This is a genomic window from Euzebya sp. (assembly GCF_964222135.1).
Classification (GTDB): domain Bacteria; phylum Actinomycetota; class Nitriliruptoria; order Euzebyales; family Euzebyaceae; genus Euzebya.
This window is the reverse complement of record NZ_CAXQBR010000068.1, coordinates 1-54,766: the sequence shown is the minus strand read 5'-3', so window position 1 is coordinate 54,766 and position 54,766 is coordinate 1. Positions and strand designations below refer to the sequence as shown.

The 54,766-nt window shown below is 73.8% G+C and carries 58 protein-coding genes and 1 pseudogene (1 of these 59 cut by a window edge); 30 read left to right on the top strand and 29 right to left on the bottom strand.

Going from position 1 to position 54,766, the window contains the following annotated elements; all coding sequences use genetic code 11:
- Together ACEQ2X_RS15335 and ACEQ2X_RS15330 are read left to right on the top strand one after the other, a co-directional pair.
- Nucleotides 1-470, top strand: partial view of a PLP-dependent aspartate aminotransferase family protein gene (locus ACEQ2X_RS15335; protein WP_370326700.1) — the 3' end only. It extends 682 nt beyond the left edge of the window; 470 of the gene's 1,152 nt are visible here — the last part of the coding sequence; its start codon lies off the left edge, out of view; the stop codon is at nucleotides 468-470.
- Nucleotides 467-850, top strand: a complete 384-nt coding sequence (locus ACEQ2X_RS15330) for a nuclear transport factor 2 family protein (protein ID WP_370326699.1) — start codon at nucleotides 467-469, stop codon at nucleotides 848-850. Before ACEQ2X_RS15335 ends, ACEQ2X_RS15330 begins: the two co-directional genes overlap by 4 nt.
- Before the next feature lie 6 nt (nucleotides 851-856).
- On the opposite strand, the gene ACEQ2X_RS15325 is transcribed toward ACEQ2X_RS15330, so the two are convergent.
- Nucleotides 857-2,536 (bottom strand): AMP-binding protein, encoded by a 1,680-nt coding sequence (locus ACEQ2X_RS15325; protein ID WP_370326698.1) that lies wholly within the window; start codon nucleotides 2,534-2,536, stop codon nucleotides 857-859.
- A 50-nt stretch (nucleotides 2,537-2,586) separates the two neighbouring features.
- Here ACEQ2X_RS15325 and ACEQ2X_RS15320 point away from each other — a divergent pair, with 50 nt between their 5' ends.
- Nucleotides 2,587-3,501 carry a glutaminyl-peptide cyclotransferase gene (locus ACEQ2X_RS15320; RefSeq protein WP_370326697.1) on the top strand — a complete coding sequence of 305 codons (915 nt, stop codon included), beginning with the start codon at nucleotides 2,587-2,589 and terminating at the stop codon, nucleotides 3,499-3,501.
- Here ACEQ2X_RS15320 and ACEQ2X_RS15315 read toward each other — a convergent pair.
- Together ACEQ2X_RS15315 and ACEQ2X_RS15310 are read right to left on the bottom strand one after the other, a co-directional pair.
- Nucleotides 3,485-5,713: a putative bifunctional diguanylate cyclase/phosphodiesterase gene (locus ACEQ2X_RS15315; RefSeq protein WP_370326696.1), complete on the bottom strand. Its 2,229-nt coding sequence runs from the start codon at nucleotides 5,711-5,713 to the stop codon at nucleotides 3,485-3,487. The two genes, ACEQ2X_RS15320 and ACEQ2X_RS15315, sit on opposite strands and share 17 nt — an antisense overlap.
- 154 nt (nucleotides 5,714-5,867) lie before the next feature.
- Nucleotides 5,868-6,941, bottom strand: a complete 1,074-nt coding sequence (locus ACEQ2X_RS15310; protein WP_370326695.1) for a class I fructose-bisphosphate aldolase — start codon at nucleotides 6,939-6,941, stop codon at nucleotides 5,868-5,870.
- A gap of 154 nt (nucleotides 6,942-7,095) precedes the next feature.
- Here ACEQ2X_RS15310 and ACEQ2X_RS15305 point away from each other — a divergent pair, with 154 nt between their 5' ends.
- Nucleotides 7,096-7,302 carry a dodecin family protein gene (locus tag ACEQ2X_RS15305; RefSeq protein ID WP_370326694.1) on the top strand — a complete coding sequence of 69 codons (207 nt, stop codon included), beginning with the start codon at nucleotides 7,096-7,098 and terminating at the stop codon, nucleotides 7,300-7,302.
- Nucleotides 7,299-8,288, top strand: coding sequence for a threonine/serine dehydratase (locus ACEQ2X_RS15300; protein WP_370326693.1), 990 nt, complete (start codon nucleotides 7,299-7,301; stop codon nucleotides 8,286-8,288). Before ACEQ2X_RS15305 ends, ACEQ2X_RS15300 begins: the two co-directional genes overlap by 4 nt.
- A 218-nt stretch (nucleotides 8,289-8,506) precedes the next feature.
- Here ACEQ2X_RS15300 and ACEQ2X_RS15295 read toward each other — a convergent pair whose 3' ends face one another.
- Nucleotides 8,507-8,989 (bottom strand): MarR family winged helix-turn-helix transcriptional regulator, encoded by a 483-nt coding sequence (locus ACEQ2X_RS15295; protein ID WP_370326692.1) that lies wholly within the window; start codon nucleotides 8,987-8,989, stop codon nucleotides 8,507-8,509.
- 68 nt (nucleotides 8,990-9,057) lie between these two features.
- Between ACEQ2X_RS15295 and ACEQ2X_RS15290 the strand changes: the two genes are divergently transcribed.
- Nucleotides 9,058-10,089: an ATP-binding cassette domain-containing protein gene (locus tag ACEQ2X_RS15290; RefSeq protein WP_370326691.1), complete on the top strand. Its 1,032-nt coding sequence runs from the start codon at nucleotides 9,058-9,060 to the stop codon at nucleotides 10,087-10,089.
- A complete protein-coding gene (locus ACEQ2X_RS15285; protein WP_370326690.1) occupies nucleotides 10,086-10,904 on the top strand; it encodes an ABC transporter permease in 819 nt (272 codons plus the stop codon). The genes ACEQ2X_RS15290 and ACEQ2X_RS15285 overlap by 4 nt, the downstream gene beginning before the upstream one ends.
- On the opposite strand, the gene ACEQ2X_RS15280 is transcribed toward ACEQ2X_RS15285, so the two are convergent.
- Both ACEQ2X_RS15280 and ACEQ2X_RS15275 read right to left on the bottom strand, forming a co-directional pair.
- Entirely contained in the window at nucleotides 10,905-11,600 is a 696-nt protein-coding gene (locus tag ACEQ2X_RS15280; RefSeq protein ID WP_370326689.1) for a hypothetical protein, read from the bottom strand.
- Nucleotides 11,601-11,656: 56 nt separating this feature from the next.
- Complete coding sequence (locus ACEQ2X_RS15275; protein WP_370326688.1) at nucleotides 11,657-12,622, bottom strand: ketopantoate reductase family protein; 966 nt, start codon at nucleotides 12,620-12,622, stop codon at nucleotides 11,657-11,659.
- A gap of 61 nt (nucleotides 12,623-12,683) precedes the next feature.
- On the opposite strand from ACEQ2X_RS15275, the gene ACEQ2X_RS15270 reads away from it, so the two are divergent.
- From ACEQ2X_RS15270 to ACEQ2X_RS15260, 3 genes are all read left to right on the top strand, one after another.
- The gene (locus ACEQ2X_RS15270) at nucleotides 12,684-13,067 is read left to right on the top strand and encodes a VOC family protein (protein WP_370326687.1); all 384 of its coding nucleotides are present in this window, start codon (nucleotides 12,684-12,686) and stop codon (nucleotides 13,065-13,067) included.
- A 165-nt stretch (nucleotides 13,068-13,232) separates the two neighbouring features.
- Nucleotides 13,233-13,808 (top strand): Uma2 family endonuclease, encoded by a 576-nt coding sequence (locus ACEQ2X_RS15265; protein ID WP_370326686.1) that lies wholly within the window; start codon nucleotides 13,233-13,235, stop codon nucleotides 13,806-13,808.
- Between the two features lie 72 nt (nucleotides 13,809-13,880).
- On the top strand, nucleotides 13,881-15,161 hold the full coding sequence (locus ACEQ2X_RS15260; protein WP_370326685.1) for an adenylosuccinate synthase: 1,281 nt from the start codon (nucleotides 13,881-13,883) through the stop codon (nucleotides 15,159-15,161).
- A gap of 9 nt (nucleotides 15,162-15,170) precedes the next feature.
- Here ACEQ2X_RS15260 and ACEQ2X_RS15255 read toward each other — a convergent pair whose 3' ends face one another.
- The 4 genes from ACEQ2X_RS15255 to ACEQ2X_RS15240 form a co-directional block, all read right to left on the bottom strand.
- Nucleotides 15,171-15,926, bottom strand: coding sequence for a DUF899 domain-containing protein (locus tag ACEQ2X_RS15255; protein ID WP_370326684.1), 756 nt, complete (start codon nucleotides 15,924-15,926; stop codon nucleotides 15,171-15,173).
- Nucleotides 15,927-15,986: 60 nt separating this feature from the next.
- A complete protein-coding gene (locus ACEQ2X_RS15250; protein WP_370326717.1) occupies nucleotides 15,987-16,385 on the bottom strand; it encodes a VOC family protein in 399 nt (132 codons plus the stop codon).
- Nucleotides 16,386-17,534: 1,149 nt separating this feature from the next.
- On the bottom strand, nucleotides 17,535-17,966 hold the full coding sequence (locus ACEQ2X_RS15245) for a hypothetical protein (protein ID WP_370326683.1): 432 nt from the start codon (nucleotides 17,964-17,966) through the stop codon (nucleotides 17,535-17,537).
- The gene (locus tag ACEQ2X_RS15240) at nucleotides 17,963-18,781 is read right to left on the bottom strand and encodes a DUF6597 domain-containing transcriptional factor (protein ID WP_370326682.1); all 819 of its coding nucleotides are present in this window, start codon (nucleotides 18,779-18,781) and stop codon (nucleotides 17,963-17,965) included. Before ACEQ2X_RS15240 ends, ACEQ2X_RS15245 begins: the two co-directional genes overlap by 4 nt.
- Before the next feature lie 110 nt (nucleotides 18,782-18,891).
- On the opposite strand from ACEQ2X_RS15240, the gene ACEQ2X_RS15235 reads away from it, so the two are divergent.
- On the top strand, nucleotides 18,892-19,254 hold the full coding sequence (locus ACEQ2X_RS15235) for a VOC family protein (protein WP_370326681.1): 363 nt from the start codon (nucleotides 18,892-18,894) through the stop codon (nucleotides 19,252-19,254).
- Between the two features lie 29 nt (nucleotides 19,255-19,283).
- On the top strand, nucleotides 19,284-19,781 hold the full coding sequence (locus tag ACEQ2X_RS15230) for a TspO/MBR family protein (protein ID WP_370326680.1): 498 nt from the start codon (nucleotides 19,284-19,286) through the stop codon (nucleotides 19,779-19,781).
- 12 nt (nucleotides 19,782-19,793) lie between these two features.
- Here the strand turns inward: ACEQ2X_RS15230 and ACEQ2X_RS15225 are convergent, their stop codons facing one another.
- Nucleotides 19,794-21,539, bottom strand: a complete 1,746-nt coding sequence (locus tag ACEQ2X_RS15225; RefSeq protein ID WP_370326679.1) for a helix-hairpin-helix domain-containing protein — start codon at nucleotides 21,537-21,539, stop codon at nucleotides 19,794-19,796.
- An 18-nt stretch (nucleotides 21,540-21,557) separates the two neighbouring features.
- Nucleotides 21,558-22,262 (bottom strand): alpha/beta fold hydrolase, encoded by a 705-nt coding sequence (locus ACEQ2X_RS15220; RefSeq protein ID WP_370326678.1) that lies wholly within the window; start codon nucleotides 22,260-22,262, stop codon nucleotides 21,558-21,560.
- 97 nt (nucleotides 22,263-22,359) lie between these two features.
- Between ACEQ2X_RS15220 and ACEQ2X_RS15215 the strand changes: the two genes are divergently transcribed.
- Together ACEQ2X_RS15215 and ACEQ2X_RS15210 are read left to right on the top strand one after the other, a co-directional pair.
- A complete protein-coding gene (locus ACEQ2X_RS15215; protein WP_370326677.1) occupies nucleotides 22,360-22,719 on the top strand; it encodes a hypothetical protein in 360 nt (119 codons plus the stop codon).
- Nucleotides 22,716-23,918 carry an aminotransferase class I/II-fold pyridoxal phosphate-dependent enzyme gene (locus ACEQ2X_RS15210; RefSeq protein ID WP_370326676.1) on the top strand — a complete coding sequence of 401 codons (1,203 nt, stop codon included), beginning with the start codon at nucleotides 22,716-22,718 and terminating at the stop codon, nucleotides 23,916-23,918. Before ACEQ2X_RS15215 ends, ACEQ2X_RS15210 begins: the two co-directional genes overlap by 4 nt.
- A gap of 4 nt (nucleotides 23,919-23,922) precedes the next feature.
- On the opposite strand, the gene ACEQ2X_RS15205 is transcribed toward ACEQ2X_RS15210, so the two are convergent.
- From ACEQ2X_RS15205 to ACEQ2X_RS15195, 3 genes are all read right to left on the bottom strand, one after another.
- On the bottom strand, nucleotides 23,923-26,331 hold the full coding sequence (locus ACEQ2X_RS15205; protein WP_370326675.1) for a putative bifunctional diguanylate cyclase/phosphodiesterase: 2,409 nt from the start codon (nucleotides 26,329-26,331) through the stop codon (nucleotides 23,923-23,925).
- 95 nt (nucleotides 26,332-26,426) lie between these two features.
- Entirely contained in the window at nucleotides 26,427-26,699 is a 273-nt protein-coding gene (locus ACEQ2X_RS15200; RefSeq protein WP_370326716.1) for an OsmC family protein, read from the bottom strand.
- The gene (locus tag ACEQ2X_RS15195) at nucleotides 26,700-26,900 is read right to left on the bottom strand and encodes a hypothetical protein (protein WP_370326674.1); all 201 of its coding nucleotides are present in this window, start codon (nucleotides 26,898-26,900) and stop codon (nucleotides 26,700-26,702) included. It lies immediately after the preceding gene.
- Nucleotides 26,901-27,017: 117 nt separating this feature from the next.
- Here ACEQ2X_RS15195 and ACEQ2X_RS15190 point away from each other — a divergent pair, with 117 nt between their 5' ends.
- On the top strand, nucleotides 27,018-27,914 hold the full coding sequence (locus tag ACEQ2X_RS15190) for a hypothetical protein (RefSeq protein WP_370326673.1): 897 nt from the start codon (nucleotides 27,018-27,020) through the stop codon (nucleotides 27,912-27,914).
- Nucleotides 27,915-27,923: 9 nt separating this feature from the next.
- Here ACEQ2X_RS15190 and ACEQ2X_RS15185 read toward each other — a convergent pair whose 3' ends face one another.
- Nucleotides 27,924-28,310 (bottom strand): nuclear transport factor 2 family protein, encoded by a 387-nt coding sequence (locus ACEQ2X_RS15185; protein ID WP_370326672.1) that lies wholly within the window; start codon nucleotides 28,308-28,310, stop codon nucleotides 27,924-27,926.
- Between the two features lie 135 nt (nucleotides 28,311-28,445).
- Between ACEQ2X_RS15185 and ACEQ2X_RS15180 the strand changes: the two genes are divergently transcribed.
- Together ACEQ2X_RS15180 and ACEQ2X_RS15175 are read left to right on the top strand one after the other, a co-directional pair.
- Complete coding sequence (locus ACEQ2X_RS15180; RefSeq protein ID WP_370326671.1) at nucleotides 28,446-29,393, top strand: hypothetical protein; 948 nt, start codon at nucleotides 28,446-28,448, stop codon at nucleotides 29,391-29,393.
- Nucleotides 29,375-29,701: a hypothetical protein gene (locus ACEQ2X_RS15175; protein WP_370326670.1), complete on the top strand. Its 327-nt coding sequence runs from the start codon at nucleotides 29,375-29,377 to the stop codon at nucleotides 29,699-29,701. The genes ACEQ2X_RS15180 and ACEQ2X_RS15175 overlap by 19 nt, the downstream gene beginning before the upstream one ends.
- On the opposite strand, the gene ACEQ2X_RS15170 is transcribed toward ACEQ2X_RS15175, so the two are convergent.
- From ACEQ2X_RS15170 to ACEQ2X_RS15160, 3 genes are all read right to left on the bottom strand, one after another.
- Entirely contained in the window at nucleotides 29,698-30,237 is a 540-nt protein-coding gene (locus ACEQ2X_RS15170; protein WP_372530570.1) for a GNAT family N-acetyltransferase, read from the bottom strand. The genes ACEQ2X_RS15175 and ACEQ2X_RS15170 overlap by 4 nt on opposite strands.
- Before the next feature lie 115 nt (nucleotides 30,238-30,352).
- A complete protein-coding gene (locus ACEQ2X_RS15165; RefSeq protein WP_370326668.1) occupies nucleotides 30,353-30,994 on the bottom strand; it encodes a trimeric intracellular cation channel family protein in 642 nt (213 codons plus the stop codon).
- Nucleotides 30,995-31,031: 37 nt separating this feature from the next.
- Nucleotides 31,032-31,637, bottom strand: a complete 606-nt coding sequence (locus ACEQ2X_RS15160) for a hypothetical protein (protein ID WP_370326667.1) — start codon at nucleotides 31,635-31,637, stop codon at nucleotides 31,032-31,034.
- A gap of 81 nt (nucleotides 31,638-31,718) precedes the next feature.
- Between ACEQ2X_RS15160 and ACEQ2X_RS15155 the strand changes: the two genes are divergently transcribed.
- On the top strand, nucleotides 31,719-32,201 hold the full coding sequence (locus ACEQ2X_RS15155) for an Lrp/AsnC family transcriptional regulator (protein ID WP_370326666.1): 483 nt from the start codon (nucleotides 31,719-31,721) through the stop codon (nucleotides 32,199-32,201).
- Nucleotides 32,202-32,226: 25 nt separating this feature from the next.
- On the opposite strand, the gene ACEQ2X_RS15150 is transcribed toward ACEQ2X_RS15155, so the two are convergent.
- Complete coding sequence (locus tag ACEQ2X_RS15150; protein WP_370326665.1) at nucleotides 32,227-33,480, bottom strand: hypothetical protein; 1,254 nt, start codon at nucleotides 33,478-33,480, stop codon at nucleotides 32,227-32,229.
- An 80-nt stretch (nucleotides 33,481-33,560) separates the two neighbouring features.
- Between ACEQ2X_RS15150 and ACEQ2X_RS15145 the strand changes: the two genes are divergently transcribed.
- The 3 genes and pseudogenes from ACEQ2X_RS15145 (at nucleotide 33,561) to ACEQ2X_RS15135 (ending at nucleotide 34,907) form a co-directional block, all read left to right on the top strand.
- Entirely contained in the window at nucleotides 33,561-33,974 is a 414-nt protein-coding gene (locus ACEQ2X_RS15145) for a MarR family winged helix-turn-helix transcriptional regulator (RefSeq protein WP_370326664.1), read from the top strand.
- 54 nt (nucleotides 33,975-34,028) lie between these two features.
- Nucleotides 34,029-34,190, top strand: a pseudogene (locus ACEQ2X_RS15140) (hypothetical protein); the annotation flags it as partial.
- 54 nt (nucleotides 34,191-34,244) lie between these two features.
- A complete protein-coding gene (locus tag ACEQ2X_RS15135; protein WP_370326715.1) occupies nucleotides 34,245-34,907 on the top strand; it encodes a zinc-binding dehydrogenase in 663 nt (220 codons plus the stop codon).
- Between the two features lie 23 nt (nucleotides 34,908-34,930).
- Here ACEQ2X_RS15135 and ACEQ2X_RS15130 read toward each other — a convergent pair whose 3' ends face one another.
- Genes ACEQ2X_RS15130 through ACEQ2X_RS15115 form a run of 4 tightly spaced genes read right to left on the bottom strand, consistent with a single transcriptional unit; the run spans nucleotide 34,931 to nucleotide 38,329 of the window.
- Nucleotides 34,931-35,263, bottom strand: a complete 333-nt coding sequence (locus ACEQ2X_RS15130; RefSeq protein WP_370326663.1) for a hypothetical protein — start codon at nucleotides 35,261-35,263, stop codon at nucleotides 34,931-34,933.
- Nucleotides 35,260-36,213 carry a PLP-dependent cysteine synthase family protein gene (locus ACEQ2X_RS15125; protein WP_370326662.1) on the bottom strand — a complete coding sequence of 318 codons (954 nt, stop codon included), beginning with the start codon at nucleotides 36,211-36,213 and terminating at the stop codon, nucleotides 35,260-35,262. Before ACEQ2X_RS15125 ends, ACEQ2X_RS15130 begins: the two co-directional genes overlap by 4 nt.
- A 53-nt stretch (nucleotides 36,214-36,266) precedes the next feature.
- Nucleotides 36,267-37,412, bottom strand: a complete 1,146-nt coding sequence (locus ACEQ2X_RS15120) for a hypothetical protein (protein WP_370326661.1) — start codon at nucleotides 37,410-37,412, stop codon at nucleotides 36,267-36,269.
- Nucleotides 37,413-37,414: 2 nt separating this feature from the next.
- A complete protein-coding gene (locus ACEQ2X_RS15115) occupies nucleotides 37,415-38,329 on the bottom strand; it encodes a hydroxymethylglutaryl-CoA lyase (RefSeq protein ID WP_370326660.1) in 915 nt (304 codons plus the stop codon).
- A gap of 173 nt (nucleotides 38,330-38,502) precedes the next feature.
- Between ACEQ2X_RS15115 and ACEQ2X_RS15110 the strand changes: the two genes are divergently transcribed.
- The 7 genes from ACEQ2X_RS15110 to ACEQ2X_RS15080 all read left to right on the top strand — a co-directional run bounded on the left by ACEQ2X_RS15110 (nucleotide 38,503) and on the right by ACEQ2X_RS15080 (nucleotide 47,426).
- Entirely contained in the window at nucleotides 38,503-39,504 is a 1,002-nt protein-coding gene (locus ACEQ2X_RS15110; RefSeq protein WP_370326659.1) for a sugar phosphate isomerase/epimerase family protein, read from the top strand.
- 5 nt (nucleotides 39,505-39,509) lie between these two features.
- Nucleotides 39,510-40,679: a Gfo/Idh/MocA family protein gene (locus ACEQ2X_RS15105; protein WP_370326658.1), complete on the top strand. Its 1,170-nt coding sequence runs from the start codon at nucleotides 39,510-39,512 to the stop codon at nucleotides 40,677-40,679.
- A gap of 124 nt (nucleotides 40,680-40,803) precedes the next feature.
- A complete protein-coding gene (locus ACEQ2X_RS15100) occupies nucleotides 40,804-41,490 on the top strand; it encodes a GntR family transcriptional regulator (protein ID WP_370326657.1) in 687 nt (228 codons plus the stop codon).
- Nucleotides 41,487-42,686, top strand: coding sequence for a CaiB/BaiF CoA transferase family protein (locus ACEQ2X_RS15095; RefSeq protein WP_370326656.1), 1,200 nt, complete (start codon nucleotides 41,487-41,489; stop codon nucleotides 42,684-42,686). Before ACEQ2X_RS15100 ends, ACEQ2X_RS15095 begins: the two co-directional genes overlap by 4 nt.
- Before the next feature lie 39 nt (nucleotides 42,687-42,725).
- Nucleotides 42,726-44,822 carry a hydantoinase/oxoprolinase family protein gene (locus ACEQ2X_RS15090; protein ID WP_370326655.1) on the top strand — a complete coding sequence of 699 codons (2,097 nt, stop codon included), beginning with the start codon at nucleotides 42,726-42,728 and terminating at the stop codon, nucleotides 44,820-44,822.
- 5 nt (nucleotides 44,823-44,827) lie between these two features.
- Nucleotides 44,828-46,702 carry a hydantoinase B/oxoprolinase family protein gene (locus tag ACEQ2X_RS15085; protein WP_370326654.1) on the top strand — a complete coding sequence of 625 codons (1,875 nt, stop codon included), beginning with the start codon at nucleotides 44,828-44,830 and terminating at the stop codon, nucleotides 46,700-46,702.
- Between the two features lie 88 nt (nucleotides 46,703-46,790).
- On the top strand, nucleotides 46,791-47,426 hold the full coding sequence (locus tag ACEQ2X_RS15080; RefSeq protein ID WP_370326653.1) for an isochorismatase family protein: 636 nt from the start codon (nucleotides 46,791-46,793) through the stop codon (nucleotides 47,424-47,426).
- Here ACEQ2X_RS15080 and ACEQ2X_RS15075 read toward each other — a convergent pair.
- Entirely contained in the window at nucleotides 47,408-48,622 is a 1,215-nt protein-coding gene (locus ACEQ2X_RS15075) for a cation:proton antiporter (RefSeq protein ID WP_370326652.1), read from the bottom strand. The genes ACEQ2X_RS15080 and ACEQ2X_RS15075 overlap by 19 nt on opposite strands.
- Nucleotides 48,619-49,107, bottom strand: coding sequence for a cation:proton antiporter regulatory subunit (locus tag ACEQ2X_RS15070; protein WP_370326651.1), 489 nt, complete (start codon nucleotides 49,105-49,107; stop codon nucleotides 48,619-48,621). The genes ACEQ2X_RS15075 and ACEQ2X_RS15070 overlap by 4 nt, the downstream gene beginning before the upstream one ends.
- A 110-nt stretch (nucleotides 49,108-49,217) precedes the next feature.
- Between ACEQ2X_RS15070 and purD the strand changes: the two genes are divergently transcribed.
- Together purD and ACEQ2X_RS15060 are read left to right on the top strand one after the other, a co-directional pair.
- Entirely contained in the window at nucleotides 49,218-50,486 is a 1,269-nt protein-coding gene (gene purD / locus ACEQ2X_RS15065) for a phosphoribosylamine--glycine ligase (protein ID WP_370326650.1), read from the top strand.
- A gap of 50 nt (nucleotides 50,487-50,536) precedes the next feature.
- Nucleotides 50,537-52,006 carry a hypothetical protein gene (locus ACEQ2X_RS15060; RefSeq protein WP_370326649.1) on the top strand — a complete coding sequence of 490 codons (1,470 nt, stop codon included), beginning with the start codon at nucleotides 50,537-50,539 and terminating at the stop codon, nucleotides 52,004-52,006.
- Between the two features lie 54 nt (nucleotides 52,007-52,060).
- Here ACEQ2X_RS15060 and purB read toward each other — a convergent pair whose 3' ends face one another.
- The 3 genes from purB to ACEQ2X_RS15045 form a co-directional block, all read right to left on the bottom strand.
- The gene (gene purB / locus ACEQ2X_RS15055) at nucleotides 52,061-53,509 is read right to left on the bottom strand and encodes an adenylosuccinate lyase (RefSeq protein ID WP_370326648.1); all 1,449 of its coding nucleotides are present in this window, start codon (nucleotides 53,507-53,509) and stop codon (nucleotides 52,061-52,063) included.
- 25 nt (nucleotides 53,510-53,534) lie between these two features.
- Nucleotides 53,535-54,161, bottom strand: a complete 627-nt coding sequence (locus ACEQ2X_RS15050; RefSeq protein WP_370326647.1) for a hypothetical protein — start codon at nucleotides 54,159-54,161, stop codon at nucleotides 53,535-53,537.
- Between the two features lie 38 nt (nucleotides 54,162-54,199).
- Nucleotides 54,200-54,766, bottom strand: a 567-nt coding sequence (locus ACEQ2X_RS15045; RefSeq protein ID WP_370326646.1) for a phosphotransferase family protein, incomplete at its 5' end; no start/stop codon positions are given.

The following is a 54,766-nucleotide window of genomic DNA, read 5'->3' as shown; positions in this document are numbered from 1 at the left end:
ACGGCGCGATCCCCGGTCCGATGGACTGCTTCCTCGCCCTCCGCGGCATCCGCACCCTCGACGTGCGGATGCGCCGGGCGATGGCCTCGGCCCAGGTGCTGGCCGAGCGCCTCGCCGCCCACCCCGCCGTCGAGCGCGTCCACTACCCGGGTCTGCCCACCGACCCCGGCCACGCGGTCGCCAGCCGGCAGATGGACGGGTTCGGGGCGCTGCTGTCCTTCGTCCTCGCCGACGCCGCCACGGCCGACGCGGTCTGCGCCGGGGTGGAGCTCGTCGTCCACGCCACCAGCCTCGGCGGGGTGGAGACGTCGATGGAGCGCCGCGGCCGCCAGGCGGGCGAGGAGCGGACCCCGCCGGGCCTGATCCGCATGTCGGTCGGCATCGAGCACGTCGAGGACCTGTGGACCGACCTCGCGCGGGCGATCGACGCGGCGAGCGCCGGCGCGGGTGGCGGGGGCACGGCCCGATGACCGCCGACGAGCTCGCCGCCCTGGTCGTCCAGGCGTTCACCGGCGACCCCGACGACCTTGTCGACGACGCGTTCGCCGACGACGCGGTCCTGGTCGAGCCGGGGGAGCCGGCGGTGGAGGGACCGGAGGCGATCCGCGCCTGGTTCAGCGCCTACGGCGGTCGCCGCGAGGTCGCCCGCGTCGACGACGTGCTCCTCGCCGCCGACCGGGGCGCGCTGTCCTACGCGGTGTGGTTCCGGGCCGACGCGCACGCCTACGGCCAGCACGGCCGGGTCCTGCTGACCCTCGACGGCCCCCACGAGGCCGGCGGGCGGATCACCCGGTGGGACGGGGTGTGGACGGAGGTCCCGAGCGACCTGACGCCGTGGGGCGGCGATTGACGCCGATCAGCCCAGCCGATCGTGCAGGTCCTTCTTCATGACCTTGCCGGTGGGGTTGCGGGGCAGCTCGTCCAGCACGACGACGTCGCGGGGGACGCTGAACTTCGCGAGCTCCTCCTTGACGAACGCCTTGATGGTGTCCTCGTCGGGCGCCTGATCGGGGTCGCGGGGGACGATGAACGCCGCCAGCCGCTGTCCGAAGTCGTCGTCGTCCACGCCGATCACCGCGACCTCCACGATGTCGTCGCGGCTGGCGAGGAGGTCCTCGACCTCCTTCGGGTACACGTTCTCGCCACCCGACACGATCATGTCGTCGTCGCGGCCGGCGACGAACAGCAGGCCGTCCTCGTCGAGGTGTCCGACGTCGCCGGTGGCCATCATCCCGTCGAGCACGTCGTTCGACGCCGCGTCGCCCGTGTACCCCTCGAACTGCAGGTCGTTCCCGACGAAGATCCGCCCGACCTCACCCGGCCCGAGGACCTGGTCGTCGTCGCCGACGATCGCGAGGCGCGTGCCCTTCGGCGCGCGGCCGGCCGTGCCGGGGTGGTCGGCCAGCTCATCGGGTGTGGCGATCGTCGCCCAGGACACCTCCGTCGACCCGTAGAGGTTGTAGAGCGTCGGGCCGTAGGCGTCGATCCACCGCGTCGCGAGCGGACCGGGCAGCGCCGACCCGCTGGCCGCGACGACGCGGAGCGCGGACAGGTCGACGGGGGGCCGCTCGTCGTCCTCGAGCTCGAGGATCCGCTGCAGCATCACCGGCACGACCGCCATCGCCGTGCAGCGGTGCACCGACAGGGTCCTGAGCGCCTCGGCCGGGTCGAAGTGGCGCCGCAGCACGATCGTCGCCCGGAGCATGGCGGCGATCTGCAGGTTCGCAAAACCCCAGGTGTGGAACAGCGGCGGGGCGATGTGGGTCGCCTCCTCGGCCCGGAACGGGATCCTCGACAGGATCGACGCCGCGGCGTCCGGACCGGCTGACGAGGGGCGCTTCGCCCCCTTGGGCGCGCCGGTCGTGCCGGAGGTCATGACCACGGTGCGCCCGTGCTCCGTCGGCGCGGCCGTCCGCCGGTCGGCGACGCCGATGAGGTCCGCGAGGCCGCACTCGACCGCGTCGGCGACCTCGGGCGTCGGGCGGTCGGCGCAGACCCGCGGGATGGTCGAGGGGGCCTTCGAGACCAGCTCCAGCAGCTCCGCGTCGGCGATCAGGAGCTGGAGCTCCTGCTCGGTGGCGACCGTCGCCGCCTGCGACGCGCTCATGCCGGTGTTGAGCAGGACCGCGTGGGCACCCAGCCGGTTGCACGCGAGCACCGCCTCGACGAACCCGATGTGGTTGCGGGCCAGCACGCCGACCGACGCGCCCGCGTCGATGCCGAAGGTGTCGGCGAGCCCGCCGGCCAGCGCGGCCACCCGCCGGCGCAGCTGGCGGTAGGTGACCGCGCGGTCGTCGTCCACCACGGCCGTCCGGTGCGGCGTGACCGCCGCGGCCATCTCGAACAGCCCGCCGAGCGTCGTGCCGTAGCGGGCCATCGGCACCAGCTCGGCGATGCCGCGGTGCACCTGCGGGAAGGGGACCACCCCCGCCCGCAGGATCGTCGCGGCGATGTGGCCGTAGCGGCCCGCCTCGGTCGCGGCGGTGGATGCAGCCCGGATCAGCGGGCCGCTCTGGTGACTGCGCGGCTCGTGCATCCCCGGAGTGATAGCACACGTCGTCGGTCGGGGTGTCACCCTTGGGGGTGATGCGCGCCCCCGCCCTGCTCACGTCCCTCTGCCTCCTCGTCGTCGCCTGCGCCCCCGCGGGGGACCAGGCCGTGGAGGTCACCGCCGACCCCTCCACCGCGGTCGCCGCCTCCGCGGCCGGGGTGCCCGCCGGTGACGTCCTGCAGGCCGTCGAGGTCGACCGCCGTCCGCACGACCCGGAGGCGTTCACCCAGGGCCTCGAGTTCCACGAGGGCCGGTTGTTCGAGAGCCGGGGGCTGTACGAGCAGTCGGCCATGACCGAGATCGACCCCGCCACCGGCGAGGTCCTGGCCCGCACCGACCTCGACGACGCGTTCTTCGGCGAGGGCGCGACGGTCGTCGGCGACCGGATCATCCAGCTCACCTGGCGCGAGGGAACCGCCTTCACCTACGACGTCGACACCCTCGAGCCGACCGGTGAGCTCGCCTACGAGGGGGAGGGGTGGGGGATCTGCGACCTCCCCGATCGCCTCGTGATGTCCGACGGGACCGACACCCTGGACCTCCGCGACCCGGACACCTTCGAGGTGGTCGACTCCGTCGTCGTGGACCTGGCCGGCCAGCCCAACGACGACCTGAACGAGCTCGAGTGCGTCGACGGGCTGGTGTGGGCCAACCTCTGGAACACGAACACCATCCTCGTGATCGACCCCGACACCGGCGACGTGGTCAGCGAGGTCGACGTCTCCGCGCTGGCCGACGACGCCGGCCGCTTCGTCGAGGAGCCGCGGCAGGGGGCGGTGCTGAACGGGATCGCCCACGACCCCGAGACCGGCACCTGGTTGCTGACCGGCAAGGAGTGGCCGGTCATGGTCGAGGTGACCTTCACCTGCGTCGAGGGGTGCGAGGGCCCGACCGTCACCCCCACCCACTACGTGCGGCCCCGGGGGCCGGCCGTCAGCTCGCGGTCGTGACCGCGGGGGCGGGGGCGATGGCCCAGCCGACGCCGCTGGCCGGCGGCAGGGCCTCCAGCGCGACCGGTCGGCCGAACGCGTAGCCCTGCCCGAAGTCCGAGCCGATCGCCGCCAGGGCAGCCAGCTGGTCGGCGTGCTCGATCCCCTCGGCGACCACCTCCATGCCGAGGGCGTGGGCCATGCCGATGACGGCGCGGACGATCGCCGCGTCGCTCGAGTGCTCGCTCAGCCCGGCGACGAACTCGCGGTCGACCTTCACGATGTCGAAGGCGTAGCGCTTCAACGTCACCAGGGCCGAGTAGCCGGTGCCGAAGTCGTCCATCGCCAGGCGCACGCCCAGTGCGGTCACCCGGTCGATGTTCGTCCCGACGACCGCGTCGTCGCCGACGACGACGGTCTCGGTGATCTCGAGGGTCAGGCGGCGCGGGTCGAGCCCCGTCTGGGCGAGCACGCGCTCGACCGTCGGGGCGAAGGAGGACCGCTGCAGCTGGACGCCGGAGACGTTCACGCTGACGGTCGTGTCCCCGTGCGGGTCCCAGCGCACCAGGTCCGCGCAGGCCGTCTCGAGCACGACCGTGCCGAGCGGGACGATCAGGCCGGTGACCTCGGCGAGCGGGATGAACTCGGCCGGCGACACCATGCCGCGCTCCGGGTGCTCCCACCGGACGAGGGCCTCGAGCCCGCGGACGGCGCGGCTCTCGATCGACACGATCGGCTGGTAGTGGACGCGGAGCTGCCCCACCTCGATGGCGACCTGCAGCTCGTCGTGCAGGCCGGCGCGGTGGTCGGTCAGGTGCCGGGTGTGATCGAAGACCTCGATGCGGTCGCGGCCCTGGTCCTTCGCGGCGTACATCGCCAGGTCGGCGTGGCGGAGGAGCTCCTCGACCGGCTGGTCCGGGTGGTGCAGCGCCACGCCGATCGACGCGGTGACCGCGACGGTGGCACCGTCGATCTGGAACGGGTCGTCCAGGGCGGAGGCGATGCGGCCTGCGACGACGAGGACCTCCTCGGTCGTGCCCGCGTCGGTGCAGAGGACGACGAACTCGTCGCCGCCGAGCCTGGCGACGACGTCCTGGTGGCGGACGACCTCCCGCAGCCGGCGGCCGACGTCGCGGAGCAGCTGGTCGCCGACGCTGTGGCCGAGCCGGTCGTTGACGTGCTTGAAGTCGTCGACGTCGACGAACATGACCGCGAGGTTGCGGTCGGCGTCCGGCCCGGTCGCCAGGTCGGCGAGGAGCTGGTCCAGCTTCGCGCGGTTCGGCAGGCCGGTGAGCGCGTCGTGGTGGGCCTGCCAGGCGAGGTCGTGCTCGGCCTTCCGGTGCGCGGTCACGTCGCGGGCGTTGACGACGATGCCGCCGACGTCGGGGTTGGCGGTCAGGTCGACCAGCGACAGCTCGATCCAGCGCGGGTCGTCGGTGCCGCAGCGGACCATCAGCCGTTCGGAGGCGTCCCCGCGGCCGGCCGCGGCGAGCGCGACCTCCAGCCGGGCGGCGTCCCCCTCCCGGACCACGTCGACCAGGGCCCCGCCGGGGCGTGTCCCCATGATCCGGGCCATGGCGGGGCTCTGCCAGCGGACATCGCCCGCCGGGCAGACGATCGCGACGCCGTCGAAGGCGTTCGCGACCAGCGACTCGAACCGCGCCCGCTGGCTCGCGTTCTCCCGCGCGGTCGCCACCAGGTCGTCGCTCAGCTCCTCCACCCGGTGCTGCTCGCGCTCGGCGGCGGACCAGAACACGATCTGGGTGATCGTGGCGGCCAGCACCGCGCCCCCGTGGATGCCCGCCCAGAGCCACGGCCGGTTGATCGCCGCGGGGTGGTTGAACATCGACGCCGGCGCGATCATCGTGCCGATCCCGTGGCTCGCGACGGTGAACCCGAGCGCCCAGACGAACGGCAGCCAGCGCTGGTAGAGCGCGATCAGTCCGACGACGACGAAGTAGTGGAAGTGCGCTTCGATCTGGCCGCCGCTGAGGTGGACCAGGACCGTCGAGCACCACGCCAGCCCGCCGGTGACCCACAGGGCGCGCCACCGCTGGGTGCGCGACAGGCGCTCGGCGAGGACCGTCGCGAGGATCGGCGAGACCTCGAGCAGGACGTGGGACGGGTCGTAGCCGCGGACCATGCCGAACACCGCGAGCGCCGGGAGGTGGCCGGCCAGGACCACCCGGAGCAGCCCGTGGCGAGCGCTGAACGCGGCATCGGGAAGTCCCACGCCCTGGGGTATGAGCGTGGAGATGCCGTCCCGGAGGTGACGCCGACCGGGCACGAGGGGTGCCGCCATGGAGAGGAGATCGGCAGCGCCCCTGATGTCTTTAGACCAGTTCCCAGGTGCTATGTCGGTCTAGGCGATGTCCAGTGGTGTCCTCTCACGCGATCGTCACCTCGTCGCACAGGTACACGTCCTGGATGGCGTGGAGCAGGTCCGCACCCTCGGCCATCGGGCGCTGGAACGCCTTCCGGCCGCTGATCAGGCCCATGCCGCCGGCGCGCTTGTTGACCACCGCGGTGCGGACCGCCTCCGCCTTGTCGCTCGCGCCGCTCGACGCCCCGCCGGAGTTGATGAGCCCCATCCGGCCGGCGTAGCAGTTGAGGACCTGGTAGCGGCACAGGTCGATGGGGTGGTCGCTCGCGAGGTCGGTGTAGATCGTCTCGTCGAGCTTCCCGTAGCTCGAGTCGCCGCTGTTCAGCGCGCGGTAGCCCCCGTTGGTCTCGGGCAGCTTCTGCTTGATGATGTCCGCCTCGATCGTGACGCCGAGGTGGTTGGCCTGGGCGGTGAGGTCCGCGGCGGTGTGGTAGTCGGTCCCGTCGACCTTGAACGCCGAGTTCCGCAGGTAGCACCACAGCACGGTGAACATCCCCAGGCGGTGGGCCTCGGCGAAGTCGTGGGCCACCTCGATCAGCTGGCGGTTCGACTCCTCGGAGCCGAAGTAGATCGTCGCGCCGACGCCGGCGGCCCCCATGTCGTAGGCCTGCTGCACCGTGCCGAAGCTGATCTGGTCGTAGCTGTTGGGGTGGGTCAGCAGCTCGTTGTGGTTGAGCTTGACGATGAACGGGATCTTGTGCGCCCACCGCCGGCTGGTCGCGCCGAGCACCCCGAAGGTCGAGGCGACGGCGTTGCACCCGCCCTCGACGGCGAGCCGGATGATGTTCTCCGGGTCGAAGTACGCGGGGTTGGGGGCGAAGCTCGCCCCGGCGGAGTGCTCGATGCCCTGGTCGACGGGCAGGATCGACACGTAGCCGGACCCGGCGAGCCGGCCGTGCTGGATCAGCCGCTCGAGGTTGCCGAGCACCCGGTTGCCGCGGTCGGTGTCGGCGTACACGCGGTCGACGACGTCCCCGCCGGGCAACGTCAGCATCCCGGTGTCCACGACGGCCTTGTGCTCGAGCAGGTCGTCGGCCTCGTCTCCCAGCAGGTCGGTGATCGTGTCGATGGTGCTCACGTCTGCGTCGCCTCCGGCGGTGGGGGTGTCGGTGCTGCGGTGATCTGGTTCTACCCGGCTCACGTCGGTTCCTGCACACCGGGGTGGGGCCGTTAGCATCTGCGCGTCCCCACGTGACCCTCGAGCACGTGACCCTCGAGCGACTGGACGAGCCGTGGCAGTCATCAAGACCATCGACCTGGTCGGCGTGTCGACCGACTCCTGGCAGGACGCCGCGGTCAAGGCGCTCGAGGAAGCCGCGAAGACCCTCCGCGGCATCCAGGGCTTCGACGTCCTCGAGACCTCTGCCGTGGTCGACGGGACCGAGATCACCGAGTTCCACTCCCACGTCCGCATCCGCTTCCGGATCGAGCGCTCGTGACCGAGGACGTCCGGCTGCCGACCGCCGCAGACGTCCGCGAGGCCGCCGACCGCATCGCCGGTCACGCCGTCCGGACTCCGCTGCTTTCGTCGCCGCGGCTGGACGCCCGCCTCGGCGGTCGGCTGCTGATCAAGGCCGAGTCGCTGCAGCGCGTCGGCGCGTTCAAGTTCCGCGGCGCGGTCAACCGGATCAGCCGCCTGACCGAGGAGGAGCGCGCCCGCGGCGTGCTCGCGTTCTCCTCCGGCAACCACGCCCAGGCGGTGGCCCACGCGGCGGCGCTGTTCGGGGTCAGCGCCGTCATCGTGATGCCGGAGGACGCGCCGGCGGTCAAGCTGCGCAACACCCGAGAGTACGGCGCCGAGGTCGTCACCTACGACCGCTACACCGAGGACCGCGAGGGCGTCGGCATGGCCGTCGCCGCCGAGCGCGGGATGGTGGTCGTCCCGCCCTTCGACGACCCCCACGTGATCGCGGGGCAGGGCACCCTGGGCCTCGAGGTCGTCCAGCAGGCGCGGGAGCGGGGCGCGACGCTCGATGCCTTCGTCGTGCCGACATCGGGCGGCGGGCTGACGGCCGGGTGCGCGCTGGCGCTCGAGGCGGAGTCCCCCGCCACCGAGCTGTGGGGCACCGAGCCGGTGGACTTCGACGACACCCGACGCTCCCTCGAGGCCGGCGAGCGCGTCCGCAACGACCCCGCGGCCCGGTCCATCTGCGACGCGGTGCAGACCGAGACGCCGGGGCGGCTGACGTTCGGGATCAACCAGCGCCTGCTGACGGGGATCGTCACCGTGACCGACGACGAGGCGCTCGAGGCGATGGCCGTCGCGATGACCGAGCTGAAGGTCGTCGTCGAGCCGGGCGGCGCGATCGCCCTGGCCGCCGCGCTGACCGGCCGGGTCGAGGTGGAGGGGCGGACCGTCGCCGTCGTGTGCTCCGGCGGGAACGCCGACCCCGGCGTGCTGGTCCGGGCGCTCGAGCGGCTCTGAGGGTCCGCAGTCGGGTCTCAGCGCGGCGGTGCCCGCGGGGCCCGTGGGTCGCTGGCGGTCGGCCGGCAACGGCGCGGATGCCCGTGAGTCGCCCGTGGGGCGATGGCGGGGATGTCGGGGTGGTCGTGGTGTCCGTGAGTCGCCCGTGGGGCGATGGCGGGGATGTCGGGGTGGTCGAGGTGCCCGCGAGTCGCCCGTGGGGCGATCGCGGTTGGTGATCAGGGGGCTCGGTCCGCGACTTCCTCAGCCGCCGCCCGGCGGTCGACCACGTCGGCGGGCGTCCCCGACGCCAGCACCTTCAGCAGCAGGCCGTGCAGGACCTCGATCTCGTCGTCGTCGAGGGCGAGGACCGGGTTCCCGTCTCGCAGCAGATCACGCAGCCGCTCGTTGACGACCTTCCCCTCGTCGGTGATCAGCAGGTTGCGGCGGCGGCGGTCCTCGGGATCGGTGACGCGGCGCATGAGCCCCCGCTCCTCCAGCCGGTCGACGATGCCGGTGATGTTGCTCGCGTCGCAGTGGAGCGCGTCGGCGACCTGGCGCATCGGCACCGGGATGTGGGTCACGAACAGCGCACGCGCCTGCATCGGCGTCAGGTCGAGGGCCGCGGCGGACCGGTCCATGTGCGCTCTGAGCATCCCGGTCAACTCGAACATCATCCGCACGACGTCCTTGACGACCGCGCCTCGCCCCTCTTGTTCCATGGCGTCACAGAATACTTGCAGAATTCAATGGTTGCCAACTTCAAGTATCACTCGTAGCGTGTCGCCTCATGAGCGAACCGATGATCAGCGTCCAGGGGGTGCGGCGGACCTTCGGCGACCGCGGCCGGGACCAGGTCGTCGCCCTGGACGGCGTGGACCTGGAGGTGCCCGAGGGGACCGTCCAGGGCCTGCTGGGCCCGAACGGCGCCGGCAAGACGACCCTCGTCCGGATCCTGGCGACCCTCCTCGCCCCCACCGAGGGCCGGGCCACCGTCGCCGGCCTCGACGTCGAGCGGGACACGATGGCCATCCGGTCGGTGATCGGCCTGGCCGGTCAGTACGCGGCCGTCGAACCCGACATGACCGGGCGGGAGAACCTCGTCATGGTCGGCCGGCTGTACCACCTGCAGACCCCCGAGGCGCGCCGTCGCGCCGACGAGGTGCTCGAGCGCATCAGCCTGACCGAGGCCGCCGACCGGCCCGTGAAGACCTACTCCGGCGGCATGCGCCGTCGGCTCGACCTCGCCGCCTCCCTGGTCGGCCGTCCGCAGGTCCTGTTCATGGACGAGCCCACGACCGGCCTCGACCCGCGCAGCCGGATCGAGCTGTGGGGGCTCATGCAGGAGCTGGTCGACGACGGGACCACGCTCCTGCTGACCACCCAGTACCTGGAGGAGGCGGACCACCTCGCGGACTCGATCGCGGTGATCGACCGCGGACGGATCATCGCCGAGGGGACCGCGGACGAGCTGAAGACCCGCGTCGGCGGTGACGTCCTGCAGCTGACCGTCGCCGACCGGACCCGCACCGTCGAAGCCGCCGAGGCGCTGGCCGACCTCGGCCCCGAGACCCCGCGGACCGACGAGTTCACCGGCGACGTCCACGTCGCCACGGGCCTCGGCGCCCAGGCGCTGGTGCAGGCCGTCCGCCGCCTGGACACCGCCGGCATCGAGGTCGCCGACCTCGCGCTGCGCCGCCCCACCCTCGACGAGGTGTTCCTGACCTTGACCGGCGAGTCCGCCAGCGACGTCGCCGACGACCCCGCAGCGACCGGCCGGCGTGGCCGCGGTCGCCGCCGTACGGAGGCCGCGACGCGATGAGCACCACCACCGCACCCGCCCGCCAGTTCGAGGCCGCGCCCACCGGGCCGAGCTGGGTCGTCAAGGACGTCCTGGTCATCGTCGGCCGGAACCTGATGAAGATCCGTCGCTCCCCGCAGCTGATGATCTTCTCGATCGTCCAGCCCGTCATGTTCGTGCTGCTCTTCAACTACGTGTTCGGCGGCGCGCTCCAGCTCCCCGAGGGCTTCCAGGGCGACTACATCAACTTCCTCCTCCCCGGCGTGTTCGCCCAGACCGCGCTGTTCGGCTCGACCCAGTCGGGCATCGCCCTGAACGAGGACATGCGCGCCGGGATCGTGGACCGCTTCCGATCCCTCCCGATGGCCCGCTCCGCCGTCCTCGCCGGCCGGACCATCGCCGACGCGTTCCGCTCGTTCCTGACCGTGCTGCTGATGATCGGCGTCGGCTACCTGCTGGGGTTCCGCTTCCAGGCGGGGTTCGGCGCCGCCCTCGGCGCGATCGGCCTGACCGTGGCGACGGCGTTCGCGTTCAGCTGGATCAGCGTCAACATCGGCATGCGCGCCCCGGACGCCGAGACCGCGCAGGTCGGCGGGTTCATCTGGGTCTTCCCGCTGGTGTTCGCGTCGAGCGCGTTCGTGCCGACCGACTTCATGCCCGGCTGGTTGCAGGCCTTCGCGAACAACTCCCCGGTGACGGCGGTCGTCAACGGCGTCCGCTCGCTCGTCAACGGCGGCCCGACGGCAGGGGACGTGTGGTTCGGCCTGGCCTGGGTCGTCGGGATCCTGGCGATCACCGTCCCGCTCGCGATCCGGGGCTACCGCAAGGCCACCTGATCAGCGCAGCCCCTCGATCAGCCGCAGCGCGGTCCGGACGTCGAGCTTCTCCGCGGGCAGGTGGAGGAACCGTCGCCTGCCCCGCTCGTCGCGGTAGGCGATCCGTACGCCCCCGTTTGCGGGGTCGAACGCCTCCACGGCGCTGTGGACGAACTGCAGCCGGTCCCGCTCGAACACCGCCTGCGACGTGATCGTGATCGCCGGGAACCGGTCGGACAGCACCGTGCGGCCGGTCTGCTGGATGTCGGCCAGGCGGTGGCGCAGCCGGTGGCGGGCCGTGGCGCGCTCGAGGGCGTCGGCGAGCTCCTGGACCCGGTCGACGCTGCGGTCGAGGACGACGGTGCCGCCGGTCACCATGCCGATCTCGAAGCGGTGGCTGGTCGTCTGCGCGATCGGGACGAAGGCCACCGTCACGCGGCTGCGGGTGCTGACACCGCGGAAGTCGCCCACCTCGTCCCAGCCGATCGACCGGGCCGACCCGTCGGCCAGCACGTCGACGAACCCCTGCTGGTAGACGAGGACCTCGCCACCCTGGCGTCTCGGGAAGCGGTCCAGGACGGGGTCGGACGGCGAGGGACGCCCCGTCGGCTGGGGCGGTGCTGGCTGGGGCGGTGCCGGCTGGGGCGGTGCAGCGTGCGTGCCGAGCAGCTCCGGGGCGATCCGGTCCGTCGCGTTCGGGTCCCACCCTGCGCTCATCGCCCGTCCCGCCTGTCGCCCACCCGGTCGTCCAGGCCGGATCGTACGCATCCCCGTCAGCCGGTGTCGAGGCGTGCGAGCAGCGCTGCCTGGTCGCGGCTGCCGATCGGGTCGCCCGCGGCCACGAGGGCCAGCGCCTCGGCCTGCACCAGGTCGTTCGCCGGGGTCGGGACGCCGTGCAGCCGTCCGAGCAGGCAGATCTCGCCGTTCAGGGCCGTCGTCTCCACCGGCTGCCCGCGCACCGCGCTCTGCCAGGTCGAGCCGCCCGGCCGCCGGACGTCGCCGATGTCCGCCCGCGCGACCAGCTGTGCCCGGTGCTGCTGGGTCGCGGCGTCGACGGTGATGCCGGCCGCCGCGACCACGGCCTCCGCCTCGTCGCGGACCCGCTCGTAGAGCTGGTCCCACCCCTCCCGGTCGGTGCCGCACAGCACCTGCAGGACATTGCCGACGTTGCCGAGCAGCTTCGCCCACTTGCGGGCCATGACGTCCTCGCACGCCTCGGAGAGGAACTCCGCGCGGGTCCAGGCGTCCGCGATCGCGCGGGTCGTGTCGTCGACCCCTGACGGCCAGCGCCCGATGTCGAGCACACCGCGTGGTGCGGTGGCGAAGACCTGCACCTCGCCGGGGGTCAGGTGGACGCCGGGGACGTTGATCAGCACGCCGTGGACCCGTCGGAACCGGCGGGCCGCCAGCCGCTCGCCCTCCACCCCGTTGTGGACGCAGGCGACGGGCACGTCCGGCCCGGCGTGGGCCAGCAGCTCGTCGAGGACCGGCTCGACCTGGTGGACCTTCGTGGCGAGCACGACGACGGTGTCGTCGTCGATGACGGCGTCCGACACCTGCGCGTGGGCTCGGACGTGGGCGACCGCGCGCCCGTCCGGCGCCACCCGGACGAGGCCGCCGGACCTGATCGCGTCGAGGTGGTCTCCGCGCGCCACGACCTCGACGTCCTGTCCGGTGACGTGCAGCTGGGCGGCGAGGGTGCCCCCGATGGCACCGGCGCCGACGACGATGAACCGCATGCGTCCAGGCATACCCGTCCGTCGCACGCTCCTGTCGCATCCCAGGCGTACGGTGCACGCCATGCCCCGACTCGACGCCATCGGCCTGGTCGCCGCCGACCTGGCGGCCACCCTCCGCTTCTACCGCCTGCTGGGCGTGCCGTTCCCCGAGGAGGGGGAGGGGCACGTCGAGGCGCAGCTCGACGGCGGCCTGCGGCTGATGGTGGACACCGAGGCGGTCGTGCAGTCCTTCAGCGACTGGACCCCGCCGGCGGGCGGCACCCCGCGGACCGCCCTCGCCTTCCTGTGCGACGACCCGGCCGACGTCGACGCGACCCACGCGGCGGTCCTGGACGCGGGGTTCGCCAGCCACGTCGCGCCGTTCGACGCCCCCTGGGGGCAGCGCTACGCGACCGTGCTCGACCCCGACGGCAACCACGTGGACCTGTTCGCCCCCTTGACCTGATCGCCCGGCGGCCGCAGCCGCGGAGGATGTGGCTCGGCGACCCCCCACCGGCACCCGGCGCACCACGATGGCGGTGGCGCGGGGGCGCTGACCCGGCGTAGCGTCGTCCACAGCCGCGGGAGATCGCGCCGCGGCCGACTCCGACGACCGTGCACCCTGTGCGAGGTGACCACGTTGAGCGCGCCCATCACCGAGCTCCCCGAACGGTTCCGCCCCCTCACGCGCGAGGAGTACCTCGCGCTGGGCGACCTGGGCGTGTTCGCCGGCCAGCGCGTCGAGCTCGTCGGGGGAGTGATCGTCGAGATGCCGCCCATCAACCCGCCGCACAACGGCACGGTGATCCTGCTCACCAAGCTGCTCGTCGAGGCCGCCGGCGACCGCTACGCCGTCGCCTGCCAGGGCGGGCTGGACCTCGACCCGATCTCCCAGCCGATGCCGGACTTCATGATCCTCAGCCCCCGCGACTACCGGCAGGCGAACCCCGACCCCGCCACCGCCTTGGCGATCATCGAGGTGGCCGACTCCTCCCTCCGCTTCGACCTCGGCGAGAAGGCCCGCCGCTACGCGATGGCCGGCGTGCCGGTCTACTGGGTCATCGACCTCGGCGGCCGCACCGTCCACGTCCACACCGACCCGCGGTCCGACGGGACCTGGGGGCGGGTGACCCGACTGCGCGACGGGGCCCACCCGATCGGCGACCTGGACCTGACGATCGACCTCGACATCGTCCTGGGGCGCTGAGCCCGGCGGCTAGGATGTCGCGCGCCCCGGCGGCTGCGACGCCGCGCGGGACGCTCGAACTCAGGAGCTCACATGCCCGCCATCGTGATCGTCGGCACCCAGTGGGGGGACGAGGGCAAGGGGAAGGCCACCGATCTGCTGGCCGACGACGTCCAGTACGTCGTCCGCTACCAGGGCGGCAACAACGCCGGCCACACGATCATCGTCGGTGACCGGACCCTGAAGCTGCACCTGGTCCCCTCCGGCGTGATGTACCCCCACGTCACCCCGGTCATCGGCGACGGCGTGGTGGTCGACCCAGGTGTGCTGCTCGACGAGCTCGACGGGTTGGTCGCCCAGGGCCTCGACGTCTCGCGGCTGAAGATCAGCGGCAACGCGCACCTGATCATGCCGTACCACCGCGAGATCGACGCGCTGACCGAGCGGCACCTCGGCCGTCAGAAGCTCGGCACCACCAAGCGCGGGATCGGGCCGACCTACGCCGACAAGGCGGCCCGCGTCGGCCTGCGCGTGCAGGACCTGTACGACATGAAGATCTTCCGCCAGAAGCTCGACGCGGCGCTGCAGCAGAAGAACGCGGTGCTGACCCGGATCTACAACCGGATGCCGATGAAGGCCAGTGACATCGAGACCGAGTACGCGGTCTACGCCGAGCGGCTGCAGCCCTACATCGCCGACACGGTGTCCCTCCTGCACGAGGGGCTCGAGGCGGGTGAGAACATCCTGCTCGAGGGTGCCCAGGGCACCCTGCTCGACCTCGACCACGGCACGTACCCCTTCGTCACCTCCTCCAACCCGGTGGCCGGCGGGGCGATGACCGGCGCCGGGCTCGGTCCCAAGCACATCGAACGGGTCATCGGCATCACCAAGGCCTACGTCACCCGCGTCGGCACCGGCCCGTTCCCCACCGAGCTGTTCGACGCGACCGGCGAGCGGATGACCGAGGTCGGCCACGAGTACGGCACCACGACGGGACGGCGTCGGCGGGTCGGGTGGTTCGACGCGGTCCTGGCCCGCTACGCCGGCCGGGTCAACGGGCTGACCGAGCACTTCCTCACCAAGCTCGACGTGCTGAGCGACTTCGGGACCCTCAAGGTCTGCCGGGCCTACCGCTACCAGGGCGAGGAGTACGAGCACTTCCCGCCCCACCAGACCGCCTTCCACCACGCCGAGCCGGTCTACGAGGAGCTGGAGGGGTGGACCGAGGACATCACCCAGATCACCCGGTACGCGGACCTGCCGAAGAACGCCCAGGCCTACGTGGAGCGGCTCGAGGAGTTGATCGGCGTCCCGATCCGCTGGGTCTCGGTCGGACCGGCGCGCAGCCAGACGCTCGACCGCTCAGTGGCCTGAGCGACGACATCATCGGTCCGCGGTGATGCCGGGGGTCGGGGGCAGACGCCGATCTGAGCGATCCGAGGGCTCCTCCCAGTCCTCTTGGCGGCCGAGAGGGGTGAGGTCGAGCCAGTACGGCGACCCCCCGATGCCCTCAGCACCCCTGCCGTACGTCGAGTAGGTGTGGAAGACCCGGTCGTCGTCGCGGAGGAAGACCGAGTGCCCGTGCAGGTCGAAGGGCTGGTCGTCGGGGTTCACGAAGGGGTTCCAGGGCTGCGATGCCCATCCCTCGGCCGACCGGTAGTTGTACGCGAGCGGCCGGCGGGTGGCGTCGAAGGTGACGCCGTGGTCGAGGTTGAAGTCGTCGCCGACGGTCGAGAGGTGCGGCACCGGGTAGCCGAGTCGTTCCCGCCAGGCGGCGAGCCGCTCGTATGGCGCACGTGAGGTGTAGACGAGGGTGGTGTCGCGGTCGTGCAGGTGGCGGAGCAGCCCCTCGGACGTCTCGACGGCGTCGGCCGAGCAGCTCGGGCAGCCCTCGGTCCAGTCCGGTTGGAACATGAAGTGGTAGACGATCAGCTGGGCGCGGCCGTCGAACAGGTCGACGAGGGACATCTCACCGTCGGGCCCGGTGAACCGGTGGTCGGCGGTCACCTCCACCATCGGGAGGCGACGGCGCCGGGCGTTCAGCGCGTCCCGGGCGCGGGTGAGGGCCTTCTCCTCCTCGAGCAGCGCGGTGCGGGCGGTCAGCCACTCCTCCCGGCTGACGATCTCGGGCAGTGCCATGGGGTCCTCCGTCCGTCGCGGTCACCGGTGGTGACGTGGCGCCGGACCCGACCTCATCGGTCAGTCCCAGGATCGGCTGGTGAGGACCAGCCGGTAGCCGTCCGGGTCGGCGACCGTGACGCCGCGGTCGTCCCAGTACGGGTTGGCTGAGGGGACGCGTTCGCCGCCGGCGTCGACCAGCCGCTCGATCAGCTCGGGGTCGACCGGTCCGTCGAGGTAGCAGACCAGCAGGTCCTCCTCCGTCGGTCGCGGGTCGGTGGCGGGATCGCCGACCAGCTCGATGTGCCACGCCGCACCGGGCCACCCCACCATCACGAGCCGGTGGACACCGTCGGCAGGTGGGTCGTCGGAGGACTCGTCGTCGGGTGCCGGTGTGCGGAACAGCACGTCCATGCCGAGGCCGTCGGTGTAGAACCGCTCGGCCGCGGCCAGGTCGTGGGAGGGGCGGGCGATGCGCACGTGCGTCGTCGGGCCGGGGTGCGGCGGGGACGGCTCGGGGGCGTCGTCGGGCGACGCGCCGGGAGCGCCGGCCACGACGTCCTCGGCCTCCCAGTCGAAGGGAGCCGCGCTCGGGTGGCGCTCCCTCGGCGGGGGTGGCGGTGCCGCGACCACGTCGAGGATCCACCCCTCCTCCGCCACGACCTGCTCGAGCACGTCGGCGGGCTGGTCCGGGGCGGCGAACGCCTCGGCCAGGGTCCCGGCCTCCGCCATCGCGCGGTACGCGGCGACGAGGGCCAGGACCTGCGCGGCGTCCCGGACGGGGTGGGTGCCCTCCGTAGGTTCGATCAGGCTGGGGTAGACCTCGGCGATCACGACCTGGCGGGCGTCTGCGCCCTCGAGCGGATCACCGAACCCGGTCTCGAGGGGCCACACCGCCGTCCGCGGCGCGAGCGCCGGTGCCCGGCGGACCTGGCGCAGGCGGGGGATCCCGAGCAGGCTCTGCGAGCCGACCGCGCCGGCACCGGACAGCTGCCACACCGACTTGGGCTGGCGACCCCCCTCGCGGAGCACCCGCTCGGTGTGCCGGTACTCCTCGAGGACGATCCGGTCGTGGATCCGCAGCGGGAACGTCCCCTTGGTGGGGGCGAGGTCGGCGTGGAGCTGGTTCGGCGGGTGGCCCCAGAACGGACCGGCGCCGCCCTGCATCCGCTCGTTCAAGCCTGATGCGGCGCCGAACCGGTCGTTGTCGTTCGACGCGTCGTCGGCGATCTCGAGGGCGAGCAGGTCCCACATCCACCGCCACGGCGTCGCACGCGGTGGGGCGCCGAGCGCCCGGGCCGTGCCCGTCGGGTAGCCGAACGCGAAGTCGAACCCGAGCAGGACCCGCCGACCCCGGTCGGCCAGCTGCGCGCAGGTGGCGATCAGCCACGTGGTCGCCTCCGAGCGGGTCCGGAACGGCCGCACCTCGTCGGGATGTCCAGGCTGCGCGACCGCTGCCCAGATCCCGCCGGTCTGGCCGCCCTCCCGACCCGGCGAGCTCGCGGCCGACCAGTCGACCATCACGAACGTGTCGAAGGTCGGGGCGTCGGAGCGCGGGGTGTCCTGCACGACCGCGGAGGCTAACGGCGCGGACGTTCCACGTGGCTCATCCCGAGCCATCGGGAGCGGTCAGCGGGATCCCCGCACGTCGTGGTCCCCGCCCGATCCTCGGCGCAGGAGCACGCGGACCGCGGCACCGGCGGTCCCGAACAGCGCCAGCGCCGCCGGGTACATCCAGAGCCCCTCCGGCGACGTCAGCGGCACCTGGAACGGACCGGTGAAGACCAGCACGCCGGCCCCCGCGATCGTCGCCGCCACCGCCAGGGCGACGGCGAGCAGCGGCGCGGCCCGCCACCTCGCGACCGCGGACGTGGCGGCGAGGCCGAGCACGACCGTGCCGAGGCCCCACGTCACCGCCCAGAACCCGTACACGAGCCGTCCTGCGCCGTCGATCACGTACCCCGCCCCCGTCGCCACGATGGCCGCGACCGCCAGGGTGACGATCACCCCGACCGCCGACAGCCCACGTCGCCGGGTACCTCGCTCACGGGGTTGCTTCATCCCTCCCCCGCCACCTCCCGTTGGTAGGTGTCCGGCGGGGTCCCGATCACGTCGCCGAACACGTTGACGAGGTGTGACTGGTCGGTGAAGCCCAGCTGAACCGCCAGCGCGGTCCAGTCCGTCACCGCTCCGTCGTTGGCCGCGGCCAGCGCCTCGAGCACGCGGAACCGCTGGATGACCCACTTCGGTCCGATGCCGACGTACTCGGCGAAGGTCCGCTGGAGGGTCCGGAGGCTGACCCCGACCCGCTCGGCCAGGTGCTCGGCGCGGACCACGGCGACGTCCCGCTCGGCGGCCGCCACCCACCCGGCCACGCGGTCGACCGCCGGGTCCGGCGCGCCCACGAGCGGGGCGAGCGCCGCCTCGAGGACCGCGACCGCCCCCTCGTCGTCGTCCGCCGCGACCGCCCGCGCGGCGACCGCCCGGTCGTCGACGTCCACCAGGTCACCCAGCGGCACCACCGCATCCGCCAGCGTCGACACCGCTCGGCCGAGGAGCGGCCGGAACCCGCCCGGGCGGAAGGCGGCACCGACGGCGCACCCCCGCCCCTCCAACCGGCGGGTGAACCGCGAACGGCTGACGCCGTGCACCAGCACGCGGAGCTGCTCGTCGACCGGCTCGGCGACCACGTGGACCACCGGCTGGGGCACCACCTGCTGGTCGTGCGGCTCCGCGACGTCCCACCGCACGACCCAGAGGTAGTCGACCAGCCCCACGAGGCGAGCGTCGCGGACCGCATGGCGCGCCACGTCGAACGTCCGCCCGACCGCACCGGGCCGGACGATGGCCTGGGGGCGACCGCGGGGTTCGGGCATCACGTCAGAGGATCGCACGCCCGGTGGCGCGTTCCTGCAAGACCGCGCGACCGGCTCGACGGACCATGACCGCCGACCACCCCGAACGCCCGACGAAGAGGAGCCCACCCGTGCCCGCCCCCACCGTCCTCGCCCTGAGCCTCGACTGCGACGACGCCTCGGCCAGCGCCGCCTTCTGGGCCGGTCTGCTCGACGGCGAGGTGACCTACGAGGCCGACGGCGTGGCTGCCGTCGAGGCCCCCGGCCTGACCATGTACTTCGGCGAGCTCGACGGCTACCAACCGCCCGGCTGGCCGAGCGACGCGAAGCAGATGCACCTCGACCTGCGCGGGGCCGATCCCGGCTCGTACGCCGACACCGTCCGCGAGCTCGGTGGCTCGGTCCCGGACGACCAGCCCGGCGGTGACCGCTGGACCGTGTACCTCGACCCCGCCGGCCACCCGTTCTGCATCAGCGGCGGAGACGCGTCATAGGCGGCGCCGCGGACGGGTAGGTCCAGGGCATGACGGCCACCACCCCCGACGCCCACCCCCGGGACGACGACCGGCGGATCCCCCTCCTCCTCGCCCTCCTCGTGCTCTGCGTGGGAGGGGGCGCGCTCATCGGCGTGCTGTCGGCCAGCTCGACGAGCCAGTACGGCCAGCTGGACCTGCCGTCCTTCGCGCCGCCGTCGTCCTGGTTCGGTCCGGTCTGGACGGTGCTGTACACCCTCATGGCGGTGTCGGCGTGGCTGGTCGCGCGGACCGACCACCCCTTCCGGGCGCGGGCACTCACCGCCTTCGCCGTCCAGCTCGTCGTCAACTTCGCCTGGACCCCGGTGTTCTTCGGGCTGCAGGCCCGTGCGGCCGCGCTGGGCGTGATCGTCGCCGTGCTGGTGTCCGCCGGGTGGTGGGCGGTCGAGGCCGGGCGGGTCCACCGGACGGCCGGGTTCCTACAGCTCCCCTACCTGGCCTGGACGTCCTTCGCGACCGTGCTGAACGCCGCGATCGTCCTGGCCTGACCGACCGCGGAGTCACCGCGCCGCCCAGTCGAGGAACCGCTCGGCCGGCCAGGTGTTGGTGACCAGCTCGGCCGGCACCCGTCCCCGGCGGGCCAGCGCCACGCCCCAGCGGTGGTTGTCGAGCTCGCGGACGCCGTGCGCGTCGGTGGAGATGACCACCAGCACCCCGCGGGCGGCGGCCTCGGCGAGCACCTCGGCGGGCGCGTCGAAGCGGTCGAGGTGGCAGTTGACCTCGAGCGCCGTCCCGGTCTCGAGGCAGGCGTCCAGGACCGCGTCGACGTCCAGCTCGATCCCCTGTCGGCGCCCGACCCGCCGGCCGGTGAGGTGGCCGATCGCCCGCACCGCCGGGTTCTGGATCGCCGTGGTCAGCCGGCGCGTCTGGGTCGCGGCGTCCATGCGGAAGTGGGAGTGGACGCTCGCCACGGCCCAGCCGTACCCGGCCAGGAAGTCCGGGTCGTAGTCGACCGACCCGTCGGCCCCGATGTTCAGCTCGGCGCCGTGCAGGACCGCCAGCTGCGGCCGCTCGGCGGCCAGCGCCGCGAGCTCGTCGCGCTGGGCCAGCACCTCGGCACGCGACAGGCCGTTGATGGTCAGGTCCTCGGCGTGGTCGGTCACGCCGACGTACCCCCAGCCCCGGGCGACCGCGCCGTCGAGCAGCTCGGCCAGGGTCATCCGCCCGTCGCCGGACCAGTCGGAGTGGTCGTGCAGGTCGCCGCGGAGGTCGGCCACCTCCGCGCAGCAGGGCAGTCGCCCCTCCGCGGCCAGGGCCAGTTCGTCGGTGCCGTCGCGCTGCTCGGCCGGCACCGGCTGCAGCCCGATCGCGGCGTACACCGCGGCGTCGTCGGCGACCTCGACGAGCGTCCCCGTCGCGTCCCGCAGGCCGTCGGAGTCCACCTCGATCCCCCGCTCAGCCGCCACGCGCACCAGCGACCGCCAGTGGGAGGGGTGGGCGGTCCGCCGGATCCGCTCGACGGCGAAAGCAGCCGGGGGGACCGCGGCCACGTGGACGACCGGCCCGTCGAACGTCGCGAGCTCGACCCCGCCGGCGGACCGTCCCGCCACCTCCCGCACCGGCGGGGCCGTCGCCGCCCGCGCGAGCACGGCGGCGGGGTCAGGTGCGGCCAGCAGCAGCTCGACCCGGCCGACGGTGTCCCGCATCCGCCCGAGGTCCCCGCACCAGGCCAACCCGGACACGCCGTCGAGCGCCCGCAGCGTCGCCTCGAACCGCGTGGCCACCCCGACCGCGTCGAGGATCGGCAGCCGCACCGGGCCGTCGTCAGGGCCGAGGTGCTCGAGGCCCTCGGCGATCCGTGCCCGCGTGACCGGGCCCAGGCCCCGCACCGCCTCCAGCCGTCCCGCGGCGAGGGCGACCCGCAACCCGTCGATGTCCCGCACCCCGAGCGCGTCGCGCAACCGCGCCGCGGTCACCGGCCCGATGCCGGGGACCGCCAGCAGCCCCTCCACCCCGGCCGGGTCGGCGGCGCGGAGCCGCTCGAGCGCCGCGATCGTCCCGGTCCGGCGCAGCTCGGCGATCCGGGCGGCGGTGCCCGCCCCGACGCCGGGGATCGCCGTCAGGTCGCGCTCGGACAGGGCCAGCACCTCCACGGGCGCGGCCGCCACCGCCGCGGCGGCGCGGCGGTAGGCCTCGGCCCGGTACCGGTCCCCCCGCTGCCGGCTGCGGCCCGTCAGGGCGCCCAGCTCGTAGAGCAGCCGCGCGACGTCCGCGTTGCCCGTCAGCCCTCGGTCGCCGGTCGCCATCGGCGACCAGCATGCCGCTCAGGCGCGGACGGCGACCTCGCGGCACAGCTCGAGGAGCCACGCCGCGACGGCCTCGGGGTGCGTCACGGCCGGCAGGTGGCCGCCGGGCACCTCGACGACGTCCAACCCGAGCCGATCGGCGGCCACCCGACGCTGGAAGTCGAGGGGGAAGAACCGGTCGTCGGCGGCCGCGACCACCCGGGTCGGGACGTCGGGCCAGGTCGTCAGCGGCCACGGCTCGAGCAGCGGCGTCATCGACTGGGCACGCTCCGGGCCCAGCTCGACCAGCAGCTCGTGGGGCACCCCGGCGAGCACGAGCGCCGCGGTGTCGAGGTCCTCGGGATCCCGTCCGCCCTCGCGCGCCGCCGTCCGGACGGCTGCCTCCCACCCGGTCGCGGTCCACCAGTCGACCCCCCGCTCGCCAGGCCGGGGCACCATGCCGGCCAGGATCACCAGCAGGTCCGCGCCGAGCTCGTCGGCGACCAGCGGCGCGGTGAACCCGCCGAGGGACTGGCCGACGACCACGACCGGCGGGTCGAGCGAGCCGCCCGCGTCGACGTCCGCGAGCACCGCGTCGACGTAGGCCGTCAGGTCGGCGTCGTCGTCCTCGGCGGGCAGGTCCGGGGCGACGACCCGGTGGCCGGCCACCTCGAGCAGCGGGGCGACGCGGTGCCAGTAGCGGCCGGACGAGCCGGCGCCGTGGATCAGGACGGACGTGGGCATGCAGGTCTCCTCCTCGCGCGGTCACCCCTCAGACGTGCGGCGATCGGCCACCTCATCGGTCGCACGGGCCGGTGGTCCCGGTCGTAGGATCCCGCGCATGGCCACGCTGAAGGACGCCTCGCTGTCCGCCACCGGATCCGGTGCCGAGCTGATCATGGCGGTCGACGTCGAGATCGACTGGGACCGCGGTGACGACGAGGTCGAGTGGGAGATCCAGATCCGCTTCGTCGGCGACGACGCGCTGATGCGCGGCGGCAACGACACCCTGCTGGTCCACGCGGTCCCCGCCGCGCCCCGGGACGGCGAGCGGCGGCGCATCGAGGTGTCCGGCGCCGGCGGCGCCTTCGACGAGGACCGCGGCCGGGACGAGGTCTTCGCCGAGGTCCAGCTGCTGGCCCGCACCGCCGACGTCCGCGTCGTGAAGACCAACACCGTCGAGGGTGACTTCTCGGGGTGACGCTGTCCGCGCGGGGGCACGCGATGGCCGACGGCGGCCTGTCGCCGTACATCGCCGAGCACTTCGCGCGACGTCACGATCCCGGGTACGTCGGGTTGTGCGTCGCGGAGAACCACCTGGTGGCGGATCTGCTGATCCCGCGGATCGAGTCGCCGCCGCCCGTGCCCGACCACGTGCTGGCCTACGACGACATGTCCGGCAGGGCCGACCTCCGCCGGGCGCTCGCCGGCCTGCTCGAGCGCCACGTCGTCGGCCGTCCCGTCGACCCGGCCACGGTGCAGGTGCTGAGCGGTGCCGGTGGGGTCCTCGACGCGCTCGGCCACGCCCTCGGGGACCCCGGCGACGGGGTGCTGGTGCCGACGCCGTCGTACTCGGGGTTCTGGCCGGACCTGCAGGCCCGCCCTGGTCTCGAGATCGTGCCGGTCCCCACAGTGCCGGAGGAGGGGTACGCCCTGACGCCCGAGCGGCTGGACCGCGCCGCCGACGGTGCCGACGTGGACGTCAGGATCCTGCTGCTGACCAACCCGGACAACCCCCGCGGGCAGGTCGTGCCCGCCGCCGACGTCGAGGCGGTCCTCGACTGGGCCGACGCCCGCGGGCTGCACGTCATCGCCGACGAGGTCTACGCGCTGTCGACGTTCGGTGAGACGCCGTTCGCGAGCGTCGGGCGCCTCCGCCCCTCCCTCGGCGAGCGCCTCCACCTCGTCTGGGCGTTCTCGAAGGACTTCGCGATGAGCGGCCTCCGGACCGGGGTGGTCGTCAGCGAGCACGAGCCCCTCCGCCGCGCACTCGAGGTGCAGGGCAGCTGGGCAGGGGTCAGCGGCCACACCCAGCACGTCCTGGCGGCGATGCTCCACGACGACGGGTGGGTGGAGGGGTACATCACGACGATGCGAGCCCGGCTGGCGGCGGCCGCCGAGGCAGTTTCGGAGGCGCTCACGTCGGCCGGGATCCCCCACACCCGACCGGAGGCGGGGTTCTTCACCCTCTGCGACCTCCGGCAGTGGCTGCCCGACCCCACGTGGGAGGGTGAGGACCGGCTGTGGCGCCAGATCCTCGACCGCACGGGGGTGAACCTCACGCCGGGCTCGGCCCTGCGGGCACCGGAGCCCGGGTTCGTCCGTCTGTGCTACGCGAGCAACCCGACCGACGTGGTGGAGGATGCGATCGGCCGGGTCGGAGCGCTCCTCGACAGCTGACCGATCAGGTGGGCGCCAGCGGCGGCACGCCGTGCCCGGCGACCTCCACGACGTGAGTGGCGGCGTCGGCGTCGGCGGGGCGCCCGAACAGCCACCCCTGCCCGACAGCGCAGCCGAGGTCGCGGAGGGTCGCGTGCTGGGTCGCGGTCTCGATCCCCTCGGCGACCACCTCGAGGTCGAGCGCGCGGGCCATCGCGACCACCGCGGCGACGATCGCCTCCGCGTCGGGGTCGACCCCCAGGTCGGCGATGAAGGACCGGTCGATCTTCAGCGCGCTGATGGGGAACCGCTGGAGGTAGCCGAGGGAGGAGTAGCCGGTGCCGAAGTCGTCGACGGCGAGCACCACGCCGCGGTCGTGCAGGCGTCGGAGCGTCTCGCCGGTGGTCGCGTCGTCGGCCACCAGCACCGATTCGGTGATCTCCAGCCACAGCGCGTCGCCGGGCAGGTCGTGGCGGTCGAGGAGCGACTCGACGACGTCGGCGAAGGTCCCGTCGGCGAGCTGCCGCGCCGCGACGTTGACGCTGACGTGCGCCGACGACCCGGCCGGCTGCCGGCGCCACCGCGCGAGCTGCTCGACGGCGGCGGACAGCACCACCTCGCCGAGCGGGACGATCAACCCCGTCTCCTCGGCCAGGGGGATGAACTCGACCGGCGGGACCGGTCCGACGTCGGGTCGGTGCCAGCGGGCCAGCGCCTCGAAGCCGAGCAGCCGGCCCGTGCCCAGGTCGACCAGCGGCTGGTAGGCCACGTCGATCGCCCCGTCGGCGACGGCGTCCCGGAGGGCGATCTGCAGCTCGATCCGCTCCGCCGAGGCGGTGACCATCCAGTCGTCGAAGGTCACGACGACGTTGCGGCCACGTGCCTTCGCGTGGTGCATCGCCGCGGAGGCGTCGTCCACGAGGGCCTCGGCCTCCCGGCTGTCGCCAGGCGGGCGTTCACCGGCCCCGTGCGCCCGGTGGGAGTGCGCGACGCCGATGCTCGCGATCACGTGCGCACGGCCGGCGCGCAACGCGACGGGGTCGGCCAGGACCCCGAGCAGGTGGTCCGCCAGGTGCGACGCCTCCAGGTGCGCGGTCCGACCCTCGATGACGACGGCGAACTCGTCGGCGCCGATGCGGCCCACCGGGGTCCCCGGTCGGGTCGCCTGGCGCAGGCGGGCCGCGACGGCCACCAGCAGCTCGTCGCCGGCGGCGCGTCCCCAGGACTCGTTGACCAGCTTCAGGCCGTGCAGGTCGATCGAGATGACCGCCACGACGTGGTCACCACCTCTCGCGGCGGCGAGGGCGCGCCGGACGGTGTGGACCACGGTCGTCCGGTTCGGCAACCCCGTCAGCGCGTCGTGGGCGGCGGCGTGGGCCATCGCCGCGGCGTCACGTGCGCGATCGTTCACCGCCGTCGACGTCCGCCACAGCGCGGCCGCGGCGATCGTGGCCATCCCGGTCGCGAGGACCACACGGTCCGCCAGGCTGTCGGGGGGCCGCAGGAGGATCACCGCGGCGGGGTTTGCCATGCTGACCGCGACGACGGTCAGGCGGCTGCGCTCCAACACGGCCGCGCGCAGCGGCTGCGGGTCGGTGAGGACGCGCATGGTCGGGTGCAGCGCCGCGCCGGCGAGGCACGTGAACGCCATGAGGTGCAACGCGTCGACCAGCGCCGGGGTCACCGTGACGCCGACGTCCACGCCGGCGTGGACGATGACGTAGCCCGTGTCGCCGGCGAGCAGGAACGCGAACGCCAGCATCGCGACGACGAGCACCGGTTGGCGATGCCGGACGGCGAGGGCGAGGCGCGCCATCAGGAACAGCAGCAGGGTGTCGAGCACCGGGTAGGCGGCCATCACGACCCGGACCCCGAGCTCGCGCTGCGTCGTCGTGGCGTCGAGGGTGGGGCTGATCAGGAACGTCCACGCCAGGATCGCCGCGCCCGTCATGACCATCAGCCCGTCGGCGGACGCGGCGACGTCCTGCCGGGCGCCGGTGGCGTGGAGCATGGCCGCGACCCCGACGAGCAGCGCGGTGTAGCCGAGGAAGCTGAACAGGTCCTGCACCCCGACCGTCACGCCGCTCGGGGTGGCGGCCGGTCCCGCGCTCGCCGCTGCGGCGCGCAGCGAGGTGCCGATGACGAAGCCGACGGGCGCCAGCCCGAGGGCGATCCACGGCGCGGTCGTTCGCGGACGGTGCAGCCACACCCCGAGGGGGAGGGACAGCAGCGCCACCGCACCGGCCACGGTGTAGGTGGTCGAGGCCACCGACGGTGAGTCGGCGACGACCACCACCGTCGCCGCCACCGCGCCGAGCAGCAGGACCGCCGTCGACACCACGGCGCTGTGGCGGCCCAGCACCTCGGCGCACGCCGAGGCGACGCGCGACGACCGCTGCGCGCGAGAGGCGACCAGGTGCGGGGTGGTGGACATCGGGGTGGTGCCCACTCATCGGCAGCTCGCACGCGAGGTGTACCGCTACGTCCGGTAACAGATCCCCATCGGTCGTGTGGGACCGGTGGGTCGGGTCATGCGCCCGTCAGTTCGTAGGAGGTCGTCACGTCGATCGCGTCGCGGATCGAGCGGGCGACCGGGCAGTGGTCGGCGTGGAAGCCGTGCACGCGCTCGATCGCCTCGCGATCGGCGGCCGCGTCGACCTGCAGGGTGTACGCGGCGTGGATGCGCCGGATGACGAGCGTCCTGCCCTCGAGCTCGATCTCACCGGTGATGTCGGATCGGAGACGACCGCCTCCGGCGGGGATGCCACGTGCCTCCAGGGCACCCCCGAACGTGCCGGTCAGTCACCCGCCGGCGGCGGCGACCACGTAGTCGAGGGTCGTCGCGTCGGGCGGGAAGTCCTCGGGGTCGACGCCGTAGTGCTCGGCCACCGCCCCGTGCACGCCGAAGGTCACGGGCTCGTCCCGGCCGGGCAGCTGCGCGGTCCGCACGGGCCCTCGTTCCCGCACGATCGAGACGGATGAGGTGTACACGACGTCGCCCATGGGTCCTCCGCTGTCGTCCGCCGGGTCATCCTCCCCCGGGGGTCGGTGGGGATCAACCCCTCCCCGGAGCGGGTCCGGTGCGGACCCCGCCCCGGTCCCGGCCCTACGCTGCCGGCGATGGGTGTCGCGACGGACGATCGTGGGGCGCGGGCCGCCGACGCGCTGTGGAGGGTGCTCGAGCCCTACCACGCGGTGACGTACTTCGCGTCCGAGCACCGCGAGGCGTGCGATGCGCTCGGACTCCGCGGCGGGTGGATGGCGTACTTCGCGTCGCGGGCCGCCCCGCTCGGGCCGGTCGCGCCGGAGGTCGTCACCGCGTTGTTCCACGGGTTCAGCCCGCCGATGGTCGCCCGGTCCCTGCCGGACGCGTGGACACACGCCTCCCCCGCGGCGGTGCTGGACGCCCGGGCGGCGGGTGTCGACACCGCGCTGCGACGGGTGCTCGGTGCGGAGGTGGAGGGGGAGGGTGTCATGCGTGCCGCCGACCTGGCCCGCCGCCTTGCGACCGCCCCGGCGCTGGCGGGGAGGCCGATGCACGCCGCGAACCGGTCGCTGCCGTGGCCCGACGCCCCGCACATGGTCCTCTGGCACGCGGCGACCCTGCTGCGCGAGCACCGCGGGGACGGCCACGTCGCGGTCCTGGTCGGCGCGGGACTCGACGGGTGCGCGGCGCAGGTGCTGCAGGTCGCGACCGGCCGGGTGCCCCGGTCGGTGATCCAACCGGCACGGTGGTGGACCGACGAGGAGTGGGATGTCGCGGTCGAGTCGCTGCGCGGCCGTGGGCTGGTGGACGCCGGCGGCGCTGCGACCGCGGACGGGGTGGCGCTGCGGGATCGGATGGAGCGGCAGACGTCCACGCTGGCCGCCGAGCCGGTCCGGCGGGTCGGCGTCGATGTGGCGTCCTCGCTGGTGGACGCCATGGGGCCGGTGGTGGACGCCCTGGCGCGCGCCGACATCATCCCCTACCCGAACGCCATGGGGGTGCCGTCGGCTGGGGAGGGGGTCACGCGCTGACGGGCGCGATCAGCCCGCCTTAGGCGGTTTCGCGCCGAGCTTCGCCGCCATAGCCTCGGCCAGCGCGTGGGCGGCCTTCAGGGGCCGCACCATGACCGTGAACCGGTCGATCGTGCCGTCCTCGCGCTGGTGGAGGAGGTCGACGCCCTCCAGTTGGACGTCGCCGATGTGCGCTGCGAAGACCAGGGCGTGGTCCGCGTCGTCGGGTCCGCCGATCTCGGTCGTGTAGCGGAAGTCCTCGAAGACCTGGATCACGGCCCGCAGGATCTGGCCGACGGCGTCCCGGCCCTGGTACGGGGTGAAGACGACGGGGCTGGAGAAGGTGACGTCGTCGGCGAGCAGCGCGATGGCTGCCTCGATGTCGCGGGCCTCGACGGCGGCTCTGAAGGGGTGCATGGGTGCGTCCTACACGACGTCGGCGGCAGGGCCAAGTCGTGTGGACGAAGCGGTCGGGAGCGTCACACCCCTGGTCGAGGATGGGCGCAGACGTCCCATCTGACACGGGGGTTCGACATGACGGTGATGACTGAGGTGGCGCCAGTCGACTCGGCGCCGACGATGACCGAGGGGGTCGATCTGATCGCGGCGTTCACCGCCGCCGCCGCTGCTCGACATGCGGCGGAGGTGGAGGTGGTCCGCACGCTCGGCCGGCTGGCGCGGGCGGGGGTGATCGAGGACCTCGAGGCGCTCCCGATCGACGTGTACCTGGCGGTGCACCAGCACTTCACGTCCGCGGAGCGGAACATGCTGCTCGACGCCGCGGACATGCTCGTGGACATGCCCGCCACCACGGTGCTGTGGGCCCGCGGTGTGCTGTCCGGGTCGCAGGTCCGCGGGATGCTCACCCGGCTGCGCCGCTACGGCCGCGGTCTGCGTGAGGAGCTGGACGGCATGATCGCCGCCTCCGAGGAGGTGATCGGACTCGCCGACCCCGACCGGTTCACCTCGATGGTCGACGAGGCGATCCTCGATCTGCGCAGTCCCGAGTCGGTCGCCGACGAGGAGGACCGGACGGCCGAGCAGGCGTACCTCGCCGGTCGAGCCGGCGACGCCGACACCGTCGAGCTCCACGGCGAGTACGACCCGCCCACCGGCGCAATGGTCCTCAACGCGATCGACGCCCGCGCGGCGATCGACACCCAGCGCATGGGTGACCGGCGACCGGACGGCCGCACGATGACGCGGGCGCAGCGTCGCGCCCGGGCGCTCGCAGGGATCTGCTCGGACAGCCTCGACGGCGGCGGCGTTGAGAATCGCAACGGCCGTGAGCGGGCCCGGCCGCTGATGGTCGTCCACGTCCAGGCCGATCAGGTGACGGAGTCCGTCGCCGGCCACCTCGAGGTCCCCGTCCCCAGCTTCCTGCCCACCGTGGCCGCGCGTACGCTCGAGGCGCTCGCGGCCGACGCAGAGGTCCGCGATGTGGCGGCCTTCGGCCGTCCTCCAACGGCCACCGACCACTCATGGTCACCCGGAAGTTGACCGCCAAGGACATCTCCGACGACACCCGCCTGGCGGTCACCGCCCGGGATCTGGGCGCCCGCGACCCGGCTGGCAGGACCACCGTCGGCCTGTCGGACGTCCACCACCTCGACGGTGACGGCCTGCACGATCCCGATCGGCTCGCGACGGTCTCCAGGCGCGGGCACCTGCGGATCATCCACCGCCACGGCTGGACGGGACAGGTCGACCCGGACAGCGGCTGGCTCACCTGGACCCATCCGGGCGGCCGCACCATCACCACGTTGCCCTGGGGGACGCGGCTCACCCGGCCTGAGGATCAGAGCTAGCGGACGCGTGAGAGGACGAGCGCGTCGGACCTCCCGTCGGCGAAGCTCAGGAACGACCGCAGCCGGCCCTCCAGCTCGAAGCCACAGACGGTCAGGACCGCGACCGAGCGGTGGTTGCCGGGTTCCACCCACGCCTCGACCCGGCTGAACGCCCCGTCACCGAGCGCCCAGCTCACCGCGAGCGCGACCGCTCGACGGGCATGGCCGTGCCCGCGCGCCTCCGGGACCAGCCAGTAGCCGATCCCGACCACACCCTCCTGCCGGCGGAGGAGCAACGCCAGGCATCCGACCGCGACGTCGGTGCGGGCGTCGACGATCGCCGAGGACCACCCCTCACCACCGGACGTGCGGCTCCACTGCCGCTCGATCCACGCCAGGCCGGCGTCGGTCGTGAACGCCTCCGGCACGGTCGTGCCGCGGGGGATCCGAGCGTCCTCCGCCGCCTGGGCCACGCAGTCGATGTCGTCGAGCCGCCACGCGCGCAGACCCGTCTCGCCGTCGGAGAGGGACGGCATCGGGGGGAGCGGCACGGTCATGCGTCGTCGGGGCCGGCCGAGGCACGCCCCGGTCCCGACGATGTGCAGGTAGCCCATGGACCTGGCCGATGTGCACATCGTGGCGATGACCCGGACAACCCGGGCATCCCGGGCGTCACCGCCGGCGCCCCAGCGCCGTCGGGGCGGTCCAGCCAAACCGCATGGCGGCGACCCGCCACGCGAACACCGCGACGACGATGGCGATGCCGATGACCGGCTTGAAGACCTGGAGCTCGGCGACCGCCACCACGGCGGCCGCGCCCGCGGTCGCGGGGACGGCGTACAGGGTGGAGTCCGACCGGACGACGACGGGGGCCTCCTGGGCCACGACGTCGCGCAGCATCCCGCCGCCCACCGCCGTCACGACGCCCATCAACACCGACTGCAGCGGCCCGAGACCGGCATCGACGGCCTTCAGCGCGCCGGTGACCGCGAACAGCCCGACGCCGGCGGCGTCGAAGACCAGCACCGCCCGCTCGATCCGCTCGAGGGGGCGGTGCACCAGCGCGACCACGGCGGCGGTGACCAGGGGAGCGGCCAGGTACCGGGTGTCCTCGAACGCGGCGGGCGGGATGTCGCCGATCAGGACGTCCCGGATCAGCCCGCCCCCGAGACCGGTGAGCACCGCGAGGACGGCGATGCCGACGACGTCGAACCCCTTGCGGATCGCGAGCAGCGCGCCGGAGATCGCGAACACCACGACGCCGGCGAGCTCGAGTGCGAGCTGCACCGGCTCGTCGGCAAGACCCACATCCATCGGCCGAAGCCTGGCACACCTGTGGTCGGGCGGGGCGTCAGGCCGCCGGAGCCGGTGCTGGTGCCGCCCGCAGCCGACCCGCGCGGGTCAGCACCAGCATGGCGGCCGCAGCCGTCACCCCGGTCACACCCAGGGCGATCAAGGGCGGCCGCGCGTCGAGCAGGCCGATCGCCCCCCAGCACACGACCTCGGCGCCGATCAGCACCCAGGTGGCACGGCTGACGCCGACGGGCTCGGTCGTCGACCACGCCGTCCGCAGCGACGGGACGACCTGCAGGACGAAGGCGCCCGCGAGCACCCCGCCCAGGCCGGTCGGCCCCGCCAGGGCCACCGCCGCGATCAGCACCGCCAGCCATGTCGTCCCGATCGCCACGCCTCGCCGGACCGGCGCCCCCGCGCGGCCCAGCGCCACGACGATCCCGCCCGCGACCAGCGCGCAGGTCGTGGACGGGACCGCCGCCGTCCACAACCCGGTTGAGGTGAAGTACGCCAACCACCCGAGGTTGCTCGCCGCGGTCAGGCTCGCCCACGCCGGCGACACGCCGTCGGGCCGTCGCGTGCGGACGAGCCGGGCCAGCTGCGGGACGAGCTGGGGCACGGCGCACGCGGTGGCGGCCAGGGGCAGGAAGTCGATCAGGGACACCCGACCCACGCTATCCACCAGCGACGTACGCTGATCACCAACATCGGACCTGAAGGGTCGCCCTGAGTAGCATGATCCACCATGGATCGCCTCGACCGTGAGATCCTCACGCACCTTCAGCGGGACGGGCGGATGTCCAACGCCGAGCTGGCCCGGCGGATCCGCCTGAGCCCCACGCCAACCCTCCGGCGCGTCCGCGCGCTCGAGGACGCCGGCGTCATCACCGGCTACCACGCGGCCGTGGACCTCGATGCGGTCGACCGGGGCTTCCGGGTGCTGGTCTGGGTGGACCTCGTGGCGTCAACGACCGACTACATCGAGACCTTCGAGGAGGCTGTCCTCGAGGCCGACGACGTCCTCGAGGCCCACCGTCTCTTCGGTGAACCCGACTACCTGCTGCGGGTCGCGGTCCGCGACGCGACGGCCTACGAGCACCTCTACACCACGACGCTCTCCGCGCTCCCCGGCATCCGGCGGGCCGTCAGCCAGATCGCGATGAAGACGGTCAAGGAGGGAGGTGCGGTCCCCGTCGGGGTCTCACCACCGCCGGGCCGCAGCCGCTGACCGGCCGGGTCGCGGCCGCTCGCGGTCAGGCCAGGCCGCCCAGGAGGTCGTCGACCGCGGCGCGGAGGCGGGGGTCGAGCTCGGGGAGGAGCCGGGCGCGATCGTCTGCCACCCGTCGCAGCGCGTCTGCGGCCGCCGGACCCCCGATGGCGGCCAGCTCCCGGAGGAGCTGCAGCGCGTCGTGGTCGTCGCGCGCCGCCCACCCGCTGAGGACCGCCGCCGCCCCGACCGCCACGGCCTGGTCGGTCGCGCCGAGGGCAGCCAGACGCCACACGAGCGGTGCGGCCGGAGCCGCGATGACGTGCGCGACGAGGGCGTCGAGATGCGCCGCGGCGATGTCGACCTCGCCCGCCCCGACCGCGGTCGCGATCGCCGCCACCCAGCCGTCGGGACCTCGGCGGCCCAGCCGGTCGCACAGGTCGGCCGGATCCGCCGCCGAGCCGGCGGCCAGGACGCGGGCGAGCGCCGGTCGGTGGACGACGTGCCACGGGTTGGCCATCCCCGCGGTGATCGCGTCGCGTCCAGTCGGGTGGTCCAGGTGGTCCGCTGCGAGCTCGACCGCGAGCGACGGCTCGCGCTGGACCACCGCGTCTCCGCGCCGCGCGGCGGGGACCGTCGTCATGGCCTCCAGGGCGCCGGCCAGCCCCCGGAGCCCCTCGTCCAGGTGGCCGCGGACGACCAGGATCCGTCCCGCCCAGGACCGCTCGAACCACCACCGGCTGCCTGCTGCCAACGCGAGGAGGGTGGCGGTGGGTTGGCTCGCCACGTCGTCCACGCCGCCCCACCACCACACCTCCCGCTCATCCGGTGTGCCCCCCGACGCCAGCCGCTCGCGCGCCCGCTCGTGGTCGCCCCTGGTGTGCAGGGCTCGCGCGACGTCGACGACGGCCACCCCGTCGAGGTCGTCCGGGCCGGCGCCGATCGGCCCCGCCTCCACCAGTCCCCCCTCCACCAGGCCTCCCTCCACCAGGTGGTGGACGGCACGGCGTCGCGCCAGCTCGGGGATGTCGCGGCCCCCTGCCAGCCGACGGAGGAGGTCGACCACACCGTCGAGGGGCTGCAACGCCGCGACCTGGTCGACCACCACCGCCCGGCTGTGGCCCTCCTCCCCGCGGGGATCGTCTCCCCACCTGGAGATCAGCGACCGGCAGACGTCGAGGGCCAGGTCGGGACGGCCGCGCGCCGCCAGCTGCGCCGGGACGTCCAGGTGATGGAACCACCACCCCTCCGTCGCCCGGGCAGCGAGCTGCTCGGGGGCGATGTCCGCCGATCCCTCCACCACGACCACCCTTCCACCCGACGACGCTCGTGTATGATCATTGACTGATCACACATCTGTCAACGGAAGGATCGACGGTCGTGGCGACCGCGCTCGACACCTGCCTCCTGCTCTCCCGCGCCGAATCCGAGGTGCGACGGCGCCTCGAGGTCCAGGGCCTGTCCCTCAACGACCTCGCGGCGCTGCGCCGGCTCGCCGACGCGCCCGACGGGACCCTCCGGCGCCAGGACCTCGCCGAGGTCCTCGGCATGACCCCCTCCGGCGTCACCCGCCTCCTCGCCCCTCTCGAGAAGCTCGGGTACGTGACGCGGACCTCCGACCCCCGCGACGCGCGGCTGGCGCTCGTCGTGCTGACCGACGCCGGGAGGGCCCGCACCCGGGATGCCGTCGCCCAGGCCGAGGAGCGGGCCGAGTCGCTCCTCACCCGCGTGCTCGACCCCGACGGCCGCGCGGCGCTGGCCGAGCTCCTCACCGCCCTGGTGCCGTTCGCATGACCGCGCAGGACCGCGCCTGGGCGCTGACCCGCCGACCGGACGGACCCGAGATCACGGGGTGCCTGGTCCTGGGCGCCAGGCCCCGCGCCGGTGCCGCTGGGCGCGGTGATGCGCGGGGCGGGCGCCGGGGTCGTGGTCGTCTCCCACCGCTCTGACGTCGGTGTCGACACCCACGTGGTCGGTGACCTCGGTTGGCAGGAGCACGCCGTCGTCGCAGGGGACGGTGTGGGCGGCCTGACCGTCGTGCCGCCGGGCATCGAGCCACGGCGCATGCTCGGCGTCTACGGGATCCCCGGCATCACCGCGTACATCGGCGTCACCCGCTACGGGCGGCCCGAACCCGGCGACACCGTCCTGGTGACGGCGGCCGCGGGGGCGACCGGATCGGTCGCGGCCCAGATCGCGCGGACGCTCGGCTGCCGCGTCATCGGCGTGGCCGGCGGGTCGGAGAAGTGCCGCTGGGCGACGGACGTGGCAGGTCTCGACGCGTGCCTGGACCACCACGAGGCCGATCTCCCCGGCCGACTGCGAGCCGCGGCACCAGAGGGGGTTGCGGTGGTGCTCGACGGCGTCGGCGGGCCGGTCCTCGACGCGGCGCTCGTGAACCTGGCCCGGGGTGCCCGCGTCGTGGTGGTCGGTGCGCTCTCCACCGGCTACGACGGCGGCACCCCGACCGTCGGCATCCACCACCACGTCGAGCTCGGCCTCCGCCGCGCCCGCATGGAGGGCTTCGTCGTCCTCGACCACCTCGACGCGTTCGGCGAGGCCGTCGAGCGCCTCCACGGCTGGGTCGAAGCCGGTGACATCGTGGTGGCGGAGCACGTCGTCGACGGGCTCGAGCACGCTCCGGCAGCGCTCGCCGGGCTGTTCACCGGCCGGAACCTCGGCAAGCAGCTGGTCCGAGTCGGTGCCGCACCGGCCCCCACGCGATGATCTGAGGGGTCGGTGACCGCGGCTCAGCGGCGCCCGCGCACCCGGCCCGATCCGTCGACGCCGTGGACCTCGATGCCGAGGCGGTGGCGCACCTCGGGGTGGACCCGCACGGCGTACCTGACGACCGCCTCCGGCACGACCAGCGCGTACGCGGTGCCCTCCTCAGCCGGGTCGATCGTCCTGAGCAGCGCGCCGACCGCGGCGTCCACGCCCTCCGCCGTGGTGGCGGCCGACACGAGCGCCGTGAGCCGCTGCCCATCGCGACGGGCCACGACGATGCCCGGCCCGCCGTCGTGCGGGCTCTGGTCGAGCGCCCACCCCTCGCCCTCGAGCCAGGCGACCACCGCGACGATCACGCCTCGGCGCCGATGACCTCGATGCGCCCGGCCGTCTCGAACGTCGCGCCGACCAGGTACTTGAGGCCGCTGTCGACCTGGACCGTCGCGACCACGTGGCCCGGGCCGAGCTCGGTGGCGACCTGCTGGGCCGCGACCAGGTTCGCGCCGGTCGACGGGCCGCTGAACAGCCCGAGCTCCCGGATCGACCGCCGGGCCTGGGCGACCGCCTCGGGCGTCGACACCGCGATGACCCGGTCCCAGCCATCCGCCGGAAGCTGCGGGGGGACGAACCCGACCCCGCCCCCCTCGATGCGGTGGGTCCCCGGGGCTCCGCCGCCGATGACCGGGGACTCGGCGGGCTCCGCCACCACGCGCAGCAGGTCGGGGTTCGCCGCGGCGAGCACCTGGGACACGCCCACGAAGCACCCGGCGGTGCCCACGTAGCTGCACCAGGCGTCCACCGGGCCGCCGACCTGGGCCAGCAGCTCGGCGCCCAGGGTGCGGTAGCCCGCGATCATGTCGGTGTTGGCGAACTGGTCGGTCCGGAAGGCGCCCAGCGCCTCGGCGCGCTCAGCCACGCGATCCTGCAGACGACGGATCAGGTCGCCGGTGATGCCCTCGGGGGACTCGACCGCCTCGACGTGGGCCCCGAACGCGGCCATCGTGGCCAGCTTCTCCGTCGCGAAGGCCGTCGAGCTGACGATGTGCAGCGGGTGGCCGGTCAGCGCGCACACGAACGCGAGTGAGCTGCCGGTCGACCCGCCGGTGTACTCGATCACCGGTTGCCCGGGGGCGAGGCGGCCGTCGGCCTCGGCGCCGCGGATCATCGCGAGGGCCATCCGGTCCTTGTACGACCCGGTCGGGTTGGCCGCCTCGAGCTTCACGACGATCGTGGCGGCCGACCCGCTGGCGATCCGCAGCAGCGGGGTGCGGCCGATGGCCCCCAGCATGGAGTCGGCGACGTGCACAGCCGGACGCTACACCCGACGGGATCTCCGCCGCTCCGGTCACACCGCGACGCTCAGCTCGCAGGCAGGTGGCGGAGGTGCACCATGTCGATGCTGAAGATCTGGTCGGCCCGGTCGCCCAGCACGTCGGAGAGGCGGCGGAAGTGGTCGGCCACGGCCTCGTCGTAGCCGACCTGTCCGGCGGCCAGGGCCTCGATCGCGTCGAGGATCGCCGTGGTGTCCTCCCGGATCCGCCCGCGGGTCACGTGGAGCTGGCGCCGCCCCTCCCCCTCGTCGTCCTCGACGGTCGGCACCGGCTCGTACAGGCTGAACGAGCCGAACGCCGCCGGCGGCATCACCGAGCGGAACGGCACGCCGTTGAAGAAGTACTCGGGCCAGGCGCCCCCGGCGATGCACACCCACGGCGTGGCGACGGCCAGCGCGGCCAGGCCGAAGCCCGTGTGGGTGGACAGGAAGGCGTCGCAGCCCTCCACCACGGCGAGCTGCTCGGCGAGGGGCCGGTCGAAGACGTCGACGACGCCGGGCAGGCCAGCCAGGGCGGCGTGCTCGTCGCCGCTCACCTGGGTGGTCGTCCGGCCGTCGGCGGCCGTCTTGCCGATCAGGGCCACCACCGCGTCCGGCCAGCGGTCGGTGATCGCGCCGATCACGTCGGTCCAGGCCGCCGCCGACGGGTAGGTCTCCCGCGCCGAGGACCCCGCGGGGACGACGGCGATCCGCGGGCTGCCGCCGGGGACGAGGTCGCCCGCCGACGCCCGCGCCGCCGCCGGCAGGTCGAGTCGCACCGTCTGGTGCGGGACGTAGCCCGGCGGCTGGGGAGGGATGCCGCAGTACCCGCGGTGCTCGGCTGCCTCGAAGTGCGCGTCGGCGATCGGCCACCAGTCGGCGAAGCCCGGCACCACGTCGAGCTGCACCGGGTTGGTCCTGCGCAGGTCGTCGAGGACGTAGTCCCACTCCGCCGGGATCCCCGCGGCGGCGCCGGCCATCGCCTCGACGCCCTCGTACAGCGGGATCGTGAAGACCTCGTCGACCGTCCCGGCCCACGTGGCCATCTCCGACGGCGAGGCGGCGTTCAGCACGAGCCCGATGTGGGCGTCCGGGTTGGCCGCGCGGTGGCCGGCGGCGTAGCGCAGCGCCTCGACGACGTGGCCGACGTTGTGGGCGTCGACGAAGTCGATCAGGATCCGTGCACGGCCGGCCACGGTCAGCTGGGGAAGCCGCCGGCCCGGCCCAGCAGCGCCGGCGCCTCGAACGCCCCGAGCTGCTCGGTGATCCAGGACGCCGGCGGGATGAGGTCCTCGACGGTCACGCCGGTCTCGATCCCCGACCGCGACAGCGCGTAGACCAGGTCTTCGGTCGCGATGTTGCCGGTGGCGGCCGGGGCGAACGGGCAGCCGCCGAACCCGCCGGACGAGGCGTCGAGGGCCGCCACACCCTCCTCCACCGCCGCGAGGGCGTTCGCGTACCCGGTGTTGCGCGTGTTGTGGAAGTGCGCGCGGAGCTTCACGTCGGACTCGGCGCGGACCGCTGCCACCAGCCGGCGGACGTCCGCGGGCACGCCGACGCCGATGGTGTCGGCCAGGGCGATCTCGTCCGGCTCGGCCGGCAGGACCTCGCGGACCACGCGCATGACCTGCTCGGTCGAGACCTCACCCTCGAACGGGCACCCGAACGCCGCCGACACGGTGACGGTGGTGGACAGCCCCTCGGCCCTGGCCGCCGACAGCATCCGCACCGTCGCCGCGAGCACGTCGTCCACGCCGGCGCCCTGGTTGCGCTGGCTGAACGTCTCGGTGGTGATGGCGACGAGGTTCACCTCGTCCACCCCGGCGGCCACCGCCCGCTCGAGCCCTCGCTCGTTCAGGACCAGCCCGATGTGGGACACCCGCTCGCCCGAGGGGCCGGTGCGCGCGACGGCGGCCATGACCTCCTCCGCCCCGGCCATCTGGGGCACGCGACCCGGGTGGACGAAGCTGACCGTCTCGACCCGGCGCAGCCCGGTGGCGACCAGGCGGTCGACGAACGCCGCGCGGACCTCCGGGTCGAGCACCGCCGACTCGTTCTGCAGGCCGTCGCGCGGCCCCACCTCCACGATCTCGACCGTCGCACGTGCATCCACGCGCCCCACTCTGCCGCACCGGCGGCGACCGCCTCAACGGGTCACATTCCTTCGTCCACACAACAAATCCCCTTGAGCCATTGACAATGCAGAAGTTCTCCCATTGCATCCGCGGGGCCGAGCCACCCACCGAACCCCGCTCAGGCGACGACCTGCCGAGGAGGCACACGCCCATGGGACGCAACTTCACGCTCTTCACCGGCCAGTGGGCGGATCTGCCGCTCGAGGAGGTCGCCGAGCTCGCGGCGGGGTGGGGCTACGACGGCCTCGAGCTCGCCTGCTGGGGCGACCACTTCGAGGTCGACCGGGCGGTGAACGAGGACGGCTACGTCGAGGGCCGGAAGGAGCTCCTCGCCCGCCACGGCCTCGAGGTGTGGACCATCTCGAACCACCTGGTCGGCCAGGCGGTCTGCGACCACCCGATCGACGAGCGCCACAAGGGCATCCTCCCCGCGCGCATCTGGGGCGACGGCGAACCCGAGGGCGTGCGGCAGCGGGCGGCCGAGGAGATGAAGGACACCGCCCGGGCGGCGGCCAAGCTGGGCGTGGACACCGTCGTCGGCTTCACCGGCTCGAAGATCTGGCACACCGTCGCGATGTTCCCGCCGGTGCCCGAGTCGATGATCGAGGACGGCTACCGCGACTTCGCCGACCGCTGGAACCCGATCCTCGACGTCTTCGACGAGGTCGGCGTCCGCTTCGCCCACGAGGTCCACCCCTCGGAGATCGCCTACGACTACTGGACGACGGTCCGGACGCTCGACGCGATCGGCCACCGCGAGGCGTTCGGGCTCAACTTCGACCCGTCGCACTTCATCTGGCAGGACCTCGACCCGGTCGGGTTCCTGTGGGACTTCAAGGACAGGATCTACCACGTCGACTGCAAGGAGTCGGTGAAGCGCCTGAACGGCCGCAACGGCCGCATGGGCAGCCACCTGCCATGGGCCGACATGCGCCGCGGCTGGGACTTCGTGTCCGTCGGCCACGGGGACGTGCCGTGGGAGGACTGCTTCCGGATGCTCCACGCGATCGGCTACGACGGGCCGATCTCGGTGGAGTGGGAGGACGCCGGGATGGACCGCCTGGTCGGCGCGCCGGAGTCCCTCGAGTACCTCAAGCGGCTGGACTGGGACGTCCCGACCGCCGCCTTCGACGCCGCGTTCTCGAGCGAGTGAGCGCCGTGGCCGACACCCTCCGCGTCGCGACGATCGGCTACGGCTTCATGGGTCGTGCCCACGCCCAGGCGTGGGCGACGATCGGGCGGCACTTCGACCTGCCGCTCACCCCGGTCATGGCCGTGATCTGCGGCAGGGACGCCGACAAGGCCGAGGCCGCCCGGCAGACCCTCGGCTACGACGAGGCCTCGGACGACTGGCGCGCGGTCGTCGAGCGCGACGACATCGACCTGGTCGACATCTGCACGCCCGGCGACAGCCACCACGACATCGCCCTCGCCGCCCTGGCCGCCGGCAAGCACGTCCTCTGCGAGAAGCCCCTCGCCAACACCGTGGCGGAGGCCGAGGAGATGGCCGTCGCGGCCGAGCGCGCCCGCGCCGACGGCGTCCGGTCCATGGTGGGGTTCAACTACCGGCGCGTCCCCGCCCTGGCCCACGCCCGGCGGCTGATCGCCGACGGGCGGCTCGGCACGATCCACCACGTCCGCGCCGTCTACCTGCAGGACTGGATCGCCGACCCCGAGTTCCCGCTGGTGTGGCGCCTGCAGGCCGAGCACGCCGGCTCCGGATCGCTCGGCGACATCGGCGCGCACATCCTCGACCTGGCCGAGCACCTCACCGGCCAGCAGATCGCGGAGGTCACCGGGCTGACGCACACCTTCGTGACGGAGCGACCGCTCACCGAGGGGTCCGAGGGGCTGTCCGCCGCCGGCGGCGGCACGGAGCGGGGACCCGTCACCGTCGACGACGCGGCGTTGGCGCTGGCCCGGCTGAGCGGCGGGGCCCTGGCCACCTTCGAGGCGACCCGCTTCGCGGTGGGCCGGAAGAACGGGCTGCGCATCGAGGTGAACGGGTCGTCGGGGAGCATCGCCTTCGACCTCGAGCGCCTCAACGAGCTCGAGCTCCACACGACCGACCAGCCCGCGGCCGAGCAGGGCTTCCGCCGGATCCTGATGACCGAGGGCGACCACCCCTACGCCGGCGCCTGGTGGCCGCCGGGCCACATCATCGGCTGGGAGCACAGCTTCAGCCACGAGTTCGTCGACCTCATCCGCGACATCGCCGAGGGGCGCGACCCCTCGCCGAGCTTCGCCGACGGCCTGCACGTCCAGCGGGTCCTGGACGCCGTCCAGCGATCTGCCGACGTCGGTGGCTGGATCACGATCGACGGCTGACCCAGCCACGGCCCGACCCCGGGTGGCGCACCGCCGCCCGGGGTCGCGGCATGCCGAGAAAACCCTTGACACCACCCTCCTCCCTGCGATCGGTTGTATACAGCTCGATCGGTGAGGAGGCGGTGTGGACGAGGATCCCCCCAGCACGCTGGAGGCGCTGCGCGGGCTGATCCTCCGCGGTGTGTACAAACCGGGGGAGAAGCTGGGCGAGGTCGAGCTCGCCGAGCGCCTCGACGTCAGCCGCACGCCCGTCCGGGAGGCCCTCCGGCGACTGGCTGCGGACGGCCTGGTCGAGATCGTCCCCCACAAGGGCGCACGGGTCGTGGAGTTCACCGACGACGAGCTCGAGCACATCTTCGACCTCCGCGCCCAGGTCGAGGGGACGGCAGCCCGCCGGGCGGCCGCCACGATCACCGACGAGGAGCTCGACCGGCTCGAGCAGCTGGCCGAGGAGATCGCCCTCTACGCCCTGCCCGGCCCCGCCCAGGACCTCGACCGCGTCTACGGGCTGAACGCCGCCTTCCACGCCGCCGTCGCCGTGGCCACGCGATCGAGCACCCTCACCGCGACGATCGACTCGCTGTTCAACACCGTCGCGGCGCTGCGGACCCTCAACGGCTTCGACGCCGACTCGGTCCGCCGCAGCGTCGCCCACCATCTCGAGATCGTCGCGGCGCTGCGCGCCCGCGACGGCCGGTGGGCCGAGAGCGTCATGCGCGCGCACCTGTTCAACGCGCGCGCCTCGATGCTCGGCCCCCTGCGCCCCACGACCTCCGACCCCGCCGTCCCACGGAGCCGATCCGACCGATGACCACCGCCCTGCCCCTCGCCGACATCCGCGTCATCGAGCTCGGCCAGCTGCTCGCCGGGCCGTTCTGCGGCCAGCTCCTCGGCGACTTCGGCGCCGACGTGATCAAGGTCGAGGACCCCGGCCGCGGCGACCCGATGCGCGAGTGGGGGCGGGAGAAGCCGCACGGCCAGTCGCTGTGGTGGCCGGTGCTCGCCCGGAACAAGCGGTCGGTCACCGTCGACCTGCGGACCGAGGCCGGCCAGGACCTGGTCCGGCGGCTCGCCACCGAGGCCGACGTGCTGCTCGAGAACTTCCGGCCCGGCACCCTCGAGCGCTGGGGGCTCGACCCCGCGTCGCTGTGGGAGGCGAACCCCGGACTGGTCGTCACCCGCGTCACCGGGTTCGGCCAGACCGGCCCCTACAGCCCCCGGGCCGGCTACGGGTCGATCGGTGAGGCGATGGGCGGCATCCGCCACGTGATCGGCGAGCCGGACCGGCCGCCGGCGCGGGCGGGCATCTCCCTCGGCGACTCGCTCGCCGCCACGTTCGCCTGCCTCGGCACGCTCGTCGCCCTGCACCAGCGGCAGACCACCGGTCGCGGGCAGGTGGTCGACTCGGCCATCTACGAGGCGGTCTTCGCCCTGATGGAGTCCCTGGTCCCCGAGTGGGAGATCGCCGGCTACCAGCGCGAGCGGACCGGCTCGGTGCTGCCGAACGTCGCGCCGTCGAACGCCTACCCGACCGCCGACGGCGAGATGGTGCTGGTGGCGGCGAACCAGGACACGGTCTTCAAGCGCCTCGCGGCGGTGATGGGCCAGCCCGAGCTCGCCGACGACGAGCGCTACGCCACCCACTCCGCCCGTGGGGCGAACGCCGCGGCCCTCGACGACCTGATCGCGGCATGGACCGCGCAGCGGTCCGCCGACGACGTGCTGGCGGCGATGGAGGAGGGCAGCGTCCCCGCCGGCCGCGTCTACACGGCCCGCGACATGCTGGCCGACCCGCACTTCGCCGCCCGCGAGGCGATCGTCCGCATCGCCCACCCCTCCTTCGGCGAGGTGCCGATGCAGAACGTGTTCCCCCGCCTGTCCGCGACGCCCGGTCGGGTCCGCCACGCGGGACCGGCGCTCGGCGAGCACACCGACGCGGTCCTCGCTGAGCTCCTCGACCTCGACGACGACCAGATCGCCGCGCTGCACGCCGACGGCGTGATCTGACCCCTCCACCACCCCCACACCCACCACCAGGAGGCACACATGGCACATCGGCTCGGAGTCGACGTCGGTGGCACGTTCACCGACGTCCTCCTCATCGACACCGACAGCGGGCAGACGTGGCGGGCGAAGACCGCGTCGACGCCGAGCGACCAGTCCGTCGGCGTGCTGCGGGGCATCGAGCGCGTCTGCGCCGAGGCGGGCATCGCCATGGCCGACGTGACCGAGGTGCTGCACGGCACGACCGTCGCGACCAACGCGATCCTCGAGCAGAAGGGCGCACGGGTCGGGCTGGTCACCACCAGGGGGTTCCGCCAGGTCCTCCAGATCGCCCGGTCCTTCGTCCCCGGCGGGCTGGCCGGCTGGATCATCTGGCCCAAGCCCGAGCCGCTCGCCGCGCTCGAGCACACCGTCGAGGCCATCGAACGGGTCGGCTCGGACGGCACGGTCGTGACCGCCCTCGACGTCGACGACATCCGCGGGAAGCTCGAGGGGCTGCGGGACGCCGGCGTCGAGGCGGTGTGCGTGTCGCTGATCAACTCCTTCGCCAACGACGACCACGAGAAGGCCATCGGCCAGATCGCCGCGGAGGTCTTCGGCCCGGACGTCCCCGTGTCGCTCTCCTCCAACGTGCTGCCAGAGCTGCGCGAGTACGAGCGGACCGTCACCACGGTGGCGAACGGCTACGTGCAGCCCCAGGTCAGCCGGTACATCACCAACCTGGCCGGCCAGCTGGCCGACAGCGGCGTCGACGGCCCCCTCTACATCCTCCGCAGCGACGGCGGGCTGGCGTCCGCCGAGGTGGCCACCGCCAACCCGGTCAACATGCTCCTCAGCGGACCGGCGGGTGGCGTCGCCGGTGCGGCGTGGGTCGCCGGGCAGGTCGGCCACCGCGACTTCCTCACCTTCGACATGGGCGGCACGTCCACCGACGTCGCCCTGGTCCAGGACCTCGTCCCGCGCATCGGCCGCCAGACCCGCGTAGGCGACCTCGACGTCCGGGCGGCCAGCGTCGACGTCCGCACCGTCGGGGCGGGTGGCGGGTCGATCGCCCACGTGCCGCCCCTGACGAAGGCCCTGCGGGTGGGCCCGCAGTCCGCCGGCGCCGACCCCGGCCCGGCGGCGTACGGGACGGGTGGGACCGACCCGACCGTGACCGACGCCAACGTCGTCCTCGGCTACCTGCCGAGCCAGCTGGCCGGCGGCGAGATCACCCTCGACGTCGACGCGGCGCGCGAGGCCGTCGCCACGATCGCCGAGGGCGCGGACCTGGGCAGCGTCGAGGCCGCGGCGGCCGGGATCATCGACATCGTCAACGAGAACATGTTCGGCGCGCTGCGGCTGGTCAGCGTCCAGCAGGGCTTCGACCCGCGGGAGTTCGCCCTGGTCGCCTTCGGCGGCGCAGGCCCGCTGCACGCCAACGCGCTCGGCAAGCTGCTCGGCTCCTGGCCGGTCATCATCCCCCCGTCGCCCGGCGTGCTGTGCGCCTACGGCGACGCGACGACCAGCCTGCGCGACGAGGCGGCGCGGACCTGGATCCGGACGTTCCCCGAGACCTCCGACGACGAGATCGCGACGACCCTCGGCGAACTGGCGGCGACCGCCCGGGCGACGCTGCGGTCAGAGGGCGTCGACGACGCCGACATCACCGTCACCTACGCCGCGGACCTGCGCTACCACGGCCAGGGCTTCGAGATCCCCGTCACCGTCGACATCGACGCCTTCGACAGCGCCCGCGGCGGGTTGGAGAGCAGCGCCGGCGGTCTCACGGCCATGGCCACCACGTTCAACGCCGAGCACGAGCGCCTCTTCGGGTTCCTGCTCCGCAACGACCACGAGGTCGTGACCCTCCGCGCCACGGCCACCGGCCCCCGCCCGAACGTCGCCGCCGAGACCGTCCCCGAGGGCGGGGACCTCGAGGCGGCGAAGCGGACCGACACCGACATCTGGCTGGACGGCGAGACGATCACCGCGGCGGTCTACGACCGCGACAAGCTCGGTGCCGGCACCGTCGTGCCGGGCCCCGCGATCATCGCCGAGATGGACTCGACCACCCTGGTCCTCGCCGACCACCGCGCGGAGGTGCACCCCTCCGGCTCGCTGCTGATCACCCCCGCGACCCACACCCCGGAGGCGTAGACGCCATGGCCACCATCATCGAATCGACCACCGACCCGGTGCAGCCCGTCGACGTCGACACCGTCACCCTCGACCTGGTCGAGAACGCGCTGCGCAACGCCCGCTACGAGATGGACGAGGTGCTGTTCCGCACCGCCCTCTCCCCCGGCATCCGCGAGCAGCACGACGAGTTCCCCCTGATCGGCGACCCCGAGGGGAAGATGGTCGTCGGCCAGTTCGGCCTGTCCATCCCGGACTTCCTCGACGGCTACGACGGGGAGATCCGCGAGGGCGACGTGCTGCTGACCTCCGACCCCTACGCCTGCGGCGCGGCGATCAGCCACGCCAACGACTGGCTGGTCGTCATGCCGATCTACCACTCCGGCCGGGTGGTCGGCTGGGCCAGCATGTTCGGGCACATGTCCGACGTCGGCGGCAAGACGCCCGCGTCGATGCCGACCGACGCCCGGACGATCTACGAGGAGGGCGTGCTGATCCCGCCCTTCAAGCTGTATGACCAAGGCGTGCTGGCGGAGGAGGCCCTCGAGATCATCCTCCGGCAGGTCCGCAAGCCCGACTGGAACCGGGCGGACCTCAACGGCATCGTCGCCGCGTGCCGGACGGCGGGCAGGCGCATCACCGAGCTGTGCGACCGCTTCGGCGTCGAGACGTACCTGTCGGCGCTCGACGCGCTGCTGCAGCGCAACTACGACGCGATGAAGGTGCTCCTCGAGATGGTCTTCGAGGAGGGGAAGACCGTCTCGTTCACCGACTACATCTGCGACGACGGCGTCGGGTTCGGGCCGTACGAGCTGAAGATGGCGATCACCCGCCACGGCGAGAAGGTGACGATCGACTTCACCGGGTCCTCCCCGCAGGCCGCCGGGCCGATCAACTACTTCATCAACGAGAACCTGATCCGGATGTTCTTCGGGATCTACATGATCACCGTCGCCGACCCGCAGATCCTGTGGAACGACGGCTTCTACCCGCTGGTGGACGTGGTGATCCCCACCGACAGCTTCTGGAAGCCGCGGTTCCCCGCGCCGCTGAGCGGCCGCAACCACGGCATCGGGCGGGTGTTCGACCTGCTCGGCGGCCTGCTCGGCCAGCAGAACCCCGACCTGATGAACGCCGCCGGGTTCTCCTCGAGCCCGCACTTCATGTACTCGGGCACCTACTCCGAGGGTCCCCGGAAGGGCGAGTGGTTCCAGCTGTACTCGATCGGCTTCGGCGGGATCCCCGGCCGGCCGATGGGCGACGGCCCCGACGGCCACAGCCTGTGGCCGAGCTTCATGAACATCCCGAGCGAGTACCTCGAGTCGTACTACCCGCTGCGCATCGAGATCTGGGAGACCGTCGCCGACACCGGCGGTGCCGGCCTGCACCGCGGCGGCAACGGCGTCGACGTCGCCTACCGGTTCCTCTCCGACGGCGAGATCGCGATCCACGACGACCGCTGGCTGACCTACCCGTGGGGTGTGCTCGGCGGCGAGCCCGGCGCGCGCGGGCGCAAGTGGCTCGAGCGGGCCGACGGCACCACCGAGGTGCTGCCCAGCAAGTGCCACGACGTGCCGGTGAAGGCCGGCGACCTGCTGCACTTCGTCACCTGGGGAGGGGGAGGGTGGGGCGACCCGCTGGAGCGGGACCCCGACCTCGTCGGCCTCGAGGTCAAGCGGGGCCTGGTCACCGTCGAGGGCGCCCGCCGCTACGGCGTGGTCTGCGACGCCGACGGGACGGTCGACGCCGCGGCCACGGAGTCGCTGCGCACCGAGATCCGCGAGGGCCGTCCGGAGGAGCTGCCGCTCGTGAACTCGGGCCCGCCGCTCGAGGAGATCCTCGCCAACTGCGAGGCCGAGACCGGGCTGCCCGCCCCGAGGCCGCCGGTGGCGAGGCTGTGATGCCGCGGCGACGGTGGGCGCGATCGGGGCCTCCCTCGCCTGACGGCGAGGATCGGCGCGATCCTGGGCGCTGGTCGCGAGGCGGGGGATGACCCACGACGCCGGCCACGACCGGTCCGGGTGGGGAGGGGCGCTGACCCCCGGCCCCTCCCCCGCCCTGGTCGTGATCGACGTGGTGCGGGCCTACTTCGATGACGGCGGGGTCTTCCAGCTGCCGTCGACCGCCGCGCTGGACGCCGCAGCCGAGCTGCTCGCGGCCGCCCGCACCGCTGGCGTCCCGGTGGTCCACACGGCCGTCCGCTACGCCCCCGACGGCGCAGACGGCGGGGTGTTCTTCCGGAAGGTCGCCGGGTTGGCGGCCTTCGCGGGTGAGGGGCCGATCGACCCCGACGGCCCCGGCGGGTTCCGTCCCGAGACCGCCCCCCTCCCCGGTGAGCTGGTGATCACCAAGCAGATGCCCAGCGCGTTCTTCGGCACGTCGCTCGCCGGGACGCTCACCGCGCGCGGCGTCGACACGGTCGTCCTGTGCGGGGTGTCGACGTCCGGGTGCGTCCGGGCCAGCGCCGTCGACGCGATGTCCCACGGGTTCATCCCGGTCGTGGTCGCCGATGCCTGCGGGGACCGCTCGCCGACGATCCACGAGGCGAACCTCGCCGACCTGGCCGCCAAGTACGCCGAGGTGGTCGACACCGTGACGGCCGTGGCCTACCTCTCCGCGCGCTGACCTCCCGCGGGGGCCGCACGCCGCCGCACCAGCCACCGGCCCGCGTCGTCGGCGAACCGCGTGGCCAAGGGGCCGAGGACGGCCAGCAGCAGCACGTACGCCGCGGCGAGCGGGCCCAGCTGCGACTCGATCCCCGCCGCCACCCCCAAGCCGGCGATGACGATCGAGAACTCGCCGCGCGCGATCAGCGTCGCGCCCGCGCGCACCCGGCCGCGGACCTGCACGCCGGCCTGGGCCGCGGCCCACCACCCGGTCGCCACCTTCGTCGCCGCGGTGGCGACGGCCAGGACGACGGCCTGCCAGGCGACCGCCGGGATGCTGCTCGGGTCGACCTGCAGCGCGAAGAAGAGGAAGAAGGTCGCGGCGAACAGGTCGCGCAGCGGGGTGAGCAGCTCCCGGGTGCGCTCGGCCACCTCGCCGGACAGGGCGATGCCGACGAGGAACGCCCCGACGGCGCTCGAGATCTGGACCCGCTGGGACACGCCGGCGATCAGCAGGACCAGCCCGAAGACCATCAGCAGCAGCCCCTCGGCCGAGCCGGTGTCGATCAGGCGGGTCATGCCGGTGCCGTACCGCATGATCACGGCGAGGACGACGGCGAGGGCGACGACGGCGGTGACCAGCGTGGCCGCACCACCCGACCCGCCGAGGAACGCCACCGCCACGAGCGGCAGGTACACCGCCATGACCAGGTCCTCGATCACGAGGATCCCGAGCACGACGGGGGTCTCCCGGTTGCCCAGCCGGTCGAGGTCGGCCAGGACCTTCGCGATCACGCCCGAGGAGGAGATGTACGTCACCCCGCCGAGCAGCACCGCGGCGCCGAGATCCCACCCGAGCGCGAGCCCCAGCAGCACGCCCGGCGAGAGGTTGGCCACCAGGTCGACCAGACCGGCAGCCGCCTGGCTGCGGACGCTGGCGCCCAGCTCGGCCGCGGTGTACTCGAGCCCCAGCATGAACAGCAGCAGGAGGACCCCGATCTCGGCGCCGACCTCGACGAACTCCTCGCTGACCTCGAGGGGCACCACGCCGCCCTCGCCGAACGCGAGGCCGGCGACCAGGTAGAAGGGGATCGGCGAGATCCCCCAGCGGTGCGCCAGTCGGGCGAGGAGCGCCAGGACGACGAAGATCGCGCCGAGCTCGACGAAGATGAGGGTCATCTCCCCCGATTCGCCGACGGCTGCGGCGAACGTCACGGGCCGTGTCGCAGGAGCTCGATCGCGGCGGTGATCCCCTCGGGCGTGCCCACGACGACGAGGGTGTCGTCGGCCGCCAGCGGCTGGTCGGGTTCCGGGGAGGGGAGGGTCGCGCCCTGGTGGATCAGCGCCACGATCGACACCCCGGTCCGGCGTCGCAGCTGGGTGTCGGTGATGGTCCGGCCGGCCGTCCACCACGCGTCGGCGACGTGGAGCCAGTCGATCGTCAGCCCCTCGACCTGCTGCTGCAGGTCCTGCAGCGTCGCGTGGACCTTCGAGCCGCCGAGCAACTCGGTCAACCCGACGCTCTCGTCGGTGTCGAGGCTGACGACCTCGCTGCACGCGTCGGGGTCGTCGTCGGAGTAGACCAGCAGGTCCTTCCGGCCGTTGTGGTGGGTGATCACCCCCACCCGCCGCCCATCGCCGGTCACGAAGTCGTGGCGGACGCCCACACCGGGCAGCCGCGTCTCGTGGAAGTCGACCATCCAACGCCTCCGTCGAGGTCAGATCGGGATCGCCCGCACGGTACCCGCTGGTGCACGCCAGACGCGCGGCGGTGTGACAGCCGCGCGGCACCTCTGCGAGGATCGCCGGCATGCGAGCCCTGGTGATCGGCGGCGGTGGCCGCGAGCACGCCCTCTGCTGGGCGCTGTCCCGCTCGGCGTCGGTCGACGCGGTGCTGTGCGCGCCCGGCAACCCCGGCATCGCGGACATCGCGGACGTCCGCGACGTCGATGCCGAGGACCCCGCGTCCGTCGTGGCCCTGGCCCGCGACGTCGACGCCGACCTGGTCGTCGTGGGGCCCGAGGCACCCCTCGTCGCGGGGGTCGTCGACGCGCTCGCGGACGCCGGCATCACGACCTTCGGTCCCACGCGCGCCGCCGCGCGGCTGGAGGGGTCCAAGGCGTTCGCGAAGGAGGTCATGGCCGCCGCCGGCGTCCCGACCGCACGGCACTGGCACGGCTCGGACCCCGACGCGGCGATCCGCGCCCTGGACGACTTCGCCCCGCCGTACGTCATCAAGGCCGACGGCCTGGCCGCGGGGAAGGGCGTGCGGATCTGCGCGGACCGGGCGGAGGCGGAGGGGGCCATCGCCGATGCGCTGGTCGACCGCGTGTTCGGTGACGCCGGGGACTCCCTGGTGATCGAGGAGCACCTCGACGGGCCGGAGTGCTCGCTGTTCGGGCTGAGCGACGGCACGACCGTCCGCCCCCTGACGCCGGCCCAGGACTTCAAGCGCGCCCTCGACGGCGACGAGGGCCTCAACACCGGTGGCATGGGCGCCTACTCGCCCGTGCCGGCCGTCGACGCCGACGTGGTCGAGGACCTCCGGGTCCGCGTGCTGCAGCCGGTGATCGACGAGATGCGACGTCGCGGCACGCCCTTCGTGGGCGTCCTGTACGCCGGGCTGGCGCTGACGTCGGCCGGCCCGCGGGTCATCGAGTTCAACGCGCGCTTCGGCGACCCGGAGACCCAGGTGGTGCTGCCCCGCCTGGAGAGCGACCTCGGCCAGGTCCTCACGGCCTGCGCGGAGGGGTGCCTGGAGGAGGTCGGGCCGCTCGCGTTCAGCGACGACGCGTGCGTCACCGTGGTGCTGGCCAGCGGCGGGTACCCGGGGCCCTACGAGGTGGGTCGGCCCATCACCGGCCTCGACGTGGCCGGCGCGATGGACGGCACGGTCGTGTTCCACGCCGGCACCGCCCGTCGCGACGGGCAGGTCGTGACCGCCGGTGGCCGTGTCCTCGCGGTCAGCGCCACCGGGCCCGGCATCGCCCTGGCGAGGGCTCGTGCGTACGCCGCGGCCGGCGCCATCGACTTCGAGGGCGTCCACCTGCGAACCGACATCGCGGCGTCGCCGACCTGAGCCGATGGCCCCACCCCCGGCCGGGTCGTCACCGCAGTAGCGTCGTGCGCGTGGTCGTCGCATCCCCGAGCGCCGGTGCCGCGCACCGTGCGGGCGTCGTCGCCGAGCGCGCGGTCCGCGCCGGGTGCGGGCTGGTGGCACTCACCCTCCTCCTGCTGCTCGCGGCGTGCACCGGCCCGGAGGATGCCGTGGTCACCGCGACCGAGGGCGCAGCCGGCGCGGAGCCCGCCCCCGAGATCCCCCGAGCGGAGGCGCCCACCCCGGTCGCCCCCGCCTCACCGGGCGCGCCGGCACCCCTCCCCCGCCCCGGCGCGCACGTCCTGGTCGACCGCGAGGGGCCGGTGACGGCGACCGACGCCACCGACGTGGTGCTCCGCACCGAGCGGGGGGTGGAGCTCGACCGCTTCCGGCTGCCGGGCGCGATCGCCGTCCACGCAGAGCCCGGCGGCCGCTGGGCGCTGGTGGAGACGCTCGGCAGCGACTGGGCGCTGTTCGACGCCACGACCACGTCGCTGCGGTTGCTGTCCTTCGCCGGGGACGCGCCGCGGAGCGACCCGGTGGTCGTCGGCCCGCTGGCCTGGTGGAACGCCGAGGGGGGTGCGTGGCTCGTGCGCATGGACGGCGGCGAGCCGCTCGGCCTGGCCGACCGGCTCGGCGAGGACGCGGAGGTCGTCAGCGCCACCGCGGACGGCGGTCACGTCCTGGTCGCGGCGGACGACCTGCACGTGATCGACACCGCCACCGGCGATGACCGCCGTCTGGCACCCGACCGCCGCTGGGGCTTCGGCGCGCACGGCGTCCTCGCCGACGTCATGGTCGACGCCGACCGGATCCTCCTCTCGGTCGAGGAGGTCGACGGCTCGGACCGGCGGGAGCGCGCGCTGCTGGCCCAGCCCGGGACGCCGATCCCCCTGCCGGACGGCCGCGTGCTGGTCGCCGGCTCCCCGTCGGTCCTGGTCGCCACCGACGGGACGGTGACGGAGCTCCCGGCGATCGACGTCCAGGGCGCGACCACCGTGGTGGGCGCCGGCGGCCAGGTCGTGCTCGTGGCCCACGAGGAGGGGTGGCAGGTCGTCGACGTCGCGGCGGGGACGGTCGAGCCGGTCGAGCCGACCGCCGGCGCACGCCCCGTCCACCACCCCCTGCCGGACTGGATCTGGGGGGTCCCCGCGGACCAGGCGGGTGGGGTCGTGGTGCTCGACGCGGTCAGCGGGGAGGCCAGGACCTTGCTGGCCCACACCCCCGTCGAGGAGATCAGCCACGTCGCGTCGGACGGCGCCGCGGTGGTGGTGCGCACCGGCGACGGGATGCCCGCCGTGCTCCGCGCCGACGGGACGACCGCACCCCTCGACGACGTGGCGGGGTTGCAGGACGTCGTGCTGCACCCCGACGGGGACGCAGCCGCCCTCGCGGTGGACGGGGATGGGGGCCACCCGCTGCTGGTCGGGCCCCTCGACGGGAGCGACCGGGTGGAGGTGCCGACCGGCCGCAGCCCGGTGTGGGTCGCGACCGGTCGCTGACGCCGGGTTCGCTGAGGGCCGGGGTTCGCTGAAGGCTCTGGCGGCCGGGCCGGATCAGAGGATGGCGGCCGGCGTGTAGGTGGCGGCGTCGCCGACGCGCTCCCGCCACGGCCGCACGGCCTCGACGAACGCGTCGACCTGGGCGGGCGCCCGACCCACGAAGGCGGCCTCGTCGGCCAGCAGCGCGGTGAGCTCCTCGCGGTCGAGGGGCAGGCGGTCGTCCGCGGCGAGGCGCTCGACCAGGTCGTTGGCGACCTGCCCCCGCTCCCGCATCGCGAGGGCGACGGCGACGGCGTGCTCCTTGACGACGTCGTGGGCGACCTCCCGGCCCACGCCGCGCTGGACGGCGGCGACGAGGATGCGGGTGGTGCCGAGGAACGGCAGGTACCGCTGGAGCTCGCGGGCGATCACCGCCGGGTAGACGCCCATGTCGTCGAGGACGGTCAGGAAGGTCTCGAACAGCCCGTCGACGGCGAGGAACGCGTCGGGCAACATGACCCGGCGGACCACCGAGCAGGACACGTCGCCCTCGTTCCACTGGTCGCCCGCCAGCCCCGCGGCCATCGCCAGGTGTCCCGAGAGGATCACGGCGAAGCCGTTGATGCGCTCGCACGACCGCGAGTTCATCTTGTGCGGCATGGCGGACGAGCCGACCTGGCCGGGTTGGAAGCCCTCGGTGGCGAGCTCCTGGCCGGCCATCAGCCGCAAGGTCGTCGCCAGGCTGGAGGGGCCCGCCGCGACCTGCACCAGGGCGCTGACGACGTCCAGGTCCAGCGAGCGCGGGTACACCTGACCGACGTTGTCGAGGACCCGGGTGAAGCCGAGGTGGCGGGCGACCGCCCGCTCGAGGGCGACCACGGCATCGGCGTCGCCGAGCAGGTCGAGCTGGTCCTGCTGGGTGCCGACGGGGCCCTTGATGCCGCGCAGCGGGTAGCGCTCGATGAGCTGGTCCACGCGCTCGGTGGCGGCGAGCAGCTCCTCCCCCGCGTTGGCCAGGCGCTTGCCGACGGTGACCGCCTGGGCGGGCACGTTGTGGGTGCGCCCCGCGACCACGAGGTCCCGGTGCTGGATCGCCAGGTCGGCGAGGCGCACCAGGGCGGCGACGCAGCGGTCCCGGACGAGGAGCAGGCTCGAGCGGACCTGCAGCTGCTCCACGTTCTCGGTCAGGTCGCGGGACGTCATGCCCTTGTGGACCTGCTCGTGGCCCGCCAGGGCGCTGAACTCCTCGATGCGGGCCTTCACGTCGTGGCGGGTGACCCGCTCGCGCGCGGCGATCGAGTCGAGGTCGACGTCGTCGACGACGGCCTCGTGGTCGCGGATCACCTGCTCGTCGACGTCGACGCCGAGCTCGGCCTGGGCGCGCAGGACGGCGATCCACAGCTGCCGCTCGCGGCGGACCTTGCCCTCGGCGGACCAGATGTCGGCCATCGCCGGCGAGGCGTAGCGGGCGGCGAGGACGTTCAGGAGCGGGGAGGAGGTGGTCACGCGCGCAGGCTCGCACATCCTCCCCGCCGACCGTCAACGCCGGTCAGGAGTCGACCGAGGCCGGGCTGGCCGCCGAGGCGGGGCTGTCGGGGGACGCGGGGCTGTCGGGCTGGGGCGCGGGGGCCGGCGGAGCTGGTGCCGGTGCGGGGGGCGGGGGTTGGACCGGTGCCGGTGCCGGTGCGGGGGGTGGCGGTGGGGCGGGCGCGGCCACCGCGGGGGCAGCCGCGACGGGGCTGTCGACGCTCACGGGTGTGGCCGCGCTGGCGGGGCTGGCGGCGCTGACTGGGCTGACGGGGGTGTTCGGGCTGTCGGGGCTGATCGGGCTGTCGGCGTCGTCCACGCTGGCCAGGCTGACCGGGCTGGTGCCGGGCGACGTGACCGAGTCGGCCGACGGGGCGCTGTCGACGAGCTGGGGGCCGACGCCGAGGTAGCCGCGGACCGCCGGGTCGCGCAGGGCCTCGGGGGTCGTCGGTGAGGCCGTGGGCCGGTCCGGGGGAGCCGCCACGCGGTCGGTGGCGGAGGGCTCTGAGGTCTGCGCGGGCTGCTGGGAGGCGGACGCGAGCTGGATGGCCTGGGGCAGGTCGCTGCCGGTCGCCTGGACGACGAGTCCGCCGACGGCCATGCCGGCGACCGCCGAGCCGGCGGCGATGAGCTTCCAACGGTTGTGCACGGGAGTACCTCCTGGGTCGTGGGGTGCGTGCGATGACGTCACCGTGCCGGTCGGGCATGTGACCGCGGTGAGGTGGCCATGAGGACCTCCTCATCTGCGATCCCCGCGAGGCGGGCCGCTGCGGCGAGTCGCTCGACGGCGGTGTCGTGCCACGTCGTCTCGCCCACGGCGAACCCGCCCGCGGCGAGGCCGAGGAGGACCCCGGCAGCCCGGTGGCGGAGGGCGTGCGGGTCGACGATGCCGGTGGCGGCCGCCACGTAGGCGTCCGCCCAGCGGGTGATCCTCGTGGCGGCGGCCGGTCGCCACTGCGCCAGCGCCCACAGGTGGGCGACGACGGTCGCGCAGTCGTCGAGGACCGGGCCGGTGCCGGCGCCGTCGAGGTCGATGAGCGACAGCGCCCCCCTCTGGTCCACGAGCACCTGGCCCTCGTAGAGGTCGCCGTGCACCACCCCCTCGGGCCCGCCGGCGGCGGATCGGGCGACCTCGGCGATCCGGCGGATCGTCGGCTCGCGGTCGGGCAGCAGCCCGGCCAGCACGCCGGCGTGCGGGGCGACGTGCGCGCGGCGGGGGGGCGGCAGCCCGGCGGGGTCGGCGGCGGCGCGCCG

Coding starts and splice junctions, on each gene's coding strand:
- ACEQ2X_RS15330 (WP_370326699.1), top strand. CDS start 467: ATGACCGCCGACGAGCTCGCCGCCCTGGTCGTCCAGGCGTTCACCGGC.
- ACEQ2X_RS15325 (WP_370326698.1), bottom strand. CDS start 2,536: ATGCACGAGCCGCGCAGTCACCAGAGCGGCCCGCTGATCCGGGCTGCA.
- ACEQ2X_RS15320 (WP_370326697.1), top strand. CDS start 2,587: ATGCGCGCCCCCGCCCTGCTCACGTCCCTCTGCCTCCTCGTCGTCGCC.
- ACEQ2X_RS15295 (WP_370326692.1), bottom strand. CDS start 8,989: ATGGAACAAGAGGGGCGAGGCGCGGTCGTCAAGGACGTCGTGCGGATG.
- ACEQ2X_RS15290 (WP_370326691.1), top strand. CDS start 9,058: ATGAGCGAACCGATGATCAGCGTCCAGGGGGTGCGGCGGACCTTCGGC.
- ACEQ2X_RS15285 (WP_370326690.1), top strand. CDS start 10,086: ATGAGCACCACCACCGCACCCGCCCGCCAGTTCGAGGCCGCGCCCACC.
- ACEQ2X_RS15280 (WP_370326689.1), bottom strand. CDS start 11,600: ATGAGCGCAGGGTGGGACCCGAACGCGACGGACCGGATCGCCCCGGAG.
- ACEQ2X_RS15275 (WP_370326688.1), bottom strand. CDS start 12,622: ATGCGGTTCATCGTCGTCGGCGCCGGTGCCATCGGGGGCACCCTCGCC.
- ACEQ2X_RS15270 (WP_370326687.1), top strand. CDS start 12,684: ATGCCCCGACTCGACGCCATCGGCCTGGTCGCCGCCGACCTGGCGGCC.
- ACEQ2X_RS15260 (WP_370326685.1), top strand. CDS start 13,881: ATGCCCGCCATCGTGATCGTCGGCACCCAGTGGGGGGACGAGGGCAAG.
- ACEQ2X_RS15255 (WP_370326684.1), bottom strand. CDS start 15,926: ATGGCACTGCCCGAGATCGTCAGCCGGGAGGAGTGGCTGACCGCCCGC.
- ACEQ2X_RS15245 (WP_370326683.1), bottom strand. CDS start 17,966: ATGAAGCAACCCCGTGAGCGAGGTACCCGGCGACGTGGGCTGTCGGCG.
- ACEQ2X_RS15240 (WP_370326682.1), bottom strand. CDS start 18,781: ATGCCCGAACCCCGCGGTCGCCCCCAGGCCATCGTCCGGCCCGGTGCG.
- ACEQ2X_RS15230 (WP_370326680.1), top strand. CDS start 19,284: ATGACGGCCACCACCCCCGACGCCCACCCCCGGGACGACGACCGGCGG.
- ACEQ2X_RS15225 (WP_370326679.1), bottom strand. CDS start 21,539: ATGGCGACCGGCGACCGAGGGCTGACGGGCAACGCGGACGTCGCGCGG.
- ACEQ2X_RS15220 (WP_370326678.1), bottom strand. CDS start 22,262: ATGCCCACGTCCGTCCTGATCCACGGCGCCGGCTCGTCCGGCCGCTAC.
- ACEQ2X_RS15215 (WP_370326677.1), top strand. CDS start 22,360: ATGGCCACGCTGAAGGACGCCTCGCTGTCCGCCACCGGATCCGGTGCC.
- ACEQ2X_RS15205 (WP_370326675.1), bottom strand. CDS start 26,331: ATGTCCACCACCCCGCACCTGGTCGCCTCTCGCGCGCAGCGGTCGTCG.
- ACEQ2X_RS15195 (WP_370326674.1), bottom strand. CDS start 26,900: ATGGGCGACGTCGTGTACACCTCATCCGTCTCGATCGTGCGGGAACGA.
- ACEQ2X_RS15190 (WP_370326673.1), top strand. CDS start 27,018: ATGGGTGTCGCGACGGACGATCGTGGGGCGCGGGCCGCCGACGCGCTG.
- ACEQ2X_RS15185 (WP_370326672.1), bottom strand. CDS start 28,310: ATGCACCCCTTCAGAGCCGCCGTCGAGGCCCGCGACATCGAGGCAGCC.
- ACEQ2X_RS15175 (WP_370326670.1), top strand. CDS start 29,375: ATGGTCACCCGGAAGTTGACCGCCAAGGACATCTCCGACGACACCCGC.
- ACEQ2X_RS15170 (WP_372530570.1), bottom strand. CDS start 30,237: ATGACCGTGCCGCTCCCCCCGATGCCGTCCCTCTCCGACGGCGAGACG.
- ACEQ2X_RS15165 (WP_370326668.1), bottom strand. CDS start 30,994: ATGGATGTGGGTCTTGCCGACGAGCCGGTGCAGCTCGCACTCGAGCTC.
- ACEQ2X_RS15155 (WP_370326666.1), top strand. CDS start 31,719: ATGGATCGCCTCGACCGTGAGATCCTCACGCACCTTCAGCGGGACGGG.
- ACEQ2X_RS15135 (WP_370326715.1), top strand. CDS start 34,245: ATGCTCGGCGTCTACGGGATCCCCGGCATCACCGCGTACATCGGCGTC.
- ACEQ2X_RS15110 (WP_370326659.1), top strand. CDS start 38,503: ATGGGACGCAACTTCACGCTCTTCACCGGCCAGTGGGCGGATCTGCCG.
- ACEQ2X_RS15095 (WP_370326656.1), top strand. CDS start 41,487: ATGACCACCGCCCTGCCCCTCGCCGACATCCGCGTCATCGAGCTCGGC.
- ACEQ2X_RS15090 (WP_370326655.1), top strand. CDS start 42,726: ATGGCACATCGGCTCGGAGTCGACGTCGGTGGCACGTTCACCGACGTC.
- ACEQ2X_RS15085 (WP_370326654.1), top strand. CDS start 44,828: ATGGCCACCATCATCGAATCGACCACCGACCCGGTGCAGCCCGTCGAC.
- ACEQ2X_RS15080 (WP_370326653.1), top strand. CDS start 46,791: ATGACCCACGACGCCGGCCACGACCGGTCCGGGTGGGGAGGGGCGCTG.
- ACEQ2X_RS15070 (WP_370326651.1), bottom strand. CDS start 49,107: ATGGTCGACTTCCACGAGACGCGGCTGCCCGGTGTGGGCGTCCGCCAC.
- purD (WP_370326650.1), top strand. CDS start 49,218: ATGCGAGCCCTGGTGATCGGCGGCGGTGGCCGCGAGCACGCCCTCTGC.
- purB (WP_370326648.1), bottom strand. CDS start 53,509: ATGTGCGAGCCTGCGCGCGTGACCACCTCCTCCCCGCTCCTGAACGTC.